Below are 57671 nucleotides of genomic sequence, written 5' to 3'. Positions count from 1 at the left end.
TGCTATAATTGGTGCTGATGAGTTTATGTAGCTAATAGGGGCGGGTTTCATATCTCGGTAGTCGAGGATTTGAACGACAATTAGGTAAGCTATAGCTAAAAGTATAGAAATTGCACCTGTAATAATGGCGACTATTTTTGAACGGTTCATCAGAATTTCCTAAAAGTTAAAATTTGATAGTTGATAGTTGATAGTTGATAGTTGATAGCCTATTCCTGACTCCTGACTCCTGACTCCTGTACGGGCGTTCGCGAAGCGTGCTGGAAGCATCAGCATTCGGGCGTTCGCGTAGCGTGCCGAAGGCAATCAATTATCAATTTTTATCACAGGTTATTTTCCGAATGCTTCGCCCCTACTTCGCCCCTACTTCGCCCCTACGACTCCTGACTCCTTGAACTCCTGACTCCTTCTTTAATGAGTTCTGTAGCTTGTTGGGCAGAAAGAGGTTTATAGAACAGATATCCTTGCACATCATCACAATTAATAGACTTTAAGAAATCTAGTTATTCAGGCTTTTCTACTCCTTCAGCAATTAGTGTTAACCCCAAGCTGCGTCCCAAGTCAACTATAGCCTTGATGATATGAGCTACTTTAGCATCTCTGGCCAATTCTTTGATAAAAGACCGATCAATTCCATGCAGATGAAAGGGTTTTTCCAAGGTTTGTAAAATTCTGGGAGCTATGTCGAATAAATGTAAAACCTAGATAGAGTTAGCCGTTTTGTATCGGCTGACGGCAAGGAACACCATCAGAAACACTGAGAGAATTATTGCCTGGAGGTGAAGGAGATGCTTCTGGTGTCATGGGTGCGGCTAACTCTCCAGAAGCAGCGTTTTCTGTTTCATCACTCATAATCGGTGGACGAATGGCGCTAATAACTGTCTTGATGACAACAGCACAAGGAACCGCCACAATCACGCCCAAAAGTCCACCGATTCTTGCCCCAGTCAAAACGGAAATGAGTATCCAAACTGGATTTAAACCTGTAAAACTTCCTAAAATCCGGGGTGCAATGATATTTTCCAGAATTTGCTGCACGATGACTGCGGCGGCTAAGACTCTAGCACCCATCCAAAAGTCTTGTAGGGAGACTAACAAAGTTGTCATGGCGATACCCACAGAACCACCAAAGGGGATTAGCGCCATAATGCCGATAGTTAAGCCAAACAACAACCCATAAGGCACTTTCAACCACAAAAAGGTGGGAATCAGAGCCGAGGCCATACAAGTAGATAAAATCAACTGGGTGATAAAGAAGTTTTGAAAACTTAGGCGTACTGTTCGGGAAAAAGGTTCACGAAATTTAGTAGGGAGCCATTCTACTAAGCTTTGCCAAAGTTCACCGCCATGTTGCAATAGATAGAAAGTCAAAACCATCGTTAACAGAAAGTCTAACAAGCTGGTAAAGGTGACGACAGCGAGATTTAATACTTGTCCGGCTATAGCTTGCAGTTGACTCTTGACGCGATCATTAATTTGCACGACGATAGCATCAAGATTAATCGGTAAGCCCATCATCTCGGCTTTTTCATTTAACATCATTAACTGCGATCGCCCAGAGTCTATCAACTCTGGTAAACGGGCTACTAACTGCTGGGCTTGAGTTAGGGCTAGAGGAAAGAGGGTGACACCCAGCGCCAATAAAATTGATAAAGCTGATAAAAATACCAAAATGGCGACTTGTTCTCGTCTTGCACCGTGCTTTTCCATCCAACTTACTGGGTAGTTAAGCAGAAATGCCAGCACTGAGGCTCCGACTAAAATGACTATCAAAGAGTGGAAATAATGAAAAATTGCCGATATCGCCCAACCATTGAGAACTAATAGAGGAGCGAATAGCGCGATCGCCCCGATTCGCGCTACTGGTGTAAATGTTTGCCACCAGTCAAGTAGCTTTCGTGTCTGCATTTTTAGCTGATTGGGGATAGAACTAAATACAACTTAAGCTAAATTCTTGTTTACAGACTATTATCTCTAACTATATGAATCTTATGTCTTCCTCTGGTTTATGATGAGACCCTCCACAATGGAAAATCTACCACCTATTGATAATTACCCACCTGCTCCAGAAACTGCCACTTCTAAAAGATTGCTGCTTTTATACTTGATTCCTGTCATCGGCTTTTTTCCTTCCCTTTGGACTCTCTATCGCCATGAGGGTAGTCGGGAACAACTGGCCGTGAGTCGTCTGTCCATTACCTTGGGCTTTACATGGATGTTAGGGTACTTGCTGTTAGCAACTGGGGCAGCTACTTCAGATTTTTTTACACTCCGGTTGTTAATTCTTAACAGTTTTCTCACATCTGGTTACTTTTTAATGAGTGTTTGGTTAATTTTTCGTGTCATTCAAGGCAGGTCTTATCCTTTGCCTGGATTCAGTAGTTTTGCCGAGCGAATACTGCGTAAATAGTAAATTTACATTTGTTCATGTTTTTAACAATCTGAGGATTGATACCAGCATTTATAGGTAATCTACCCACCAATATCATCAAATAATCAAATTTGGTTTATTATTGCCATACTTCCATAAACTACTTCCATCAACTTCCCGGATGATCAAAAAATCAACAGAAATGCAGGTAAAGGTCTTGTAGTATCTACGATAGGTAAGTAAGTAGACAACACCAAGAATTATCCATCATGGTCTAATTTATTTACATATATTGAGTTGGTATTGAGTAAGCAAATTTACGGTATTTTAGCAGTCAGTGTGAGGAAATCTGTGACTAGTCAAAGAACATCAGCAGCAGGCAAAAAATCAGCGAAAGCTAAAGCTAAAGGCAAAAACTCTCGCAAATCAAAATCAGGTCGCTGGCTATGGTTTGCGGTGGGTATGGGCGGGATAGCAATGGTCTCAGGTATGGCAGGGGCTTTGTTGGCTGTTTCTTGGGATAGTACACCTTTGCAGCAAGCTCAGTTAAGTGCTAAGGAGGCGGCAGTTTTTGATAGCGATCGCATTTCTGGCAATGGCTTCCAATTTTCTCAATTAACTCGCCCTGTGAATATCTTGGTGATGGGGATGAGTGTACTGCCTCCAGATATCCAAAATCCACCTATTGAAACCCAAGGACTTAGATATCTACCCCAAGTTAATTCTTTTGACGGTCTTGCTGATGTCATGCTCTTGATCAAGTTTGATCCAGATACCAAAAAAATAGTTATGCTTTCCATTCCCAGAGATACCCGGACAGAGGTTGAAGGGTTTGGGTTGAAAAAAATTAACGCCGCCAATGTCGATGGTGGACCGGCTTTAACTGCTAAAACTGTCAGCAATCTCTTGGGAGGCGTGGGAATTGATCGTTATGTCCGCATTAATGTCTTGGGTGTTGGCAAGTTAATTGATGCCTTGGGTGGTGTAACTGTCTATGTCCCCAAAGATATGAAATATAAGGATGATTCTCAACATTTATATATTAATTTAAAGGCTGGTAAACAGCATTTGGCAGGTGATCAAGCACTACAATTACTCCGGTTTCGCCATGATGAACTCGGAGATATTGGCAGGATTCAACGGCAACAAATGGTATTACGTGCCTTGATTGAACAAAGTCTTAATCCAGCAACATTAACACGATTACCAGAAATTCTAGAAACAGTGAGAGAACATATTGATACTAACTTATCTGTTGAGGAACTTGTGGCTTTGGTTGGTTTTGGGGCGCGAACCAATCGCTCTAATATGCAGATGTTAATGCTTCCCGGTCGTTTTAGTGAAAAACATGAGTATGAGGCTAGTTATTGGATACCCGATCCACAAATAATTAATAAATTAATGGTGCAAAACTTTGGTTTAGAATCAACATCAGTTGATCCTGAAATCACTGATCCCTCTCGGCTACGGATCGCAATTCAAGATAGTACAGGTGGCGATCGCTCTCAAATTCGTCCCTTAATTGCAGCTTTAGAACAAGCTGGATATCGTAATATCTTTATTTCTCGACCTTGGGGTGAACCTTTGGATACTACTCACATTGTTGCTCAACAAGGTGATAGTGATAGTGCTGAATCTATTCGTAATACTTTAGGTTTTGGAGAAGTGCGGGTTGAAAGCACTGGTAATATCGCCTCTGATATTAGTATTCAAGTAGGTCAAGATTGGTTACTACATAAACCAGTGTTTGAAAATATGGTTAGGTGACAGGTGACAGGTGACAGGAAGATGGGGAGTTGGGGAGTTGGGGAGATTTATTCTGTCTCCTGAACTCCTGAACTCCTAAGAAAAATCTACCAAGATGCAGCTTTACGTCTCTTATAGGGAACGCCAGTAAAAGGTTGAAAACCAGTGACAGGATAAGCGTCATCTGTAGGGCTAAAAATTCGCATGAAGGCTTCAGAAATAAATTGGGTCATACTAGCAAGCATTCTGGAGATAAACATAATCTAAGACTCCTTTTTTATGCCCTTTATCTGAGATATCTATTACTTTAATGCTGATATTTGTTGGTTGCTCATATTCGCAATATATTTATATTTTACGCAATGTTTTTTTAGATTGCTTTGCAATACTTCATTGAGTTGAAGAATCACACTTTTTCTTTTAATTCTAATTGTAAATTCTTGGCGAGTAATCGGGTATTTTTCTGACATAATTATTAGTCTTACCATTAAAAACTGTGAAATAATAGATATATAAAGATATATAAAGATTAATTTGCCTTGATTGGCAAGGTTTTCATGCATCATCTTTTCTATACTTGACATTAATTATGGTATGATTTACCATAATAAGAGAAGCACTCTTAGTAGGACGCTTTCAGATGACAGCTTTTGCAAATGTTGATGATGACAAGTACAGATACCAAAACCCAGAACTGAATCTTTGTCCTGAAAATTATAGTTTGCTGACAGACCTTTACCAGCTAACAATGGCAGCTTGTTACACAGGTGAAGGAATAGAACAAAAACGAGCCAGCTTTGAATTGTTTGTTAGACGCTTACCTGAAGGGTTTGGCTATTTAATAGCGATGGGTTTGGCGCAAGCTTTGGAATATTTAGCTAATTTTCGTTTTAATTCTGCCCAAATTGCTGCTTTACAAAGAACAGGTATATTTTATCATGCACCTGAGCGTTTTTGGTCATTATTAACAGAGGGTGGTTTTACTGGGGATGTGTGGGCAGTCCCAGAAGGAACTGCTGTATTTGCTAATGAGCCATTATTAAGAATTGAAGCGCCCTTATGGCAAGCACAAATAGTAGAAACTTATCTTTTAAATACACTTAATTATCAAACATTAATCGCTACCAGGGCTGCTAGATTACGTAATATTGCGGGGGAAAAAGCAAAACTCTTAGAATTTGGCACACGCAGAGCTTTTAGTCCTCAAGCTTCTTTATGGGCTGCAAGGGCAGCTTTAGCAGGTGGTTTAGATGCCACTTCCAATGTGTTAGCAGCATTACAACTAGGTGAAAACCCAACTGGTACAATGGCTCACGCTTTAGTAATGGCGTTATCAGCTTTAGAAGGAAGTGAACAACAAGCGTTTACAGCTTTTCATCAATATTTTCCGGGTGCGCCTTTATTGATTGATACTTTTGATACTGTTGCTGCTGCTGAAAAGTTAGCTAAAAAGGTAAATAGTGGGGAAATGACATTAACTGGGGTGAGGTTAGATTCTGGTGATTTAGTTAGTTTATCAAAACAAGTGCGATCGCTCCTACCACAAATTACAATTTTTGCCAGTGGTGACTTAGATGAATGGGAAATACAAAGATTAAAAAATCAAGGTGCAGAAATTGATGGTTATGGTTTAGGCACAAAGTTAGTAACAGGTTCTCCTGTAAATGGAGTTTATAAATTAGTAGACATTGATGGTATTCCGGTGATGAAAATGTCTAGCGGTAAGTTTACTTATCCTGGTAAAAAACAAATTTTTAGGTCTTTAGTTGATGGTAAATTACAATCTGATAGATTAGGTTTATTAGATGAAAATTCTGGGAAAGAAAAACCTTTGTTAGAGTTAGTGATGAAATCAGGTAAGCAGATAAAACCAACAGAAAATTTACAAACTATTCGAGAAAGAAGCGCATTATCTGTAGCGAGTTTACCCCAGGAAACAAGAAGTTTAGAAAATCCAATTTCTGTAAAAGTAGAAATTTCGGAAATGCTGCATGAGTTGAAGGAAAAGACTAAGAAACTAACCGCAAAGAACGCAAAGGACGCAAAGTAAGATGAAAAAGATCGCTTTATTCGGAACAAGTGCTGATCCACCAACTGCGGGACATCAAAAAATTATTAAATGGTTATCTCAACATTATGATTGGGTAGCGGTTTGGGCTGCTGATAATCCTTTTAAAGAGCAACAAACTCCTTTACCTCATCGTGCAGCAATGTTGAATTTGTTAATTACAGATATTCAAGCACCATTAGGTAATATTAGTTTGGAACAAGAATTAAGTAGTTGGCGAACTTTGGAAACATTAGAAAAAGCGAAATTAAGATGGGGTAATGATGTCGAATATACCTTAGTAATTGGATCAGATTTAGTTATTCAATTACCAAGATGGTATCATATTGAAGATTTATTAAAACAAGTGAAATTGTTGGTGATTCCTCGTCCTGGATATGTAATAGATAATATTAGTTTGGAAAAAATTAGGGAATTAGGAGGAAAAATTGCGATCGCTAGTTTAACAGGTTTAGATGTTTCCTCTACCGCTTTTCGTCAACAAAAAGACCATCAAACTCTCACACCCCCTGTTATAGATTATATTTATCGGGAGAAATTGTACGTTTAAATGCCACTACGTAACCATAAGAAAATCTCAAATTCCACACTTCAACAAACTTTGGCTGATTTTAAAGTCGGTGTGGATAATGTCATATTTTCTGTAGATACTACCAAAAATCGGCTGTTAGTTTTATTAGTAATGCGACAGCAAGAACCATTTTTAAATTCTTGGAGTCTCCCTGGTACTTTAGTTAGACAAGGAGAATCTTTAGAAGATGCTGCTTATCGCATTATGGCAGAAAAAATAAAGGTTAATAATCTTTATTTAGAACAACTTTATACTTTTGGTGGTCCAAACCGTGACCCCAGAGAAGAAATTAATAGTTATGGAGTGCGTTATTTATCAGTTAGTTATTTTGCTTTAGTTCGGTTTGAAGAAGCAGAATTAATTGCTGATAAAGTTGCGGGTATTGCATGGTATCCGGTTAAACAAATACCTCAGTTAGCATTTGATCATAATGAAATTATCACCTATGGACACAGAAGACTGAAAAATAAATTAGAATATAGTCCCGTAGCATTTGATGTTTTACCAGAAACCTTTACTTTAAATGACTTATATCAGTTATACACCACAGTTTTAGGAGAAAACTTTTCTGATTATTCAAATTTTCGAGCGCGTTTATTGAAACTTGGTTTTTTATTAGATACAGGAATTAAAGTATCAAGAGGTGCAGGTCGTCCCGCGAGTTTATATAAATTTGATGCAGAAGCTTTTGCACCGTTTAAGGATAAACATTTAGTTTTTATTTAAATTAAGTGACAGGTGACAGTTAATAGAGAATAGATAAAAATTAGTTACAAATCACCAATTACCAATTACCAATTACCAATTACCAATTACCTATTCCCTTGTCTTATGAAAATTGCAATTGCCCAACTTAACCCTATCATCGGTGACTTAACAGGAAACACTCAAAAAATCCTGGAAGTTGCACAACAAGCAGCAGCAAATAATGTCCGTTTATTATTAACACCTGAACTGTCTTTATGTGGTTATCCACCCAGGGATTTATTATTAAATCCTAGTTTTGTGAAATCAATGGATATCACATTAAAAAAATTAGCTCAAGATTTACCAGCTAATTTAGCTGTTTTAGTGGGAACTGTAGTTAAAAATAAAGATGCTCATATTACAGGGGGTAAAACTTTATTTAATAGTATTGCTTTATTAGAAGCAGGAAAAATTAAACAATATTTCTATAAGCGACTATTACCAACTTACGATGTATTTGATGAAAATCGCTATTTTGAACCAGGATTGCAAGCTAATTATTTCGCTTTAGATGATATCAATATTGGTGTGACTATTTGCGAAGATTTATGGAATGATGAGGAATTTTGGGGAAAACGTCATTATGCAGTTAATCCCATTGCTGATTTATCCATTTTAGGTGTAGATTTAATTGTCAATTTATCCGCTTCTCCTTATACAGTTGGTAAGCAAAAATTAAGGGAAGCAATGTTAAAACATAGTGCAGCCAATTTTCAACAGTCAATTATTTATACTAATCAAGTTGGTGGAAATGATGATTTAATATTTGATGGACGTAGTTTTGCTGTAAATAATCAGGGTGAAATTATTTGTCGTGCTAAAGGTTTTGAAACAGATTTTTTAACTATTGAATTTGATGAACAAATGCGAGATTTACAGTTAGATTCTATTTCCCCAGTTTATGAATCTGAAGATCAGGAAATTTGGCAAGCTTTGGTTTTAGGTGTGCGAGATTATGTAAAAAAATGCCGTTTTTCTCAAATTGTTTTAGGTTTAAGTGGTGGTATTGATTCCGCTTTAGTTGCTGCTATTGCGACAACTGCATTAGGTAAAGAAAATGTTTTAGGTGTATTAATGCCTTCTCCTTATAGTTCTGAACATTCTGTGAGTGATGCTTTAAAGTTAGGGGAAAATTTAGGAATTAAAACTCAAATTTTACCTATTGGGGAATTAATGCAAAGTTTTGATCATACTTTAGCTGATTTATTCACAGGTACAGAATTTGGTATTGCTGAGGAAAATATTCAATCTCGCATTCGTGGTACTTTGTTAATGGGGATATCTAATAAATTTGGACATCTGCTTTTATCTACTGGTAATAAATCAGAAATGGCTGTAGGTTATTGTACACTTTATGGTGATATGAATGGTGGTTTAGCGGTAATTGCAGATGTGCCAAAAACCCGTGTTTATTCTATTTGTAATTGGTTAAATACCCATCATCAAAAAGAAATTATTCCTCAACATATTATCACAAAAGCACCAAGTGCAGAGTTAAAACCTGGTCAAGTTGATCAAGATTCTTTACCAGCTTATGACATTTTAGATGATATTTTAGAACGGTTGATTAATAAACATCAATCAGCAGGGGAAATAGTTAATGCAGGTCATGATCAAGTAATAGTAAATAGGGTGTTAAAACTGGTTTCTATTGCGGAATTTAAACGCCGTCAAGCAGCACCAGGATTGAAAATTACAGATCGTGCTTTTGGTACTGGTTGGAGAATGCCTATTGCTAGCAAGGTAATTGGTGACTGGTGACTGGTGACTGGTGACTGGGGAAAATCAAGTCAAAAGTCAAAAATTCTGTTCCCTAATAATTACGAATTACATTCGCGTAGCGTTTCCGAAGGAAATATTACAAATTACACTTTTTCCTTTTGAGGTGTAGCAATACCCCGCTTCACTAAACCAGCTTCCAATTCTTCAATAAAACGCACATCTTCTTTTAATAAAGGTTGCTGATAACTCGCTTTTGGTTGCTTTTCTAAAAAACTAAATGCTTGTCTAAATTGTTGAGGAGTAGCTTTAATAGGTGCATCAAAATGACAAGAAATAATTTGTTGAAAATCCCAATTTGCAATTTGATCAGCCCATTCTATTACTTCTCTTCCTCCTTGAGGAAGGATGAGAATTTGTAAAATTGGGGCGACAAAAGGACGACCATTACCAGATAATGCAGTAAAGGTATCTTGCCAATTTTCATCCCATTTAAAGGGGAAAAAACCAAAGTATGCTTGATGTGAACGATCAGGGGATTTTTTGGCATCTTTCCACATTTCCCCAAGTTGAGAAATTTTGACTGCACTGGGACGAAAATAAATTGCAAATAAAGCTATTCTTTGCCAACCACGACGACGGTTATCAGCATTATCTATCATTTTTTGCTGGGCGTTGTCTCTAGCATGAAATAGTAAGGGATAGGGATCTATTTGTAAAATTTCCGGTGGTTCTTCAGAAATAGAAAGTATGGTATCTGTTAATAATAAAGTGCGAGATGGTTTGTGTAATAATGCAACTTCTTGGAAAGAACCTTTACCTAAATTGATATCTAAAATTTTATATTCAAATTCATTACCAAAGGGGTTGTTTTGATGATTTATTGATAAAAATAATGTCCGTTTTTGAGGAAAACCTAACCAACTGAGGGGAAGATTAAAAGGAATACTCCATTGATGGGGAGCAACATAAACTAAAGCCTGGGGAAATTTTCTGGCAAAAGGACCGACAAATATTTTATGTTCTAAACCAGAACTGGTAGGTAAAATTATATATTTTACTTCCCCATGTTTTTGTTCCAATTCTTTTACTAAATTGATACATTCTGGGGTAGGTGCTACAGGTGCATAAACTAAAAGTCCGCCTTCCTGTAGCTTAATTATGGTCATTCTAACTGGTACAACTGTATACAGAATGCCCTGTAATTGATCAAATATCCATAGGCTATCTTTGATAATTTCTCGGCATAGAGTCTTTCTTTTTCCGTAGGGATACAGAGGTAAAATAGGCCAAAAAGACCATGACAAATTTTGCTGATTTTCTATTCCCTGAGTATTCATAATTTTGGTAATTCACCAGAGTCTATTTCTTATTTTTAGCATTGGTTAGAGTTCAGCAATCATTTAATTTGTCAAGGAATTTTTTTCTGCTACCTACTAACATTAACCTCCGATCTCTCTGAGCATATTTTCTACTCTGTTTGCACCTTCTGCATCATTACTGCTGCGATATAAACTAAGAGCTTGTCTTAAAGCATTGCTGGCCTGTTCAGTTTGTCTACGTTGTTTGAACATTGAACCCATCAATTCATAAGTACGTGGATTGTTACGGTTTAATTTAATTGCTTCTTCAAAAGCCCACATCGCTGAGGTATAATCACCTAAAGCAGTTTGTGTGACACCTAACCCTAAATAAGCATTAAAATTGCTACGGTTTAGCTGGATGGATCGACGATAAGCTTCTTTTGCTCCGTTGGTGTCTCCTAAATTACCTTTGATATAACCTACAGCGTAATAAAAGTCACTATTATTCCCATCTAGGGCGATCGCACGACGATAAGCAGTTAAAGCTAACTGAAAATTACCTTGTTGAGCATATAAGAACCCAATTCCAGAATGAATTCTCGCATTTCTGGGAGCTAATTTTGCTGCTTCCTGATAGACAGCGATCGCCCCATTATAATCCCCCGCATCGACTAATCTCCGCCCTTCCTCTAATAATTCCCTTAACCGTGGGTTACTTGCTTGGGCAACTAATACCTCTGTACTTTCAGCCACTACAGGAATTGCAGTTACAAAACTTCCTAATAATAGAACAGCCACCAAAAATGATGTTTGTTTGTATACCATAAAGATCCTTAAATTTTAGTGAAGTTTTTGTTTGTACATTAAAACAAAAATATTTAGTTTTGAAAACTGTATTTATTCACATTAACAAAATCTTCTAAAATTGGTAATTTTTAGAACCCTGTCCTGTTGCTGTATATAGGAATTCAGGCGAACATCTATACTCATCTGATAAGTGGCAAGACTATGAACTAGATGCAATTCAATTGGCATTTACAAGTGTGGCAGGATGAAAATATAGGATGAAAATAAGATCCAAAAAGTTCCAGAAGTTATGGCAATCTGTATCAGAGGCACATAAAAACCCAAACTTTAAACTATTGGCTGTCAATAAGGAAATATTATGCTTTTAAGCATAACCGATGTCATTCAAGGCGCTGTCATTGATTCATATTTGGGCATTGTCACAGCGGAAGTTGTCTATGGCAGCAATTTTTTGCGGGACTTTTTAGCCAGCATTAGGGATATTGTTGGTGGACGGGACGTACTGGCAGCTACGAACGTTTATTTGAAGAAGGACAACGGAAAGCACTAGAACAACTAGTACAAAGAGCGCAACGTTTAGGAGCAGATGCTGTGATCGGAATTGAAATTGATACAGGCACAATTAACGTTGACCAATCTGGAGTTTTGTTACTGATTACTGCTACAGGTACGGCTGTAAAAATGCGTTAGAATTTTGTCTTTTTTGAATATGTAAAAAGTCTGAAAAATTCAACATTACATCTATATTTCAAAACTGTATTTCACAACCTTATCTTCTCACTAAAGACATAGTAATTAACTCTTTCCACTGATAGATAATAAAAACACAAAATAGCAATTTAATTGTAAATAAAAGCATAAAGCATAAATATACCTGAGCAACTTTACTGAAATAGCAAGGGAGAAAATAAACTATGTCTTATGTAAATAGAATAGGGGATGAAATTCTGCCTTCTGAGTCTGCGGTAGCTAGTCGAGTAACAGAATACCGCGATCGCGTGCGGTGGGGTCCAATAATTTCCGGTGTTTTAGTTGCTCTAGCTACGCAATTAATATTAAGTTCATTTTTTGGGGCGCTAGGTGCAGGTAGAATAGCTGACTCGTTAGCACCAAGAACAATCGCCGCCGGAATTATTAGTAATGTGGGGATTTGGTCAACCATAGCCTTATTAATTTCTCTATTTCTTGGTGGTTGGGTAGCAACTCGCGGCTGTGGACCAATGCACCGAGACACAGCTTTACTTAACGGTGCAATTCTTTGGGCGACTACTTTAGCAATTAGCTCTTTTCTATTAGCAAATGGAGTCTGGGGTGCTTTTGGGGTTGCTGCTTACAATGCAGCATCAGTAATTAATCAAATTCAAGGACAAGGTACTACCATACCACAAAATTTACCTGCTTTAACTGCTGAACAAACTCGTGAAATTGCCGCAGCAACTTCCAGAACTTTATGGTGGTTTGTCCTTGGTTCTCTATTAAGTTTAGCAGCAGCATTAATGGGTGCAGTTGCAGGTGCGCGTAGTCCTCGGACTAATAATTACAATCATTGATTTTGTCTGTGTTGAATATTTATCATATCTGTTTTTTTGGTAATGGGTAATTGGTAATTGGTGATTAGATCCCTGATTTATTATTTATTAAATGAATCGGGGATCTAATGATTCTTTTCATTGTTAAATCATTTAACTTTGGCGTTGATATTTTCCCATTAATTCGGCTTTTGCTAAAACATGACCTGCTATTGCTGTTAAAATTTGATTTTTACTAACACCAGGTTCTAAATTTAGCTTTTTATCTAAAGCATAAAGATGGAAAAAATAACGGTGAGTTCCACTAGGAGGACAAGGACCACCATAACCCAATTTGCCAAAATCATTTTTACCCTGTATCCCACCAATAGGAATAGTTTTACCCGCAGGAATTTTTTCCGCTAATTGGTTAACTGAAGGGGGAATATCATAAATAACCCAATGTACAAAAGTATTTTTTGGTGCATCTGGGTCATCTACAATTAATACTAAACTTTGGGTATTTGGGGGAATTTCTTCCCAGCTTAGAGGCGGTGAAATATCTGCACCATCACAGGTATATTTTGCAGGAATTAAACCATTATCTACAAAAGCACTGCTGGTTAATTTCATAGTTTTTGCTACCTTGGAATTACAACTAATTAGAGATAGTCCTAATAATCCAAAAATAGCAAAGGACTGAGTTATAAAAACTCGCCTTTTAGTTATATATATCAAGATCATGTCCCCTTATAAATTATCCCCTACCACTTCAAAAATGCTTCTTCTACTCCTTTTTCTCTTCTAATTTTTGCATCAATTTCAAACCAGTTAATAATTTGTTTTGCTGTCAAATCTTCAATGGGTACATCATATTCTTTGGCGATATGTTGTAAAATCCGTAAGGAGGAAATTGTCAATCTGGTTAAAAACTTTTCAGGGGAAGATAATAAAGCTGCGTCAACTTGTGCAGATTCGTCAGGGGTTAAAAATTGGCTTGATGATTGGTTGGGGGAGATATCCATAAGATTTAAACTGAAGTTGTTTTTATAATATTAAATCATATTGTGGTAATTTTTGAATAATTGTTTTTTCTCACGCTCCAGACGCAGAGAACGCAGAGAGGGGTTAATCATGGGGTTTGAGTTTCATTAACCATATTTGATGGTATATTAAATGTAGTTGAGTTAATTTGAGGTTAATACAAAGATGACACAGGAATTAATAGACCTCAGAAATAGTATCTTAGAACAGCGTTATAGCGATGCTTTAGCTATTGTTGATGAGTTAGAGGGGATGAGTAAGAAAGCAATTATACAACAAATAAAGTCTTTTTTAAAGATTTTACTAATACATTTAATTAAAAATCAAATTGAGCAACGGCTAACCAATTCCTGGGCAGCTTCTATTAGAAATTCAGTGGTAGGTATTCAAGATATCAACTTAAAGGAAAATAAAAAATCCTATTATATTAATGTTGATGAATGGGAAGATTTAATTTTAGAGGAGGTTATAGAGAAAGCTATTGCTGATGCTAGTGATGAGGTTTTAAATGGTACATATAATCAATTTCAATTAGAGGAAATGATTGATAAACCGGAGTTGGTAGCAAAAGGTTGTCAATTTTTAACTTTGACTTATGAACATTCGGCGAAAACTTTACCGAAAGCGATCGCGGAAGTTTTAATACAGTTACCAGGTGGGGAAAATTGGTTTAATCGTAAGTAGTTTAAGATACCAAACTTCTTACTTCAATAGTTTATCCAAGAAGTCGGTGATATGGGTATTTCATCATTTTGGTTTTTTACCTCTTTCCCAAGCTTTTGATACTGGTGGTGGTGATGATGGCTTTTCTATAATTTCAATAATTGTACTAATCACTTGATGAATTTTCTCATCTTTGATTTTTCCAATGTACCGAATTACGTTACTTTTATCAACCGTCGCAATAATATTAGGGCGAATATAGCAAGGACTTAAATTCAATTTACCAACTCTAAAATCTTGATCTTCTAACTTAATTTCATAATCTCGACCTGGTTTACTGGTGATAGGACAAATTATAATATTATTATTGTCCGATTCAGTTATAACTAAAGCTGGACGTTTCTTAGTGGTAGATGTATCAGAGAAAGGAAAAGGAACAGATATAACATCACCTTTAATTAAATGTTCTATAGATCCTTCCATGCTTCGTCTTCCTCTGGATCAAGCCAAACTTTATCTAATGATGATTCACTCATTTCTAAAAAATCTTTAACTAATGTTTTATCATCATCTATATCAACAGCTTGTAAATTTTTAACTACTTCTAATGGCAGTCCAGTTAGTTTAACGATAAAATCTAAATCAATACCTTCTCGTAACATATTTACAGCAACTAGGGTTAAACCTTGCTGTAAACCTTTTTCCCATGCTTCCTGTAATGTTTGCACTTGAATTGATAGGTTGTTCATATTTTTTATATTTATGTAGTTATATTTTTGGAACTCAATTATATTGTATCATGAGAGAATAAAAAATGTAAGGTTTTAGCGATTGGTAAATATTGGGAAGATTTGATAAATTAGCCAGCCTAAAAATAAGCCTAATGAAGATGCACCCATTAGAACTAAAAATTTATAATCTTTGCTAGAATATTGGCTTAAATGCTTATGGATTTCACGATAAAGGTTGACCAAATAAAATTGAATAATGAAAAATATAATGCAAAATATGACAATACATAAATCTACAACAGTATAAGATATAGTATAATTAGAGACTAAGGAAGAACAAATTATAGCAGTAAAGCCCATAGCTATAAATACAGCTACAGGTAAAGTTGAAGCAAGTACCAAAGCTAAAGGCAAAGTTGAAGCTAAAGCTATAATTAAATTAGTAAAGGAAGTAGTAAAAAAAGCAAAGCCTAAATTTTGATGAACAATATAATCATAATTTGAATGATAATATAGTAAAAGAACTATCATCAAATGTAAACTCATGAATTTTAACCAAACTGAAGGAATATTATTAATATTTACCTTAACACTAGGAGAATTATTAACACCTACAATAACGGGAACAGTTTTCTCTGTCCTAATTGTTTGATGTTCTATTTTCTGACTAATCTGATAAACCTGATTACTAAAATCAGGCAATAACTTTAACCATTCTCTCATAGATTGCGGACGATATTCTGCTTCTAAATTCATACCTTTAAGTATTGCCAGATTCAACCCATCACTAATACCAAAAACATATTTATTAGGAGAAATTAACGGTTTATTATACAATTTTCTATCCAGGGAACTTTCAGGACGTTTACCTGTAACTGCATAATATAAAGAAGCAGCTAAAGTATAAACATCTATGGTTACTTGTCTATTTCCTCCCATTTGTTCATAAGGTGCAAAAGCAATATTAGCAGGATGATGAGAAGTAAAATATCCATCTTGGGGCATTATTTCCCCAGCAATTCCAAAATCAATTAATACAGCTTTACCATTTTTTTGTACCATAATATTACCAGGGTGTGCATCCCGATGAACTAAACCCTGTTGATGAACAAAAATTAAAGCCTCTCCAATTTGTTTAATATATCCTACTGCTTCTAATTCTGGTAATGCTCCCCGTTTCTGTACCAAATTAAATAAACTCTCACCAGGCACAAAATCCATTACTAAACAATATGTTTTACTTTCTTCAAATAACTCATTTACACGGACAATATTCGGGTGTGGTTGTTGAGAAAGTTTGGCTAATTTGCGTCCTTCTTGAATAAATCTTTTCACATAATTGGGGTATTCTGAATCATTTTTTAGGCTTTCATTAGGCGTTTTAATTACTACCCACTGCTTTAAAAGTGTATGTTGTGCTTGATATGTAATCCCGAAACCACCTTCTCCCAGAACTTTTTCTATAACGTATCTCCCACCCTGTAATTTATCACCTTTTTGCCAAACCATAGGTTACAGATGCCTAAAAATAGTTATGTACATTTTGGCACATTCGGGTATGATTTGGGTAGATGTGCTAACTTTTCGATTTTCCCAAAAGATTAACTGGCTGAATTCCAGAATAAATTAGGAATCAATCTGATTTTCAACTTTTCAAAATATTTCTTCTAAAGCTGTTCTATTTTATTTCTCAATTCAATCAAATCAGGGTATTGATTAATGTCAATATTATTAACTGCCCATTTAGAAAATTTATCCATAGAAATATATGATTTATATGGGCGTGTTTTATCTTGACTTATTTTGTGCATTGCTTTGTAAATATCTTTACCATTAAACCAAATTAAATACTGCTTTTGCTGCCAAAATTCCTGTTGATTAAAAAGCTGTAAATACTTAGATAGACTTTCTTCAAACTTATCTATTGTCACTTCCTCAACTGTATTTTTAAATTCATTAATTAATGACAAAGCCTCACTTTTACAATTAGATAAATCTAGAGAATCTGGAATTGTATTTTCAGTCCATTTTGTTTTTAACTGTTGTCTATTAGCACTAAGTTGACATAAATTGCCTAAAGCCCATCTGACAGCTTGATAAGCTTGTAAATTCTTTGCAGCTTCTTCTATCCATTGAGTGATTTTATCAATTCCTGGTGAATCTTTGTGTCCCCATCTAGAAATAGGATTTTCTAATTGTTCTTCATATTTGGTTATCCAATATTGATGAATGAGTTCAGGTTCAAGTAAATAATTTTCAATACAGGTACGATGAGATAGAAACGATCTATTTCCTAATTTATCTATTTGCAGTAACTTAATTTCTGATGTAGGTTCAGTATCAAAATCACGATCTCTGAAAGTAATATATTTTTTAGCAGATTTTTTTCGTTCATCTTGATTTTTCCTCTCATTATTTTTATCCTGTTTATTTTCCTCTACAGAAGAAAAATATCCTTGAATAAATGTCGAAAAACTAAACTTACCGCCAGCAGCAACAATTGGTATATTATTGGATTGATTTTCGACCACTTTATCAAGTAGCCATAAGTCAAGATTACCCTCACAAAAAATAACTTTGTCAACTACTTTCACAGTTCAATTACTCCTCTATTATTCTGATAGATGATTCTGGTACTAATTGCGCTACATAATCAGAATGAGTGGTAATAATAAACTGATTATTTTTACCTAATTTCGGTAAAGTTCTGAGTAAAGCCTGTTGCATGGGTGGATGTAAATGCAATTCGATTTCATCAATTAAAATTACTGAATTGTGAATGTTCCAATTCATAAAATCCATAAGTATAGGAAATGTAGCACGCTCTCCCCCAGACATTTCCGAAAATTCATAGTGAGTTTTATTTTTACTGTTATAAATATAAAACCAAGGTTCGCTGAGAATATCATCAATATTATCTCGCATTTCTAAACCTGCAAATTCACGTCCTGGAAAAACAGTTTTATAAATTTCGGATATTTTTGCGTATAAGTCTTTTGCTCCTGGACGAAAACTTTTACCATTTTTTCCATATTTCTCATGAAAAATTTGCCACTTTGCTAGGCGATCGCGTAAAATATCCTCTGTAATTTCTAATTGTTTTTCTGGATCTTCAGGAGTCAGACTAGTTGCAGTTCTTTGTTCTGTGTACCAAAAGACTGTACCCACTCTTTCAAAAACTGAAAATCCTTGAGAACGAGATAGTTGTTTAGCATATTCTCGTCCTTTAAATTGAAATAATTCTGCTGCTCTATCTGCTGTTACACTTTCACCTTGCCATTTTAAATTAACAAGGTATTCTTTAGCAGGAGGAACTGGTAAATCTCTTTCTATTTCTCTTAATTTTTGGTGAAATTCGCTAATAGCTTGCAGTTCTGATTTAGAAAATTGTACATTAATAGTGACATTGGTGGGAGAACCACGCCAATTACTACCTAATAATTCATAATTAAATCCCGGCCAATCTAAATCAGCAGGTTTTTTTAATCTTCCTGTAGCTGTACCTAATGTGGATGCAATAGCTTGTAAAATGCTCGTTTTTCCCGCACCATTTACACCAATAATAACAATTAAATCTTCTGCTAAACCAGTTTCAGGATCAGTAAAATCTAATTCCTGATCTCGAAATTTTTTAAAATGTTTGAGTTTAATTTTTTGAACTTTCATAATAATTTGCTTTTTACTCTATTCAATGTATTTTTTATTCAATATAACAGGGTTCATCGTCATCATCACCCCAAGTTTCCAACTAATTACCATCCATATCTTCAAAATATAAATAAGCAGCATCTAACCCATATTTTCTGATATCATCTTCTAATTGACTTGCAGCTTTTAGAGCTTCTAAAAAACTGTCTAATCTTTGTTGACGATCAGATAATTTTTCAACTTCCATATCTTACTTCTCCTCATCTGCGTTTATCCGCGTTAATCTGCGTTCAACATCCTATCTTTTCTGTATCAAATACCCGCAACGATGCTCACCATGAATTAACCAATGCGTCCTTTCCACACTACAATCTGGTAAAATCGCTCCAAACATTTCCAACTCATGACCACACACACTAGGAAACGACTCAGCCACATTAGAAATAGCGCAGGTGTGTTCCATAAATAAAAACCTTTCACCCACGTCAATATCAGATTCTACAGGGTGAAACTCAGCCATAAAACCTTCAGCTTTTCGCAATTCCACCAAAGCGGCAACCCGTTCCTTTAAAGAACCATTACCCACCCTTTCCCGATATTCCAGCGCCTTTCTTTCCCACTGTTTTTGTAAAATCGTTTTTACCTGCTCACGCCCTACAGTTTCCGCTAAAGTATCTAACAGCGAAACCGCAAACTCTCCATAACCACCACCGACACTGCTAACACTCTTTTGTAAATGTTCCCTGCCCCGTTGACTTAAACTATATATATGTTGAGGTCTACCCATACCAGAATTTTCCGGTATAGAATATATCACTAATTCTTCACCCTCCAAATCCTTTAAATGGCGACGAATCGCTTGGGGGCTAACTTCTAATATTTCCGCAAGTTCAAGAGCCGTAGCTTGTGAGTGTTTTAAAAGATACTCTAGGATATCCTGCTTAGTAGAGGACTGCTGGGTAGTGGCCATGTTAGTCCCAATAAAAATTTCCAAAAATTCAAAAAATCTCTAAAAAAATTTGACTAAAACAACATTGTTGTTGTTAATCTATCGTACAATAGATTTAGATTAAACAACAGCCGAGTTGTTTTAGTGTGTAAACCTATTCTAACAGCCCTGTTAGCGATCGCTAACAAAAAACGGGAATCAGCTTTATAGAACCCGTCGCCTATCCTTTAAAGAGAACACAAGAGAACCGATGAGCGCATCCGTCAAAACCTTAGTTAACCAACCTTACAAGTACGGTTTTGTCACCGACATCGAAACCGACACCATCCCTCGTGGACTAAATGAAGACATTATTCGCTTAATTTCCGCTAAAAAAGAAGAACCGGAATTTATGCTAGAATTTCGTCTTCGTGCTTACCGTCAATGGTTGAAGATGACCGAACCTACATGGCCTCATGTCACCTATCCACCTATTAATTATCAGGATATCATTTATTATTCCGCACCGAAACAAAAGAAAGAAAAACTCAACAGTTTGGATGAAGTTGATCCCACCTTATTGGAAACCTTCGAGAAATTAGGTATTCCTTTAAATGAACAAAAAAGATTAACTAATGTTGCTGTTGATGCAATTTTTGACAGTGTTTCTGTAGCGACTACTTATAAAGAAAAACTCGCTAAAGAAGGCATTATTTTCTGTTCTATTTCCGAAGCATTACGGGAACATCCAGAATTAGTAAAAAAATATCTGGGTAGTGTTGTACCTATTGCTGATAATTATTTTGCGGCTTTAAATTCCGCAGTATTCAGCGATGGCTCTTTTGTTTATATTCCCAAAGGTGTAAAATCACCAATGGAATTATCAACTTATTTCCGCATTAATTCCGGTGATACAGGACAGTTTGAAAGAACCTTAATTATTGCCGAAGATGATAGTTATGTTTCCTATTTAGAAGGTTGTACAGCACCGATGTACGACAGCAATCAATTACACGCTGCGGTTGTGGAATTGGTAGCTTTAAATAATGCGGAAATTAAATATTCTACCGTGCAAAACTGGTACGCTGGGGATGAAAATGGTAAAGGTGGAATTTACAACTTTGTAACCAAGCGCGGTTTGTGTCAAGGTGTCAATTCTAAGATTTCTTGGACTCAAGTAGAAACCGGTTCTGCTATTACTTGGAAATATCCTAGCTGTGTGTTAGTTGGTGATAATTCTGTGGGTGAGTTCTACTCTGTTGCATTAACAAATCATAAGCAACAAGCTGATACTGGCACTAAGATGATTCATATTGGTAAAAACACTCGCAGTACAATTATTTCTAAAGGTATTTCTGCTGGAAAATCAAGTAATAGTTACCGGGGTTTGGTGAAGATTAATCCTACTGCGAAGGGTGCTAGAAATTATTCTCAATGTGATTCGATGTTAATTGGGGATAATGCACAGGCTAATACTTTTCCTTATATTCAAGTTCAGAATAATACTGGAAAGGTTGAGCATGAAGCATCTACTTCTAAGATTGGTGAAGATCAATTATTCTTTTTTGCTCAACGTGGTATTTCCGCAGAAGATGCTATTTCTATGATGATTAGCGGTTTCTGTAAGGATGTTTTTAATCAGCTTCCTATGGAGTTTGCTGTTGAGGCTGATAAGTTATTGAGTTTGAAGTTAGAAGGTAGTGTTGGTTAATCTGTTTTCTTTGAGGTTTTTTTTGAAACGAACCGCAAAGTACGCAAAGTTCACAAAGAAAGAAGAGAGAAGAGAGAGAGAACATGATTATTGAAAATAGTGATTTGATTTTGTCTGTTAAGGATTTGAAGGCTGATGTTGATGGAACTCAAATTTTAAAGGGGTTAAATTTGGAGGTTCGCGCTGGTGAAATTCACGCGATTATGGGTCCAAATGGTTCTGGTAAGAGTACGTTTTCTAAAGTGTTAGCGGGACATCCTGCTTATTCTGTGACTGGTGGTGAGGTGATTTTCCAAGGTGAAAATTTACTGGAAATGGAGGCGGAGGAAAGAGCTAGAAGTGGTGTGTTTTTGGCTTTTCAATATCCTTTGGAAATTCCCGGTGTGAGCAATTTGGATTTTTTACGGGTTGCTTATAATTCTCGTCGTAAAGCTCAAGGTTTGGAAGAGGTTGACGCTTTCGATTTTGATGATTTGGTTGAGGAAAAGTTGGAAGTTGTGAAAATGAATCCTTCTTTTCTCAATCGTAGTGTGAATGAGGGTTTTTCGGGTGGTGAGAAAAAGCGGAATGAAATTCTGCAAATGGCTATTTTAGAACCTAAGTTAGCAATTTTGGATGAAACTGATTCTGGTTTAGATATTGATGCTCTGAAAATTGTTGCTAATGGCGTGAATCAGTTAACTAATGCTGAAAATGCCACAATTATGATTACTCACTATCAGCGTCTTCTTGATTATATTGTCCCTGATTTTGTTCATGTAATGGCTCAAGGACGCATTATTAGAAGTGGTGGTAAAGAGTTAGCTTTAGAGTTAGAATCTCGTGGTTATGATTGGGTGTTGGAAGAAGCTTTAGGTGTAGGTGTGTAATCATGACTATTGAAGTTTCTCCTAGTTTTATTTCTGATTCTTTGTTAGACAGAGATGCTTTTTTAACTGGTTTATTAAATCAGGTTTCTGCATCTGAAAAAAGCGGTTGGGTACAACAAATTAAGAATGATGCTGTGAAGTGGGTACGTCATTCTGTTATTCCCAACACCCGCGATGAAGAATGGCGTTTTACTGATTTATCTCCACTCAAAGAGGTAAGTTTTAATGTAGGGACAATTCATGAATTGTCCCTACCAGATGATTTTGCTTTACCTGAAGTTGCTCACCGTTTGGTTTTTGTAAATGGTGTTTTTGCAGCGAATTTATCTGATACTGAAAATTTACCTGCTGGTTTAAAGGTTGGTAATTTAGATGTTTTAGATGATGATGTTGCTCAGGAATATTTAGCACAGCCCTTCTACTTCGCTCAGGACAAGTCTGAGGGAACAAGGGATGTTTTTACTGCTCTGAATACTGCTGGTTTAAATGATGTCGCAGTGGTTTTGATTGGTAAAAATGTAGTTGTAGAAAATCCCATTCATCTGTTATTTATTTCTGTTGCTGGTGAGTCAGCTATTATTTCTCAACCCCGTTGTTTGGTAATAGCTGAAAGTAATTCTCAGGTGAGTTTGATTGAAGAGTATGTTACAGGTATTGGAGAATATTTAACAGGCAAGATGCCTGTTCCACAAGAGGAGCAAGTTTACTTTAATAATAGTGTGACGGAAATCTGGGTAAATGAAAATGCTCAGGTTAATCACAATAGAATTGTGTTAGAAAGTAATGCTGCTTTTCACATTAGCAAAACTGCGGTAACACAAGCGCGGTATAGTCGTTATACTTGTAATACTGTAACAATTGGTGGTAAAATTTCCCGTCATAATTTGGAGATTTTACAAACAGGAGAACAAACAGAAACAACACTCAATGGTTTAACAGTTATTGGTGATAAACAATTAGCTGATACTCACAGTGCTATATCCTTAAATCATCCGCATGGTGTTAGTAAACAACTACACAAGTGCATTATAGGCGATCGCGCTCATGGAGTATTTAACGGTAAAATTTTCGTTCCCAAACCCGCACAATTAACCGACGCTGCACAATTAAACCGCAACTTATTGTTATCATCAAAAGCCAGAGTTGACACCAAACCCCAACTAGAAATAACCGCAGATAACGTTAAATGCGCTCACGGTGCAACCGTCAGTCAATTGGAAGACGATGAAATCTTCTACTTGCAAAGTCGCGGAATAGATGAAACCGACGCACGCAAACTATTAGTTAACGCCTTCGCAGCAGAAATTATTAACTTAATTCCTGTTTCATCATTGAGAGAAAAACTGTTAAAAACAGTCGTCGCTCTCACAAGTAAGTAAAGCATTGTAAGTTCGTAGTGAGCGATTCATCGCTCAAACATAAAGATTTTAAGGACTAAAGTCCTTACTACGAACTTTATATTTTCTGTTGAATTGTCGAATTTCTAAAATTTAGAAATTATTCTGTACTCCTGAAATACTTATTAAAAATGACATTCACTTCTACCAAAACCCTCGCTGATAAAGTTCGCCAAGACTTCCCAATATTACATCAAGAAGTCCACGGTAAACCCCTCGTTTACCTCGATAACGCTGCAACTTCCCAAAAACCATTATCAGTATTAAACGCATGGCGTGATTATTACGAACAATATAACGCCAACGTGCATCGCGGCGCACATTATTTAAGTGCCAAAGCTACCGACGCTTACGAAGCAGCAAGAGACAAAGTAGCTAATTTTATTAACGCCAAATCTCGCCAAGAAATTGTTTTTACACGCAACGCTAGTGAAGCTATTAACCTAGTTGCTTACAGTTGGGGAATGAACAACTTACAACCGGGAGACGAAATAATTCTCTCAGTTATGGAACACCATAGTAATATAGTTCCTTGGCAATTTGTCGCTCAAAAAACAGGTGCAGTTTTAAAATTTGTCGAACTCACTCCAGAAGAAACCTTTGATTTTGAACAGTTTAAAAAACTGATTTCCGAAAAAACAAAACTCGTTTCTATAGTTCATATTTCTAATACCTTGGGTTGTATTAACCCAGTTAAAGAAATAGCTGAAATTGCTCACCAATACGGTGCGAAATTCTTAATGGATGCTTGCCAAAGTGTCCCCCATACTCCTATTAATGTCCAAGAAATTGACTGTGATTGGTTGGTAGCTTCTGGACATAAAATGTTAGCTCCCACTGGTATTGGTTTCTTATATGGGAAATTAGAATTATTAGAAGCAATGCCGCCATTTTTTGGTGGTGGAGAAATGATTGCAGAGGTGTATTTAGACCATTCCACCTATGCAGAATTACCCCACAAATTTGAAGCCGGTACACCTGCTATTGGTGAGGCGATCGCCCTGGGTGCAGCTATAGATTATTTAACTAACATTGGTATGGATAAAATTCATGCTTATGAAGCGGAATTAACAGCCTATTTATTCGATCAATTAGCCCAAATACCTCAAATCAGAATCTACGGACCAAAACCCGATGCTCACGGTGAAGGTAGAGCCGCTTTAGCAGCTTTTACAGCTTCCGAAGTTCACGCCAATGATTTAGCAACTTTGTTAGATCAAGAAGGTGTTGCTATTCGTTCTGGACATCATTGTACCCAACCTTTACACCGTCATTTAGGTTTAGCGGGAACTGCACGAGTCAGTTTATCTTTTTACAATACCCGTGAAGAAATTGATGTTTTTATCAAAGCTTTGAAGGAAACTTTAGATTTCTTTGCTAGTGTGTTTGGTGAATAGATAAATAATATTTTGGGTGGGCAATGCCCACCTTTTTTATTTCTCACGCAGAGGCGCAGAGGAGCAGAGATAATATTAATTGCTTCTGGAGAAGATAGTTATGTCATACAGTGAATTTACTCTAGACAAAGTTAGAAAATCCTTTGCTTTAACTATTATAGATAAAGTTAATATTTTTGCTTCTATTCCAGAAATTGAATGTCCAGCTTTATTAGCAGAGTTATTACAAGAAAATGTCCCTTTAGCACTTGCAAGTAATACGGAAAAATCACGCTCGGAAATGATTATTGCACCGATTTTAATTAGTGTGAGAAAGTATTTAAAAAATCAAATTAGTCTATTTTCTGGTATTGATTTTACTGTAGATAGTGAAAAGGGATTAGATGGTAATTGTGATTTTATTATTAGTCGTTCCCCAGAATTATTAATTGTTAATGCTCCTGTGGTGACAATTGTAGAAGCAAAAAAAGAAAATATTAATGCAGGTTTAGGACAATGTGTAGCAGAAATGATCGCTGCTAGAATGTTTAATGAACGTGAAGGTAATAACATTCAAACAATTTATGGAACTGTTACTACTGGAACTAACTGGAAATTTTTAAAACTTATTAATCAAGTGGTAGAAATTGACTTGAGCGAATATTATATTAATAATATCGGTAAAATTTTAGGTATTTTATCTAGTATCGTGACAGAATAGGTATTGTAAATAATAAAGTTTTAGTGTAACATTTTAACTCTATGTTTCAGAATAAAGGAGAGGAAAAACGGACAGTATTTTTGATGACTTAGCTAAATATAGGGAAAGTCTAGGTTTACCTCCTGCTGGTAGTGAAACAGATGGCTCAACAATCGCTAAACTAGAAATAGAAGGTCAAAGTTTTTTTGGCATCAATTCTAGTAGTAATCCCTATTCTAGACAAATAACGTTCACAGTTAATCCTATCAGTAGAACTCATGCAGAAGCGGATGCTTTTCAGCAAGTAAAAGATGCAGGTATTACAGCTAAAAAAGCCCGTTTAATTGTAGATAGAGACCTTTGTAATGCTTGCGGTTTAAGAGGAGGTGTAAATTCTATGGCTTATCAATTAGGTATAGAGGAATTAGAAATTATTACTCCCAGTGGCAGCAAAACAATTATAGTACAAGCACCAAAGACAAGGAGGTAATTATGTTTGTCACCCAATTATATACAGACAATTGGACAGGTAACAAAAATGAAGAAAATGTCATTAAAAATCCTACTTTGCGACAAATAGAAGCAGCTATTTTTGACTTAGATGGTAAGATTAAAACTTTAGTCAGTTTAGAAGCTGATGATGATAGTTATATGATGATTGGAGGAGGTAAATCCGGGTTTTCTGGTAAATACGTTGTTACAGCAACTTTAGACAACTATAATTTTTATTCTCTTTTAGATCAGCCACGCTACGATATATCCAAGCTTTCTCATTCTTATAAAAGAGTCATAACTTTAATTAAACTTTCTGATCAGCTAAAAAAACAAAAAAATAAAGATTCTCAGAAAGATAAAATTATTGTAGTTACACCTGAATTATCAATCTCTAAGCCAATAAAAAAATTAGTTGTTGGCGGTCAACTTGGTAATTATCCTTCTCAGATGTGTGTTAATTTACCCCAATGTTTAATAGCTGCAATCACTTTTGCTGAATCTGGTGAACTCGAATCTTTATTTACTTGGGAAAAAGATGAATCTTTGGTTAATGTATAAAAAGTAAATCATTTTTTATTAATGACTATGCTTCTCCAATCAACACCCGCAGAACAAAGAACAGTTTTATATGACGTTAGCTGGGATACCTTTGAATCCTTGCTAAAAGATACAGGTGAAAATAGAGGTTCTCGTTTTGCTTATGAGTGCGGTACTTTAGAAATTATGACTCCACTATTTGAACACGAAAACCCAAAAGGCAATTTTAGTAATTTTATCGTTGCTTTAGCTGAAGAATTAGATATAGAACTAAGAAGTGCTGGATCTACCACATTAAAACGCAAAATAATTAAAAAAGGCATTGAACCAGATACTTGTTATTATATCCAAAATGAACCAGCTATCAGAGGTAAAGAAACTTTAAATTTAGAAACAGATCCTCCTCCAGATTTAGCAATTGAAATTGATATTACTAGCAGTTCTGTAAATAAGTTTAATATTTACGCTGCGTTAGGTGTGGCTGAACTTTGGAGATATGACGGTGATGTTTTGAGGTTTTATCAATTGTTAGAAGGCGAGTATATTGAAATTAATTTTAGTGTTGCTTTTCCTGTGATTTCTGTTAGTGATATGACTAGATTCATTCAGCAGAGTAAAAATATGGGTGAAATTGCTTTGTTAAAATCTTTCCGTGCTTGGGTGAGAGGGAAGATCGGTTAGCTCTTAATCCAAAAAACCGAGCAAAAGATTGATTTTATCTGTATCAATAATACTCTACCTCTTATAGTAACCAAAAGGCATAATAGAAATTCTGCCATCTGACACATGAATTACCTTCAAAAACCACTTATTGTCAATTAATAAATGGGACAGAACCCTTAACTAAATCAATAACGTAAGTGAGGTAAGTTTCAATGTTTAATTTACTGGAAGAACTATCCACAAATGCACAAGAGTTGTTAGTTGGAGGACAAGGACAAGAACAACAAATGCCACAAATACCACAAATACCACAAATACCAGGACAACAAGGACAAGGACAAAGTAGTTCTCCTAGACCCCCTCAGACATCAGGAGGAGCAACTGGGTTTATAGTTCCTGACAACAACCCAGAGAGCTACTTCACCTGGAGACTAGACAAAGCACCACAAATGTCCGGTCAGTAAATCTACTCCATACTAAACTAAGGTAAACGACATTTTTGATCACAAATCCCCCGCAAGATGCGGGGGTAATTATGTGTCAATTCCCTTATCCCCCCAACCTGCCAGATTATCTTATAATTGCCAAGGGGCGATCGCTCTCTACAGGTAAGTTCAAGGGGGATAGATGTCACTTAAACGGTTGCTGTTAACTGCGCTAACATTGTTAGCGATTATGTTGTCCGGCTTGTCTTTATTTGCTAGTTGGCAAAAACCTCAGTTTCAAAGTCGTTTGGAACTGTACCAAACTAATATTGTCTTGCAAGCCCAAGCATGGCAACCAGAAGATAGCAACGACGAGAGTTTTCAAGCTCTTCGGGCAGCAATAGTAGGTGATAAACCCCTAGAAAGTGCAGCCAAGCAATATCTAGAGGCGCGTGAGTCTGTAAAAACAAACTTGGATAAAACCAAAAACCAACTGGACAAGCTTCGCGCTCAAGATATTACCGCTGTCACACCTGCCAAACCCCTACCAAATGAACCCCTGGAAACCAAAACCTCTCCCCAACAACAACAAAAAGAGCTAGAGAAGTCTATCAGCAAACTGCAAAAATTGCGGGATGAATTAGACTTACGCTTAGGAATATTACAAGCACAGCAAGGGGAAACAGATAAAGCCCAAAAAACTTGGAGTCAAGTACAAGAACCCTCTGAAACCGAATTTACCGCCACCGCTAACGTCCTCAGTGGACTATGGAGTAACCCGCCGCGTCTACTCCCAAATGCTCAACCACTGATACAAAAAAATTTAGAAGGTTGGTTTCGCTCCACGGCTTTAACTCAGCTTTACCAACTGCAACAACGTCAAGCTGCTTTAGCAGATGTTCAGGCTGCACAACAAGCAGCCGCTACCGATGCAGTATTAAAATTAGCCTTAATTGCCACTATTCCCAGCTTAACAGCTTTTATTGGTCTAATCTTACTAATAGCTTTAATTATTCAGCTTTTACTCAAGGGCAGAGAGTCTATCTTAGCGACAAATGCCCAAAAGCCTTGGTCAACTCCTTGGAATGTGGAAACAATTTTACAGGTTTTTGTCCTGGGATTTTTCTTGATGGGACAATTATTTATACCTGAATTGTTAACCCTCCTCCCTATCTCCCGTTCCTCGGATAATGTGCGAGTTCAGGCTTTTTCTGTCTTGGTGAGTTATGTAATGGTTGCCTTGGGTGCGTTCTCAGTGCTGTATTTTTCTATTAAACGTTATTTTCCCTTACCAGAAGATTGGTTTCGCTTCCGGTTTTTCAGTAATTGGTTTTTCTGGGGACTGGGTGGCTACTGCACAGCTTTACCCATAGTCGTCATAGTATCATTAATCAATCAACAACTATGGAACGGACAAGGCGGAAGCAACCCCCTGTTACAATTGGCGCTAGAAAGCAGAGATGATGTAGCATTGGGAATATTTTTCTTTACTGCGGCCATAGCAGCGCCATTTTTTGAGGAATTTCTATTTCGTGGGTTTTTATTACCCTCCCTCACTCGTTATTTACCTGTTTGGAGTGCAATTTTTTTGAGTAGTTTGTTATTTGCTGCTGCTCACCTCAGCTTATCGGAAATTTTGCCACTCACAGCATTAGGCATGGTTTTAGGAATAGTATACACGCGATCGCGCAATCTTCTCGCTCCCATGCTCCTCCACGGACTTTGGAATAGTGGTACTTTGCTCAGTTTATTTCTTTTGGGCAGCAATAATTAAAACCGACAATTACAGTTGAAAAAATCAAAAATATTTGATTATATCGACATATAAATCTGAAATTCTCAAATTTCCAGCAGCGCAACATCACCGCTATAGCAGGTAATAGGTGACAGTTGATAGGGAAACCCAACTTATACCAGTCCTTGAGGTTTTGGGTTTCTTACCTCAACCCCACCTACATCTGTAAAATTAATTTTGCAGATGGGTATAAATGAAAAAAATTCCCGGACATAATAACAATCAACCCGTAAACACTAGAGTAGTATCACAGATGCTGCCGATTATTCAGGTTAATGATATTCAACTTTGCTGAAGTTGAACATATAAATCTGTCAACTATCTGCACCAAAATTTATCAACTAACTTACCAAATTTTAGATTTGAAATTTTGGATTTTTGATTTGACATTGAAGATTCAAAATCAAATTTGTTTATCTCACCTTCAGAATTCTCTTCTGTGGTTAAATTTCTCATTTACTTAAACTAGAAATACTCTGATAATTACATAGGGGATGCTGATAGCGGAGCGTGGCGTAAGCCATATAAATGCAAAACCCTGATAAATCAAAGGTTTAAGGCTGATAAAAAAGATTTTGAGGTGCAAGGGTTTTGAAGGTAAGAATGGCAAAATTGAGCATTTTGAGGATGAAATATGAAAAAATTTGTTACCAACAGATAGCTCAAACTCTTGCCTCTTGCCTCTTGCCTGCCCGCACCAGAAGACTTTCAAGAGCAAACCCTACATATACAGGAGCTTCACTAAATATGACTAATCTTAATCCATCTCATGCTACCAAACAACTTTTATCTGGGTACTGTGGCATTATTTTGGGGGGATTTGGGATACATAAATTTATTCTGGGTTATGCCCCAGAAGGCTTTATCATGCTAGTTATTTCTGTAGTCGGTGGTTCTCTCACTTACGGATTTACACTAATAATTATGCAGCTTGTAGGGTTAATTGAAGGCATGATTTACTTGAATAAAAACCATGAAGACTTTGTTAATACCTACTTCGTCAAAAAGCAGGGTTGGTTCTAAAAAAAGAAGCCAGGAGTTATTAATTTTGGATTTTTGATTTTGGATTGTTTTTGTGATCTCCAATCTAAAATCTAAAATCTAAAATCTAAAATCTAAAATCTAAAAATTTTCCCCCATTCCCTATTTTCTTAAAATATGCCAATATCCAAATCTAAATATCTCACATTGCTAATATTATTACTAATATCTATGGTGTATTTTACCACTACATCCAATTGGGAAATTAACTATTTCTACAAAAGTCTAATTTTTATGTTGCCTATACAGCTTGTATCTGTGATATATTTTACCTATAGGCACTGGATTCCTTGACAATAGTTTACAAATTTAATTCAATATTTTAACTTTTAAATTAAATACTATCACAGTTGGTCATAGTTCCAGATTTCGCCTACTCTCAAAGTAGAACTGCCTTTTTTTAGGCATTGCATTTTTGTAGCGAATCTCATAACTTGTCATGCAACTTGTTCCCGAAAATAAACTTACCCCAGAAACCGCCCTCTCCAATAGAGATACCAACTCAGAGAAAATTATTTTAGATGTAGGGGGTATGAAGTGCGCTGGCTGTGTGAAAGCAGTAGAAAGACAGCTAACCCAACATCCAGACGTTAAAAATGTCTGCGTCAACCTAGCTACAGAAGTGGCAGTTGTAGAAGCAGAAGTTGGTGCTATAGATGCCGATGCACTGGCACAAGCATTAGCACAAACATTAGCACAAACATTAACAGCTACAGGTTTTCCTTCTCAACCCCGCACACCGAAAACTCAAGCAGGGAAAGAAAAATATGATCCAGACGCAAAACAGCGTCAGGAAATGCAAGCGGCTTTCAAACAATTAGTAGTTGCTTTTGTATTATTGTTATTTTCAGGAATAGGACATTTTGGTGGTTTTATTTTCCCAATATTGAATAACATCTGGTTTCACTGTGGACTAGCAACAGTAGCATTACTTATTCCTGGTCGTCCCATTATTATAGATGGCTGGCAAGGTTGGCGACGGGGAACGCCAAATATGAATACCTTGATCGGTTTGGGAAGTCTAACAGCTTATATTGCTAGTTTGGTGGCGCTGTTGTTTCCCCAAATGGGTTGGGAATGCTTTTTTGATGAACCAGTGATGATGCTGGGTTTTATCCTCTTAGGCAGAACTTTAGAAAAACAAGCTAGAGGACGCGCAGCATCTGCATTTCGACAATTATTAGCACTTCAACCTCAGATAGCTAGGTTAATTGTTAACCCAGACTCAGATAAATTAGTAGCAGGGGCAAATATTATTGAAATACCAGCCGAACAAGTGCGGGTTGGTGAATGGTTGCAGGTGTTACCAGGTGATAAAATACCTGTTGATGGCGAGGTGCGGTTTGGACAAACAACGGTAGATGAGTCGATGTTAACTGGTGAAGCAGTACCAGTGATGAAGCAACCAGGAGATGCTGTTGCAGCGGGAACTATTAACCAGTCTGGTGCGATCGCTATTCAAGCTACCAGAACCGGCGATGATACCACTTTGGCGCACATTGTCGCTTTGGTAGAAACCGCCCAAACTCGCAAAGCACCTGTTCAGAAATTAGCAGATACGGTTGCTGGTTATTTTACTTATGGCGTTTTAACAGCTTCTTTGCTAACTTTTCTGTTTTGGTACTTTTTTGGTACTCATATTTGGCCAGAGGTGAATATTATTTCCAATGGTATGGAAATGATGAGTCATGCAGCACATCATCAAACCGCCAACATTGAATATTCTTCACTTTTAATTAGTTTAAAATTAGCGATCGCTGTGATGGTGGTTGCTTGTCCCTGTGCTTTAGGACTCGCTACCCCCACAGCTATTCTTGTCGGTACTGGGATGGGTGCAGAACGCGGTTTATTAATCAAAGGTGGTGATGTGTTAGAAAAAGTCCACCAACTAAATACCGTAGTCTTTGATAAAACCGGCACTCTCACCACAGGCAACCCCACAGTTACAGACTGTTTACCATTTACAGACTTAGAACCATCCTCACTTCTGCAACTAGCAGCAGCAGTAGAAAGCGGCACCTATCACCCCCTAGCTAAAGCAATTCAACAAGAAGCACAGCGGCTAAATTTATCTATTCCCCACGCAGTAGACTTTCATACTGAACCAGGAATGGGTGTATCCGCTGTCGTGGATGGTAAAACTGTGTTGTTAGGTAACTGGGAATGGTTAAACTGGCACGGAATTACTGACACTGCCCAAGAACACGCACAAAGATTAGCGGAACAGGGGAAAACAGTTATTAGTGTTGCAGTTGGTGATAATTTAGTTGGATTAATTGCCGTCAGTGATACCCTCAGACCAGATGCCAAAGCAACAGTAGACAAATTGCGTCAGCTGGGTTTGCGAGTAATTATACTGAGTGGTGATAGATTAGAAGCAGCGAATGCGATCGCTCAACAACTCGGACTCAACAGCACCGATGTCATGGCAGGTATTCCCCCAGCGAAAAAAGCCAGCACCATCCAAGCTCTTCAAACTGGGGAGATAAGTAAAACCACTAGCGTTGCTATGGTAGGAGATGGCATTAATGACGCTCCTGCCTTATCTCAGGCAGATGTCGGCATTGCTTTACATTCTGGAACAGATGTAGCTATGGAAACCGCCGAAATTATATTAATGCGTGATAGTCTTTCTGATGTTGTGGAATCAATACAACTCAGCCGTGCCACTTTCAACAAAATACGTCAAAACTTGTTTTGGGCTTTTGCATATAATACAATTGGTATTCCCTTAGCAGCCGGTGTTTTACTACCCCATTTTGGTTTTGTTCTTAGCCCCTCCAGCGCCGCTGCCCTCATGGCTTTTAGTTCAGTTAGTGTTGTCACCAACTCCATTTTATTACGACGCTTTACCCATTGACTGTAACAAAGAAAATAGGTGCAAGGTTTTGGAAACTATGAGTAGGAAAACCTTGCACTTTGTTGGTTTTTACCTCGTTTCCAAATACAAAAAACTCCTTGATATCCTTAAACTCCTGACTCCTTGATAGCGACTTGTACTGAGCCTGTCGAAGTAAGCGTGGCGTTAGCCTCCTAGTTATGCAAGAAAGACTCTCAAATTAGAATAACAAGATAGTCCGCAAAAGTCCTAGATAATAACTAGGAACTTGGGTTATTATTATAATCAATAAAATCACTAAGTTCGGGTTTTTCTCAATTTACTGTTGTTAAAACTCAAAACAATAAAACTCTTTTTTACTCATCAAAGTGTGATAATTAGGACTTACGCACTGTACAAATTCACCATGATGTGCATGAACGAAAATCCGTCGTTTCAGGCTTTTGGCGATTAACTTCCGATCAATAGCGAACTGCTTGCAGCAGCGCTTCGCTATCGCCCAAAAATAATTAAAAAATCACGTTAAAATGCCCGAAACCCATACCTCATATTTGGTTGATCCTGTCAATGCGTAAGTCCTAATAATATGTTTTTAGAAAAATTTAAGAAAGACAAATAGCCTGACATTAATATATTTAAGTGAATATACGGATACCAAATCAAAGAAAAAACCGTATTATTATGTAAACATTGATGTTTAAAATATTCCTTAAATTTTACCTTAACTTAAAGAACAGGATTATGATGATTGGATATGAAGCTCAAATACTAAAAAATAACCATAGTGTAAAATTTATATCTGACTTTGGATTTTTTACGCAAGCATCTACCATCAAATCTATATGATACTCAATAGCAGTAGCTGGGATGATGATTTACCTCCAGATCCCGAAGAAATATATCAAGATTTACTCTGCGCTCTGGATAGAAAATTAGGATTTGGGTTATATTTTGTACAATGTACTCCTGTGGAATCAGATTGTTTTATACATAAAATTCCCCAGGATCTTCCGCATAAAAATATTGCTGTATTACGCTTGCTAGAACCAGTGGATAAGCTATATCAGCAAGTAGCGAATTATATTCAAGGTCAAACAGTTGACATCTTATTAATTAAAGGTTTGGAATATTCCTTGTATAAATATGAAAAAAGAAACTTTGGCGAAATAACTGAAGGTCAGTTTAACAATTTAACTAAAGTACCACCAATACTAAATCATCTTAACCAACAAAGAGAAAGATTTAGGGATGATTTTCCCTTTTGCTTTGTATTTTTATTGCGTTCATTTTCACTCAGCTATTTAATCCATCGCGCTCCTGATTTTTTTGATTGGCGTTCTGGAGTATATGAATTACCGACTACACCAGAATTAGTTGAAGAAGAATCACGTCGTCTTTTACTAGAAGGAGACTATGAAAAATATCTACAACTTACTTCAGAAGGAAAAATTGAAAAAGTTCTAGAAATTCAAGAACTTCTGGCAGAAAAACATCAAACAGATAGTAATAGAGCAAGTTTGCTTTTTGAATTGGGAAATCTACTTTATTCTGCTGGTGAATATGAAACTGCAATTACATTCTATGAACAAGAATTAAAATTTAAACCTGATGATCATTTTGCTTGGTACAACCGTGGTCATGCACTCTTGAATTTAGGATGCAACGAAAAAGCAATCTCATCTTATGAAAAAGCTTTAGAATTTAAGCCTGATGATCCATATTTTTGGTACAACCGAGGTAATGCTCTGCTGAACTTAGGACGTAATGAAGAAGCACTTTCTTCTTATGAAGAAGCTTTAAAATTTAAGGCAGACTACCCATATTTTTGGTATAATAAAGGTAATGCACTACGAAATTTAGGACGCAATGAAGAAGCAATTTCAGCTTATGACCAATCTCTCAATTTAAGACCCAATGATTGTTTTACTTGGAATAATCGTGGTATCGCATTTCGGAATTTAAGCAGATATGAAGAAGCAATTTTTTCTTATAAACAAGCTTTAAAAATTAAACCTGATGACCACTATGCTTGGTACAATTTGGGTATCGCACTCCGCAAGATAGGATGTAATGAAGAAGCTGTTTTCTCTTATGATCAAGCTCTGAAAATTAAACCTGATGATCACTATGCTTGGAACAATCGAGGTAATGCACTGGATGATTTGGGACGTATGGACGAAGCTCTGTTCTCTTATGATCAAGCATTAAGAATAAAACCTGATGATAAATATGCTTGGTACAATAAAGCTTGTTGTTATGCTGTTCAAGGTAGTATTGAGCAAGCACTAGAAAACTTGGAGCAAGCAATTAATCTCAGACCTGAAGAGTTTGCAACAATGGCCAACGCTGATCCTGATTTTCATTGTATTCGAGAAGATGCACGTTTTCAAGATTTAATACGTAGGGGTATGATGAATTAAATTTGATTAATTTAAAATTAAAATCTTTTGGTGAATTTATTATGAAAATATTTTTTGATCAGGTACTTGCATTTGTCGTCCATATATGTGTATACATTTTTGCTAAAATTTTCACTGTGGAGATTTTAAATATCTGACATTTTTAGCTTCTGACATTAAAATTATATCGCTTGCTTGTTATTGCTGACTTCATCTAACTTTTTAGCATCATCAGAACTGCATCAACTAAGTTGTTTACCTATGTCCAACAATACTGAATTACTCAAAAACCTCTATAATGCTTTTAACCCATTCCAACCCTTACCCGCAGGTGATCCTAACTATGTAGACTGTCAAGATGTGCGAGGAGAAGCAGATATTTTAGAAGAATTGGGAAATCGTATTCAGTTAGCAAATCAAAATACTTGTCAATTATATTCTGGACATAGAGGAGCAGGTAAATCTACGGAATTACTCAGACTCAAGGAATATTTGGAAGCAAGACAATGTTATGTAGTTTATTTTGCTGCGGATGAAGAAGATATAGATTCAGAAGATGCTCAATATACAGATATTCTCTTGGCTTGTACTCGGAGATTACTAAAAGATTTACGCGCAATTGGTAATCCTCAACCTGTGCTTAATTGGCTCAAAGATCGTTGGCAAGATTTGAAAGATTTGGCGCTAACTGAAATTCACATCGAGGATATGAATGTAGAAATGCAAATTAGTCAGTTTTCCAAATTAACAGCAAATTTAAGAGCAGTACCGGCACTAAGGCAGCAAATACGAGAAAAAGTTAATCCCCATACGGTGACTTTGATTAAGGTTTTAAATGAGTTTATCGCCGATGTGAAAAAGCGCCTACCTGCTCACTGCACCCAACTGGCAGTAATTATTGACAACTTAGATAGAATGGTGTTAGTTCAAGATGGCGATCGCACCAATTATGAAGAAGTTTTTTTAGACCGCTGTGAACAACTGAAAGCCTTAGATTGCCATTTAATCTATACTGTACCCATTGCTATGGTCTATTCTGCCAGGGCTACAGACCTGCGTGATATATATGGTGATCCGCAAATTTTACCAATGGTAATGGTACGCACTCCTAGAGGAGAAATATATCAACCAGGGCTAAAAAAAGTTAAAGAGGTCATTTCCCGGCGCATCAGGCAGTTTGCACCAGATAAACCACTAGAAACGGAAATATTTGACAGTTCTCAAACCCTAGAACGACTTTGTTTGATGAGTGGAGGTCACGTCAGAAATTTGCTATTGTTGACTCAGGATGCCATTGGACGCACTCAAGATTTGCCAATTTCCGAAAGAGCAGTTCGACGCGCCATTACTCAAGCTAGAGATACTTACCGCCGCGCTGTGGAAAACCATCAATGGAGTTTATTAGCAGAAGTCTCCCTTTCTAAGCGTATCATCAACGATGATCAATATCGGAGTTTGATGTTTAATCGCTGCCTGTTAGAGTACCGCTATTTGGATAAAGAAGGGGAAATGCAGCGTTGGTATGATATTCACCCACTGATTCAAGGTATTCAGGAATTTAAAGAAGCTGTAGAAAATCTCCCATGAATTTAGATTTTAGTGACTGGGATCAAGACGTACCCGCAGAAGGATACGAAGAATATCAAACTTTCCTCAACGCTATGCAACGCAAAAACAACAATGAGTTTGGCTTATTGTTTGTTGAGTGTACACCCCTGGAGACTGAGAAACTTTTTTCTCGGACTCTCCATGATATACCAGAGAAAAAACTAGAAATTTTACGTCTAGTTGAGCCAGTTAATACTTTATATGAGCGAGTTTTAAATCTCTACATAAATAAGCAATTTGATATCTTATTTATTAAAGGTTTAGAATATTCGCTCTATAAGTATGAAAAAGAAAAGTTCGGCGAAGTCACAGAAACCCATGCTCATGATTTAAGCAGTGTTCCCCCAATTTTAGATCACTTAAATAAACTGCGAGAGAGTTTTAGAGATAATATTCCCATTACGTTTGTTTTTTTGGGGAGACCTTTTTTAATTGATTATTTTATTCATCGCGCCCAGGATTTTTTTGATTGGAAATCATCAAATGTCTTGAAGTTAACAACAGTACCAGATTTAGACTTAGAAGCATCAGCTAGTAGTTCTGGGTGGAAGTCACAAGTCCCTGTTTCCGAACAGTATTTCCGTAGCTTATGGTAAACTACGGACTGACACCGTTTTTGTTAAAATAAAAATATAAAATAATTCGGGGGGGCCAGTTTACTGGTCATAAGCGCCTATAGAGACTATCTTCGGAAATCTCCAAGGTTTAAAGTCCAGCCAGCTCAAGCAACTACAGCGGCTGTACCACCAGCGTATATCGGGCGATCGCATGACAACACCGGAGTTCGCCCAAAGGCTGGCAGCAATTAGTACGGAAATAAATCAACCTGTATGTACCTACCTCAACCGTCGCGGACAAGTGATCCGGGTAGGAGTAGGCAATCCACGTCAAACCCAAATCCCACCTCTAGAACTGCCCCGTTATGGTGCAGAACGGTTGAGCGGTATTCGTTGTATAGCCACCCATCTCAAAGCAGAACCACCGAATGAGGCGGCACTGACAGCAATGGCGCTACAACGTTTAGATGCTCTAGTAATGCTGAATATTACCGGCACTGGATTTACCCGTCGGGGTGGCGGAGCGACTGGGTACGTAAAAGAAGCTTATTTGGCGCATTTGGTAGCTAATAGCAGACAATTAGTTTTAACTCAGTCATCAGGAATGAATATTCCAGATTCAGCCTTATATTCCAGCGTATCGCCACCTCTGAGTTTAGATGCGATCGCCGAACAGGATTTTCTGGACTTGGTGGAAAGTCTAGAAGCAGAATTCCGTCGGGAATATATTGCTCAAGAAGTAGACGCTGACCATGATCGCGTGGTTATAGTCGGGGTACTAACCGATGATATGACTCCCCAACGATTTCAAGACACCATAGCCGAACTAGCAAGGCTAGTGGATACGGCTGGGGGTGATGTCTTGCAGGCCTTACAACAAAAGCGATCGCGCATTCATCCTCAAACAGTAATTGGTGAAGGTAAAGTCCAAGAAGTAGCTTTAACCGCCCAAACCTTGGGAGCAAATTTGGTAGTTTTTGACCGTGACCTTTCACCCGCTCAAGTCCGCAACCTAGAAGCGCAGATTGGTGTCAGAGTTGTTGACCGCACAGAAGTGATATTAGATATCTTTGCCCAACGCGCCCAATCTGGTGCTGGTAAATTACAAGTTGAACTAGCGCAGCTAGAATATATGCTGCCAAGACTCACCGGCAGAGGCCGTGCCATGTCCCGACTAGGGGGTGGGATCGGGACTCGTGGACCTGGTGAAACCAAATTAGAAACAGAACGGCGAGCAATTCAAAGAAGGATTTCTCGACTACAGCAAGAAGTAAACCAATTACAAGCTCATCGTTGTCGGTTAAGGCAACGGCGACAACATCGGGAAGTTCCTTCAGTGGCCTTGGTGGGTTATACCAACGCGGGCAAGTCTACCTTGCTCAACGCCCTCACCAACGCGGAAGTATATACAGCCGACCAACTGTTTGCCACACTTGATCCCACCACCCGTCGTCTGATTATTCCTCATGCGGATACAAATGAACCCCAGGAAACCTTAATCACAGATACTGTAGGGTTTATTCATGAATTACCAGCTTCTTTAATGGATGCTTTCCGCGCCACCTTGGAGGAAGTCACCGAAGCAGATGCCCTACTACATTTAGTGGATTTATCCCATCCTGCCTGGTTAAGTCATATTCGGTCAGTTCGGGATATTCTTGCCCAAATGCCTATTACTCCCGGTCCGGCATTAGTTGTATTTAACAAGATCGATCAAGTCGATAGTGAAACTCTGGCTTTGGCGCAAGAAGAATTTCCTCTAGCGGTGTTTATCTCCGCCAGTCAACGTTTAGGTTTAGATACTGTACGCCTACGCCTGTCCCAGTTGATTCAATATGCAGTAGACGGCGGTTGAGCTTGAAAATTGAGCTTGAAAATTGAGCTTGAAAATTGAGCTTGAAAATTGAGCTTGAAAATTTTAGATTTTGGATTTTGGATGATTTGCTGGTAGCTCTGGCATCGTTCTGGCCAAGGATGAGACAGAAGCTACCTTTTATAATTGAAAAGTATTTGCTCAACTTGAGGATGTTATGACTGCCAAAGTAGAAATCTACACTTGGAGTACCTGCCCATTTTGTAACCGTGCCAAAAACCTACTATTAAATAAAGGCGTTGATTTCATCGAATACAACATTGATGGAGATGAGGTAGCAAGAACTGAAATGGCTCAAAGAGCAAATGGAAAGCGTTCTCTGCCTCAAATTTTTATCAATAATCATCACATTGGTGGTTGTGATAATCTTTACACTTTAGACAGTACAGGCCAACTAGATACTCTTCTTGGAGGTTCTAAGGTTTAGGTCAAGCGTCTTGAGACTCCCCCACCAACCTAACGGTGTAGCGGGAGATTCAAGTTTTCTTAGAAACCTGCTTTTTGGAATTATTAGAATATCCCCAGCAGCGTTTACAGGCGTTTCATTTGAATACTGGCATCCTTAAATCAGCTTTGCCCGCAGTTCATCACCCGTTAAACCTTGGGTTGTAACGTGATTTTTAGATCCATAACAATTAAATTTTTTTTGATAATTGAGGTAGAAAGGGTGAAACTGGCTTTTATTATTGATCCCATCCATCAGCTTGACCCTTGCCATGATACGAGTGTTGCCCTCATGGAAGCAGCGCAAATTCTTGGTCATGAAGTTTGGATAACCCAAGCGAATTTGTTAAATGTTGTGGATAGCAAAGCTTGGGCTGTTTTACAGCAAGTAGAACTTGTACCAGTGGAATTAATAGAGGGACGTTGGGTAGCCGCAAATCCTTGGTATAAGTTAGGTTCTAGCCTCCTCACTGCTTTGGAGTCAATGGACGCTGTATTTATGCGGACAGACCCACCAGTCAACGATTCCTACCTCTATGCTACTTATATTTTGGATTACATTGACCAAAATAAAACCCTGGTAATTAACAACCCCAATGGTATCAGAGCCGCAAATGAAAAAATGTATGCCTTGCAATTTACTCAAGCCATCCCTGAAACCATTGTGAGTGCTGATAAAAAGGTGATCCGCCAATTTGTAGAAGCTAAGGGTGCAACAGTTCTCAAACCATTGGGTAACAAAGCTGGGGAGGGGATTTTATTTTTACAATCAGGCGATCGCAATTTTAACTCAATAGTCGAACTCAGTACCCTGCAAGGTCGATTACCAGTAATGGTACAAAACTATTTACCCGCAGCTAAGGAGGGAGACAAGCGAATTATCTTGCTCAATGGCGAACCTATTGGGGCGCTCAATCGCCTTTCTAGTGGTAGTGATTTTCGCAATAATATGGCAACAGGTGGTACTGTTGCTCAAACGGAAATTACCGCAAGAGAACAGGAAATTTGCACCTTATTGGCAGAAAAACTGCGTCAAGACGGCTTGATTTTTGTTGGTATTGACGTGATTGGTGGCTACCTCACAGAAGTCAACGTTACCAGTCCCACGGGCATCCGAGAAATTGATCGCCTAGATGGTACTCACCTTGCTCATCAGGTTATTCAATGGCTAGAGCAGGTGAATGGGAACTGGGGACTGGTGACTGGGGACTGGGGACTGGGGACTGGGGACTGGGGACCCACATTCCGCACCCCCTAGTGTCACAATCGGTAATTTCGGATTTTTGAATACCTTTGAGGATAATTTTGATACAAAATAGTCTAAATCTTAGGTGGCGATAGCGAAGCGCTGCTGCAAGCAGTTCGCCAATCTCAAATCCCCAAACGGTCAATCTTCGTTGTGTGACAGTTTAGGGTGCGGAAGGTGGGTGGGAAGATGAATAACCTAATTAGGGTTTGCTGATAGCGTAGCGTGGCGTTAGCCATATAAATCCGAAAACTTTACAGGTAAAGGGTTTTAGCTATTTTAACTTTCAAAAAGTGCCAGCTTTTATGAGGTGGCAACTGAAAAACCTTGCACTTAATTCCTACTTAAAGAAAAAATCCTTCCTATCCAACTCTTGAAACTGTCACCTGTCACCTGTCACCTGTCACCTGTCACCTGTCACCTAGCTTTCACAGATAACTTTTTCAGCAAACCCTAATTACCAATTACCAATTACCAATGACTAAATAAAAAAACTCCAATAAAATATGGGGTAGGCAACTAAATTGCAGACCCCTATCTTTGGTGATAAACGTAAAACTAAGAAATTGTATAAAGCACAAACGCCAGAACTGAGACTGCAAACTTAATCTAAAATCTCAAATCTACAATTACTTAATTTTTCGGTGGTGTGCGTCGTCGTTGGAGAAAATCAGGAATATCTAAAATCGGTTTTTCTTTAGGTTCAGGAGTTGGAGTTGGTTGATTAACAGTTGGTTGATTAACAGTTGGTTGTACTCCTAGCTTCCTGGGAGATGGAGTCACTACTCTGGGAGTGGCCACAGTTTGTTGTGGAGCAGCTTGAATTTCTCCGGTAAACCCAGTCGCAATCACGGTAATTCTGACTTCTCCTTGCAGTCTGTCATCAATCACTGCTCCGAAAATAATATTGGCATTGGGATCAACCACCTCATAAATTGTTTCCGCAGCCGCATTCACTTCATGCAGAGTGAGATCACTACCACCAGTGATATTGAAGACAACCCCTCTAGCACCTTCAATAGAGCATTCTAATAATGGTGAGGAAATCGCGGCGATCGCAGCTTCTCTAGCTCTAGATTTGCCAGAACTCACACCAATACCCATCAATGCTGATCCCGCATCTGCCATGACTGCTCGCACATCGGCAAAGTCCACATTCACCAAACCAGGAATCGTAATAATATCAGAAATACCCTGTACCCCTTGACGCAACACATCATCGGCATAGCGAAAAGCTTCTTGTACAGGTGTTTGTTCAGGAATTACCTCCAACAGCTTATTGTTAGGAATAATAATCAAGGTATCAACCCTACTTTTTAATCCTTCAATACCCTGCTCGGCTTGGCTAGTGCGTCGCCGTCCCTCAAATACAAACGGACGGGTCACTACACCCACAGTCAAAGCGCCCATTTCTTTGGCCACTTCCGCCACAATTGGCGCAGCACCCGTACCTGTTCCACCACCCATACCCGCAGTGATAAAAACTAGGTCTGCACCTTCTAAAGCGGTAGCAATTTCATCACGTGATTCTTCCGCTGCCTTCTGACCAATAGCAGGATTACCCCCCGCACCTAAACCCCTGGTTAGTTTCTGCCCGATTTGCAAACGACTGGGAGCGCCAGCTAAAGTCAAGGCTTGGGCATCGGTGTTAATTGACCAAAATTCCACCCCAGAAACATCAGATTCAATCATGCGGTTAACAGCATTGCCACCGCCACCACCAACACCAATAACTTTAATATTGGCGACTCGGCCCGGAACAATTTCACCAATGCGACTATTTTCCGTAATTTTTTTACTGTCGTTACTTTGGGCAAAGTTTAGCCCGGAACTACCAAAGGGATTATTAGAGTTAACGGACAAAGATAACCCTGTTTGTCCCACAGATTGGGCATTTTTATAGGTAAGCTCTTGGTTATTATCAAATGTCATTGGCTTGATGAAGGTAGATAAACGACTTGTTTTGGTGTTATTCACCTAAGAGTCAAATATAGTTGAGTTGGAGACTGTCACCGTCTATGACAATCAATATTTTTTATTGTTCTGCTGTGCAAAACCTAGACAAATCTAGACTTTTAATTCTTACTCAAGGGGAGCATGGGAGCAGTTATCCCTCTGTAAGTCTCTGTAAATCTCTGTAAGTTTTGGCGCTGTCTGCGAGACACGATCATAATTAGTTATGGGATCATTTGGCAACTTAGGCGATCGCCTATGGCTTAGAGCAAACTGGGCTGTCAGCACTGCGCACCGCGCAATCGCATAACTAATTCTAGAAAAGTATACCTACATTGTCCGAAAATCGGTTTATATAACTTGATCTAGACATTAAGATTTTCTATACTATGTTGCTAAGTTTTCCCAGTATTACTCTGTGAATTTGATGCTCAGTATCCCCCACTATTTCTGCTCGAAACTTTTATTAGCAGTCAATTTTACAGCTTTATTTGTTCATTTTTTCGATAACTACTAAATTTTTCAGTGATTTACTGTGTAAAGCATTACTTTTTACTCCAGAAGATATATCAAAAATGCGTTTGGTTTAGTTTTTGGTTATAAACCTATGAGGTTGAATACTCACATACAAAATGCAGTTACCAATGGACGACGGTAGTTTTGATTGGGAAACCTCCCCACCAAGGTGCAAGAACGCTGCACCCAAACCCTTGATTTTTTATCGACCTGCATAAAGATTATCTCCAAGAAGTTTCTAATATTTATCCTGCCATTTTAATCAAAAGTTCATGCCAATTTTTATTTCAATGGTGCGAACCGTAAAACTAACTAATATTTTTATCATTTTTATCCTCAAAAACTGGTTTCTGTACTCAAACAGGCTCAAGCTTGTTAGGTATCTGGGAAGTTAATTTGTTATTTTTGGTTCATTTGTACTAAAGGTCGGTCAGGATTTTTGATATCAATATAGGCTAATTGTTTGGGCTTGAATTTTGCTGGTAAATGCCGCATTTGCACAAGTAATTGGATTTTTTCCGGTAATTGGGCATTAGGAACACCAAGATGGACATTTCCTAATTCTGTTTTCAAAATTAAATTTGTGGGATCTTGGCAATCAATTTCCATCACTTTAACAGAACTCTGACTGACAGCTTGATAAAGTTCAGTCCAATAGGGGCAATATTTTTCTGGTGAACCAAGAACTTTGAGGGTAGGCAATTTACCTGTGGGGTTAAGTGCAGTGTATTTTGCTAGAGGAATCAAAGCGCCACTAGCATCTAGTAAACTGACATCATCCTGTTTGCTTCCAGCAGGAGTATTTTGCAAACATGAAGATGTTGCTTGTTTGCCAGAGTTTGCCGAAGATTGAGGCTGAGTATTGCAACTGGTTGTGCTTTGTTTTGGTAGGGTGTGAATCACTGCCACTGGTAATCTCTCTTGAATTTCAATCATTAACCCAGGCGGAAACAGACGACGGCTTACAGTGGCTTGTGCAATAGCGGGTTGTGCTTCTAAAGTTTCGGCAATTGCAGAAGGCTCTATTCGCCACAAAGATTGGGGATAGGACAGCGCCAACAGCGATTGAATAGCTTGCTCGGATAATAATTGATTGCCTGATTTCATAACTATTTGTGCAGGTTTTTTTAACACCCACATTGGTTGGAGTGTTACCCACAGCAATCCACCTGCTAGACCACTAGCAGCCAGTGTTCGCCAAATAATGTGAATGATTTTTCTTTGCTGCTGCCTACGTAATTTTTTACGGCGTTGAGCTAAATTCTTGCGGGAAACTGATACTATACCGGCCATGAAAACCCCTTTCTGGTTTGAGTCTAATTCCTGAAAACCACGGTAATTGGTGATTGGTAAACTCTTGAGCTTACCATTCTAACCAGTTATCAGTATCACAGGATTCGTTAGTGTTGTGGATAACAGGAGTTTTTTCATTACTTTCTACTGGTAAATTCACTAGAAATTCTTGTAATCGCATACGTTCAATATAAGGCCAACCCCCCTCAGACTCAATATCTCTGAGCAGTGCGTAGAGTCTTTGGCGGTTATCGGGCAAACTATCTTGAAAAATTCCATCACGAATCTCTTTATGTAACTTTTCCAATTGTCTCAGCAAAGATAATAATGCTGTAACATTGCCTTGACAAGCGTGGGCTGCATCTTGCACAGCAGATGCGATCGCTTGCAACTTAGCAGATAAATTTCCCGCTGGCAAATTTTGGTCATTGTTCATGTAATTTTCTGCTGCTGTTCTATAAAAGTAATACAATACCCGAAACACCCGAAAAAAGGGAGGATGGGCAGGGGTAAGAGCGAAATCACAAAAAGCAAGCGAAAATCAAGCGAAGAACTACTAATGACGAGGCGCTAATTGTCAATTGATTGATGCCAATGTGAATGGTAGTTTGAATATTGTACGTAAAGTAATCCCCACAGATTTAATGTGAGGGCTTAATTACGTTTTAGTGAATTTTGGGGATTCATTTCCGACTAACAAATAGCATCAGAGAAATCTTATGCTTTTTGGCACTATAACTTGGCTAATTTCCCTATCAAACCAAAGATTGTATGTACTAGCAATACATATACAATACAGGATGATTTGGGTCATGCCGCTTTTACCTGATGTAAGAGCAAAGCGCGAAGTATAGCCTACTTCGCATTAATAACAGATGCCTTGAGGCGTTTCTGTGTTGTGGTCTACTCATCCATTTAGCCAAACCCTGCCAAATGCCACTCAGTAGACTGTTGGTTTGAAGCTAAGGAAAAAGCAACTTCCATCTAACTCTGATGAGAGAAACTGCTGGTTCTGAAGCTAAACCTGAAAACTCAAAACGGAATGCGTTTTATTACGTTTAGTAGAGCCGTTTTACAACTTAAATATTAATGACATTGAGGTTGACCATGAGGTATCGCGCTTTAATAGTTGCATTCTTAGCTTTATGCTTGGGGCTGATAACTGCTTGTAGTGATGCGCCTTCATCTAGCAGCAGAGACTTGCTGACTTACGAACAAATTCGAGGTACTGGCTTGGCTAACAAATGCCCTCAGCTGGCAGAAACAAGCCGTGGTTCTATTGCTTTGGATAACGGTCAGACCTACACCATCAAAGAACTGTGCTTAGAACCTACCAATTACTTTGTCAAAGAAGAACCCGCTAACAAACGGCAAGAAGCTGAATTTGTAGCTGGTAAATTGGTGACTCGTAACACATCCACTATTGATCAAGTACAAGGTGATTTAAAAATCAACCCAGATAACAGTCTGACCTTTGTAGAAAAAGATGGTCTTGATTTCCAAGCTATCACAGTCAAACTTCCTGGTGGTGAACTAGTACCTTTCTTATTTACTGTCAAAAACTTGATTGCACAAACACAGCCTAATTTGACCAGCATTAATACTTCTACTGATTTTGAAGGTAAGTTTAAAGTTCCTTCTTATCGTGGTGCTTCTTTCCTAGATCCCAAAGGTCGTGGTGTTGTCAGTGGTTATGATAATGCTGTGGCATTACCAGCCCAAGCCGACGATGATGATTTGACACGAGCTAATGTGAAGCGTACAGAAATCCTCAATGGCAAGATTTCTTTACAAGTAGCTAAAGTAGACAGTTCTACTGGCGAAATAGCTGGTACTTTTGAAAGTATACAGCCCTCTGATACAGATTTGGGTGCTGGCGAACCTAAAGAAGTTAAGATTCGTGGTTTATTCTACGGTCGCGTAGAAACAAATCGCGGCTAAATTCCTGTTGTTATAGCAGTAGTCAGGAGGAGGCGGTGCGGTCTTAGGGTCTCACGCCACTCCCTTCCAGCCGAGAAACCCGTCCACAGGGGTAACTCCTCAAATGAAGCAACTACCGTTCAAGAGTCAGGAGTAAAATCCTTTTTTAGTAGCAGTTTCATGATTAATTGATGTTCTAACTACTCTGTCTACAGCTATAAAAAAATTTATCCAACTGCCCTGCTTTTTGAGAGGGTAGTTGGTTTTTTTTAGACTGGTAAACTTTTGGCTGATTTCTCATCACCTGTGATTTTTCCGTAAATAAACAGTTGTCAAATTCATGTTTTGGGAAATTAGATGAATTTAATAAAATTAAATACGTACTATTACTAATCAATAATTTTTATTAATTTAGAAAAATAATAGATAGAATTTTTGGCTATTTATCAGTACATTTCATATTGCATTTATTAAGTTACGTAATATCCCGGTTTGACATTAGGGAAAGAATTGTATATTTTAATTCTATGCGAGTTGTTTAATAAGCTACAACAGACCAAATTGACTTCGATCACTAAAAAGCAACTCTGCTGAAAATCGCCCTAGATTTTCAACCCATCCTCAAAATCTTTTCTAGCCAAAAATTTTAGTCTGCCTGATGGCTTTATGAGTTGTTCAAGAACGTGCATATCTGCCTATAGCGCGTCTAAAAATTAAGTTTAGCAGCGATTAATAAACACTCTATTTGCTAAATCCTGAATGTGCTATGCCTACTACAGCCACGAACGAACTAAAACATGAGATTTCACAGTTGTTGCGAGAATATGAGCAATGTCCCTCAGAACGCCTTCGTAATCAACTAGTGAAACTAAATTTTGGGCTGGTGAGAAAAGAAGCTCACTACTGGATAAATCAATGTCATGAAAGCTATGAAGATTTGATCCAAGTCGGCTGTTTGGGTTTAATTAGAGCTATTGAGAAATTTGAACTTTCTAAAGGACACGCCTTTAGTTCTTACGCTATTCCTTACATTCGTGGGGAAATTCAACATTACCTCCGGGACAAAGGCGTAACCATGCGGATACCCCGGCGCTGGTTAGCACTACAACAGCAAGCCATAGGTGTTTCCCGTTCTTTGCGGGAAAAATACAACCGCCAACCGACTGATGCAGAAATAGCTGGTGCATTGGAAATTTCTCAAAGTGAATGGCAGGAAATTAAATTAGCATGGGTGAATCGCTCTCCTCTGAGTTTGGATGTACCCATACAGAATGGAGAAGAAGGATCTACCAGTTTGGGGGAATTGGTTCCCGATCCAAATTACCGCAGCTTTCAATTAGCGCAAGAAGACCAAATCAGATTACAACAAGTATTAGTACAGTTGGAAAACCGCACCCGGGAAGTGTTAGAATGCGTGTTTTTACATGATTTGACACAGAAGCAAGTTGCAGAACATTTAGGAATTAGTGTAGTTACTGTTTCTCGTAAAGTCAAAAAAGGATTAGATATGCTGAAAAAAATCATGGTAGCGCCTGAAAATTAATAGCCAATCCTCTGAAACCATGATTTGCTGGAGTGTTAAAAATAACTCTGGAAATGTAAAATTTAGGTTATAAAGAAAACAGACTTGGCCTGTAATCACAATTTCAGGCGTGTTGATTTCCATAAGTAAACTTTCCTATAGCTCTCGAGAACAGCTAATGGGTATAAATTCACAAATTAATTCACAGATTGTAGCTGCGGCTATTTTAACTTTGGCGATCGCTGGATGTACAGTTAATGATACGCCAGAAGCTACTAACACTCCTCCAGCAGCAACAATTCCCCAAACAGCAGCAGAAAACCCAGAAGAAAAGACACCCTTTGCTAATCCTGTGGTGTCTTCTCAAAAAGATCAAGCAATAAAGGCAAATAATCCCGGCTTGATTGAATCCACTAGAGGCGATTTGCGCGTGGATTTGGCACAAAAAGGGCGGACTGATCCATTTGCGGAAATTATTAAGCCCTTATGGGTACCAATTGCTGCCAATTCTGAGCAAAAAGAAGTTCCTAAACTGCCTCCTTTGCCAACTCCACAACAAACAGGAACAAATCAAGCTCAGGGGGGACAAAATGGCCAGGCTCGTGTACAAATTACTACTCCTCCACCTCAACCAAAACCTCCTTTGACTCCAGTTTTGCCCATGGTTTTGCCTCAAGTTGTGGCTAAAGAGCCTGTTAAGCCTGTGTTACCACCTGCTCCCAAGCCTGAAGATGCTCAAGCGGTTTTGGTCAGTGGTATAGTTGTTATTGGTAAAGAACCCCAGGCAATTATTAAAGTGCCGGAAGAACTTACCAGCCGCTATGTACAAGCTGGGCAAAGATTGGGTAATGGGGTTTTGATTAAACGAATTGAGATGAACAGAGGTTCTAATCCTGTGGTTGTGTTTGAACAGTTCGGAATTGAAGTTGCTAAAGCAGTGGGAGAAAAACCCTCTACCGAACCTGCAAAGTCTGAACCTGCAAAGTCTGAACCTGCAAAGTCTGAACCTGCAAAGTCTGAACCTGCACAACCTGCTGTTGGGGTTTCCATTTCAATGGGTTTGTAAGAGTTGGTTAGCTATCTGGTTACAGCAGAATATGGCTGGCGCTACGCTGTCAGGAGTCAGGAGTCATTTTGTTGTGCAGTTTGTACTTCATTCATTGACAATCTGCCGTAAGTTTGCTGTAAGTTTATAGATATAACATCAATTCTGGCAATTAAATTGGTTGCATAACCGGAAATGTCCGGTTTTATATTATTGTGATGATTTTATACTTTTTATGGAATTATGGAACAGAATCAACAAAAAATAGAATTTCCTAATTTACCTTTAGCTGTATATCGAGAAATAGCAGCACATTTGCGGCAGGTGGAAGGGGTTGATGTGGATTTAATTCCCCAAACTTCTTCAGACTTTGATTATGATCAAAGTCAAATTGCTGGTTTGTCTATTTCTTGCCAACCAAATACTAATGAGGAACAGGTGAAGCAGATTTTAGATTATTATAACAATCTAAAAACCTTATTCTATAGCCGTTAACCCTTATGGGAATATCCCCGGTTTTCCTACCTCGGCAGTTACGCTTATTTGTTGTTTAATCATGGTAGGTTAGACTCAATAATAGTGAACCAATAGGTATGAGATATGAATCAAAAAGACGATAAAGCTTTATTTCAGAAAAAGGCGTTAAAAAATGCCTTGGGTGCTTTTAAATTTCCTGAAGATCTAACAGCACGTCATCAAATAATTAGCAAATGGGTTGAAGCTTTAAATTCAGGTACACTGGATAAAATCAGCGAAGTTTCTCTACAGGGAAATTTCTTAAAAGAGATATTTCAAGATGTGTTAGGTTATCGTTCTGTAATTGATGGTGGGGGTAAAAAATGGGAACTTTACCCAGAAAAAAACATTGCTGATGGTGGGGGTTTTGCTGATGCTGCTTTAGGATATTTTACAGCGACAGAAAACCAAAAAGGTCAGGTGAAATTACAAGGTCAAGTAGTAGCACCTATTGAATTAAAAGGAACTAAAAATAATTTAGATCGTGCTGCATCAGGAAGGGATAAATCAGCAGTTGATCAAGGATGGCATTATGCTAATTATACTCCTGATTGTCGTTGGATCATTATTTCTAATTATCGAGAATTACGATTATATCATATTAATAAAACTCCAGCTTATTATGAAAAGTTTGTATTAGCAAATTTAGCAGATTTTCAGGAGTTTAAAAAATTCTATTTTATTCTTTGTCGGGATAATTTTTTACCGATCAAAGATGTATCTGTAATTGATAGATTATTAACCGCTTCTGATCAAGCACAGGAAGATATTACCAAACAACTGTATGAGGAATATAAACAAGTCAGATTAAACATGGTTAAACATTTTCGCTTTATTGATAAATCATCTATTCCTAACCGTGATGCGGTATTAATTGAAAAAGCACAAAAGACATTAGACAGAATTTTATTTATTGCATTTTGTGAGGATAGGGGATTATTACCAGAACAGACAATTACTAAAGCTCATGATAGCAGAAATGCTTATAATAATCGTCCGATTTGGGAAATTTATAAAGACGTTTTTCGCTGGGTTGATCAAGGTAATGATGATCCACCAATTCCCGGTTATAATGGTGGTTTGTTTCAACATGATCCGCTATTAGATGAAACATTAAATATTCCTGATCCTTTATGTACCCAACTGAAAAACCTGACACGGTTTGATTTTGATTCCGAAGTTTCTGTAGATATTTTAGGGCGGATTTTTGAACAGTCAATTACAGATTTAGAAGAATTAAAAGCTGATTTTACTAAACAGGAGTTTGATAAAAAACAAGGTAAGCGGAAAAAATTAGGAGTGTTTTATACTCCTGCTTATATTACTCAATATATTGTCGAGATTGCCATTGGTGGATATTTACAAAAACGGGAAACTCAGTTAAGACAGAGTTTACAGTTAGCAGAATTTACAGATTCAGAAAAACAGCGATCGCAAGAAATTCAATTTTGGTTAACTTACCGAAATGAGATATTAGTAAAAACGCGAGTTGTTGATCCTGCGTGTGGTTCAGGTGCATTTTTAATTGCTGCTTTTGATTATTTGCAAAGTCAGTATCAACGAGTGCATGATAATTTGCGGTTTTTACAATATCAAGATTCAGAAAATTTGGAATTAGATAAAACTATCCTCAGTAATAATTTATTTGGGGTTGACTTATCTCCAGAGTCAGTAGAAATTACTAAGTTATCTTTGTGGTTAAAAACTGCAACTCAGGGTAAAGCTTTAACTTATTTAGATGATAATATCAAAGTTGGTAATTCTATTGTTGCTGATGCACAATTTACAGATTTACCTTTTATTTGGGAAAATGAATTTACCCAAGTTTGCGCTGAAGGTGGTTTTGATGTAGTAATTGGAAATCCTCCTTATATTCGTCAGGAATTATTATCACCTTTTAAACCTTATTTACAGGAAAACTATCAAACCTATGATGGGGTAGCGGATATCTATATTTATTTTTATGAGAAAGGTTTGAATTTATTAAAACCAGAGGGAATACTTTCCTATATTGTGACTAATAAATGGTTACGTTCTGGTTATGGGGAAGCTTTGAGAAGGTTCTTTTCTCAGTCAAGTGTGTTTGAACAAATTATTGATTTTGGACACGCACCAATTTTTGAAGATGCTGATACTTTTCCCTGTATTGTTGCAGTCAGGAAAACTAAAGTTTCGGAAACGGAGAGGGAAAATAAAGAAGTTGTAATTTGTATTGTTCCCCGTGAGGAGTTACCGAAAATTAACCTGACTCAATATGTGCAGAATGAAGAGAATAGTTATACTATACCTTGGTCGCGGTTTTCTGCTAATGCTTGGAGTTTAGAACCTCCTGCGGTGGATGAGTTAATGCAGAAAATTCAACGGGTTGGTGTTCCGTTAAAAGAGTTTACTGGTGTTAAACCATATCGGGGAATAATGACAGGTTTTAATGAAGCTTTTTTAATAGATGATGCGACTAAGAGAAAGCTGATTTTAGATGATCCGAAATGTGCAGAAATTATTAAACCGTTATTGAGAGGACAAGATATCAAAAGATGGTGTCCTGAATGGGATAATTTATGGATTATTTTTGTAAAATGGGATTGTCCGATCAATAATTATCCTTCTGTTTTGTTTTGGTTAGAAGAACACAGAAAAGGTTTAGAACTGCGTCCAGAAGTCAAACAAGGAAGATTTCCTTGGTATGCACTCAGTCGTTATGGTTCAGGTTATTCTCATTTGTTTGAACAACCAAAGATTGTTTGGAAAGACCTTTCTACTTATTCAGAGTTCTGTTTTGATAATACTGGCATTTTTACTAATGATTTATGTTTTATTTTCAGTTCAAGTGACCTTTGGATATTAGCAGTTTTAAATTCACCATTAATGTGGTATTACTTGTCTCGAACTACAATTCATGGACTGAATGAAACACTAAGGTTAAAAAACATTTATATGGAAAATCTACCCATTGCACAACCCACAGCAGAAATACGCGCAGAAGTAGAAGAAATTGTCACTCGTTTAATAGAAATAACCAAACTCAACGGACAAGTTTATAAAGACGTTCTCGACTGGTTGCAAATAGAATACAAAATTGAAAAACTGGGAAATAAACTAGCAGATTTTGCAACTTTAGAATTTGATGAATTTGTGGAAGAAGTCAGAAAAAGAATGCCCAAACCCAAGACAGCTAAAAAAGCATCTGATCCATTAAGTATACCAGCCTTTAAAGCCTTACGTCAAGCACATAATGATTATGTTCCCGAAATTCAAAACCGCAAAAATGAAGCTATGAAATTAGAACAAAGACTTTCTGATTTAGTGAATCAAACTTATCAGTTAACACCCGAAGAAATTGACTTAATGTGGAAAACAGCACCTCCAAGAATGCCGATTTGAATTAAAAATTAAAAAATTGTCTGAATCAGGATGTCTAGGATTTAAACTCGTTCCCAGTCTCCGACTGGGAATGCTAAATAGAGTCTCTGACTCTAGTATATATCAGAAGGCAGAGCCTTAAATCATTCATTCCCATACAGAGTATAGGAACGAGTAATAGAAGTCGGGGATCTAAAAATCCGCGTTCATCTGCGTTCATCTGCGTTTAATTATTTTCATTGTCTGAATCAGGATATCCAGGATTTAAGGATTTACAGGATGTTTTTTACCAATTACCAATTACCAATTACCAATTACCCATTACCCATTACCAATTACCCATTACCCATTACCTAATGTTATAATCAAAAAATTACAACTTGATGCCATATCAAATATATGATCATTGCACAAGAACAAGAAACCCAAGAAAACATCTACCAAGATGTAATATTTCCCCCTGGAGATTTATATAGTGATGAACCTCCCGTGGAAACAGAACTGCATCTAGAGCAGATTATGCTCTTAATTAAATGTCTTAAATGGTTATGGAAAAATAGAAATGATTTCTATGCTGCTGGAAACCTAACCATTTACTATAGTCTAAATCAGAAAAAATCAGAAGATTCTCGTGGTCCAGATTTCTTTGTTGTTTTAGGAACTGAACGCAAAACCCGTAAAAGCTGGGTAGTGTGGGATGAAGATGGTAAATATCCTAATATAATTGTCGAAATTCTCTCACCCAGTACAGCAAAAACAGATAGAGAATTTAAAAAACAACTCTATCAAAATACATTCCGCACTCCAGATTATTTTTGGTTTGATCCTTACACTTTAGAATTTGCGGGTTTTCATTTATTAGATGGAGAATATGAACCGTTGACAGCAAATGAAAAAGGACATTTATGGAGTCAACAACTAGGTTTATATTTGGGTGTTTATAATGGTTTATTGCGGTATTTTACACGGGAAGGAATTTTAGTTCCTACACCGGAAGAAAGTGCAGAACAAGAAGCTAAAAGAGCAGAACAAGAAGCAGAAGCAAGAAAAGCTGAAGCTAAAAGAGCAGAAGCAGAAGCTGAAAAAGCAGCACGTTTAGCGGCAAAATTGAGAGAATTAAATATTGACCCGGAGACAATTTAAAGTTACTAAATGTAGGTTGGGTTAAGCGACAGCGCAACCCAACAAAGGTTTTAATGATGTTGGGTTTCGTTCCATGCTTCGCAACGCTAACGCGAACAACCCAACCTACCTATTGATTTTTCGATAACGTTATCGCTTTTCTGATATAATCAAAAGCTCAACTCCTTTAACATAGAATTTGATGTATGAGCAAGGGAACTCTGTTTGACAAAGTTTGGGACATCCACACCGTTGGTACACTTCCATCAGGACTAACGCAACTATTCATCGGCCTCCACCTTATCCATGAAGTTACCAGTCCTCAAGCCTTTGCTATGCTCAAAGAGAGGGGTTTAAAAGTTTTATTCCCACAGCGCACAGTGGCCACTGTTGATCATATTGTTCCTACGGATAACCAAGCACGTCCGTTTTTGGATAGCATGGCGGAAGAAATGATCCAGGCGTTAGAGCAAAACTGTCAAGAAAATAACATTACTTTCCATAATATTGGTTCGGGAAATCAAGGTATAGTTCATGTAATTGCCCCTGAGTTGGGACTAACCCAACCGGGAATGACTATAGCTTGTGGAGATAGTCATACATCTAGTCATGGTGCTTTTGGGGCGATCGCTTTTGGTATCGGTACAAGTCAAGTCCGCGACGTTCTCGCTTCCCAAACCCTAGCATTATCAAAACTCAAAGTTAGAAAAATTGAAGTTAACGGAAAACTCAGACCCGGAGTTTACGCTAAAGATGTAATTTTACACATTATCCGCACCTTGGGAGTTAAAGGTGGTGTAGGTTACGCTTACGAATATGCAGGAACTACCTTTGAACAGATGAACATGGAAGAACGGATGACCGTTTGCAATATGGCGATCGAAGGTGGTGCAAGATGCGGATATGTGAACCCTGATAAAATTACTTACGAATATTTGAAAAATAGAGACTTCGCTCCCCAAGGCGCAGACTGGGACAAAGCCGTTGCTTGGTGGGAATCTCTGCGGAGTGATGCCAATGCCGAATATGATGATGTAGTAGTATTTAATGCCGAAGACATACCCCCGACAGTCACCTGGGGAATAACACCCGGTCAAGGAATAGGCGTTGATCAGAAAATTCCCGCAGCAGCAGAACTAGCAGAAGAAGATCGCTTTGTTGCTGAAGAAGCTTATCGTTACATGGACCTTTACCCTGGTCAACCGATCCAAGGTACAAAAATTGACGTTTGCTTTATCGGTAGCTGCACCAACGGACGCATCAGCGACCTAAGAGAAGCGGCGAAAATAGCCCAAGGTCGTAAAGTTGCAGCAGGTGTAAAAGCCTTTGTCGTTCCCGGTTCAGAACGGGTGAAAAAAGAAGCCGAAGCCGAAGGACTAGATAAAATCTTTGTTGAAGCTGGCTTTGAGTGGAGAGAACCAGGGTGTTCCATGTGTTTAGCCATGAACCCCGACAAACTACAAGGAAGACAGATCAGCGCCTCATCGTCTAACCGCAACTTCAAAGGTAGACAAGGATCAGCATCCGGTCGCACCCTGCTAATGAGTCCGGCAATGGTAGCAACTGCCGCTATTAAGGGTGAAGTTGCTGATGTACGGGAAATGCTGTAGGCCGAAATTGTCGGTAAAAAAACTACATCTTTTTTATCTCACGCAGAGGCGCAGAGGCGCAGAGAGAAATTAAAAGTGTGGTTTACATACATAAAGTTTCTTAAACTCTTCTTTCTCTGTTTCCTCTGTGTCTCTGTGGTTCATTCATTAAAAAACTCTAGAAACACAAGAAAAATCTCTCTTAAGCTCTTCTTCCTTCGTGTCCTTTGTGTACTTTGCGGTTCATTAAAACTATGGTAAGTGAAATCAAACAGATAAGCGATCGCGCCGTTCCTTTAATTGGCGATGACATCGACACAGATCGCATTATACCCGCCCGCTACTTAAAAGCCATCACCTTTGATGGTTTAGGAGAAGGTGCATTTATTGACGATAGAACAGCTTTAAATGGTCAACATCCTTTCGATCTTCCCCAATACCAAGGAGCAAAGATATTAATTGTTAACCGTAACTTTGGCTGTGGTTCATCCAGAGAACACGCACCCCAAGCGTTAGCTAAATGGGGCATCAAAGCCATTATTGGTGAAAGCTTTGCGGAAATTTTCTTTGGTAACTGTGTGGCAATGGGTATACCTTGCGTTACAGCCGAACCGAGTATAGTTAAGCAATTGCAAGATTTAGTTACTGCTAATCCCCAAGCGCCTATTACCATAAATGTGGAAAATTTGCAAGTAAAAATCAATGATTTGACTTTTCCGGTGTTTATGGGTGAGGGAACTAAAACCACTTTTGTGTCTGGTACTTGGGATGCTTGCGGACAGTTGGTAGCAAATGCAGCACAGGTGAAAGCTGTAGCAAACAATTTACCTTATATTGGTTGGGGTAAATTAGCTGCTAGTTAGGTGACTGGTGACTGGGGACTGGGGACTGGTGACTGGGGACTGGTGACTGGGGACTGGGGACTGGTGACTGGGGACTGGTGACTGGGGACTGGTGACTGGGGACTGGTGACTGGTGACTGGTGACTGGGGACTGGGGACTGGG

The 57671-nt window shown here is 37.9% G+C and carries 52 protein-coding genes and 3 pseudogenes (1 of these 55 running past the window's edge); 36 read left to right on the top strand and 19 right to left on the bottom strand.

Annotation, left to right across the window (positions count from 1 at the left end; translation table 11 throughout):
* The 3 genes and pseudogenes from H6F47_RS05280 to H6F47_RS05270 form a co-directional block, all read right to left on the bottom strand.
* Positions 1–150, bottom strand: partial view of a hypothetical protein gene (locus H6F47_RS05280; RefSeq protein ID WP_187039704.1) — the 5' portion only. Its footprint begins 27 nt before the window's first position; 150 of the gene's 177 nt are visible here — the first part of the coding sequence; it begins with the start codon at positions 148–150; its stop codon lies off the left edge, out of view.
* 224 nt (positions 151–374) lie between these two features.
* Positions 375–632: pseudogene (locus H6F47_RS05275) on the bottom strand (EAL domain-containing protein); the annotation flags it as partial.
* Between the two features lie 79 nt (positions 633–711).
* Positions 712–1908, bottom strand: coding sequence for an AI-2E family transporter (locus tag H6F47_RS05270; RefSeq protein ID WP_190346296.1), 1197 nt, complete (start codon positions 1906–1908; stop codon positions 712–714).
* Between the two features lie 118 nt (positions 1909–2026).
* Here H6F47_RS05270 and H6F47_RS05265 point away from each other — a divergent pair, with 118 nt between their 5' ends.
* Complete coding sequence (locus H6F47_RS05265) at positions 2027–2410, top strand: hypothetical protein (protein WP_137667743.1); 384 nt, start codon at positions 2027–2029, stop codon at positions 2408–2410.
* A 312-nt stretch (positions 2411–2722) separates the two neighbouring features.
* Entirely contained in the window at positions 2723–4138 is a 1416-nt protein-coding gene (locus H6F47_RS05260; RefSeq protein WP_190346297.1) for an LCP family protein, read from the top strand.
* Between the two features lie 86 nt (positions 4139–4224).
* Here the strand turns inward: H6F47_RS05260 and H6F47_RS05255 are convergent, their stop codons facing one another.
* Together H6F47_RS05255 and H6F47_RS05250 are read right to left on the bottom strand one after the other, a co-directional pair.
* On the bottom strand, positions 4225–4377 hold the full coding sequence (locus H6F47_RS05255; RefSeq protein WP_096566607.1) for a nicotinate phosphoribosyltransferase: 153 nt from the start codon (positions 4375–4377) through the stop codon (positions 4225–4227).
* 42 nt (positions 4378–4419) lie between these two features.
* Complete coding sequence (locus H6F47_RS05250; RefSeq protein ID WP_190647944.1) at positions 4420–4701, bottom strand: hypothetical protein; 282 nt, start codon at positions 4699–4701, stop codon at positions 4420–4422.
* 56 nt (positions 4702–4757) lie between these two features.
* Between H6F47_RS05250 and H6F47_RS05245 the strand changes: the two genes are divergently transcribed.
* From H6F47_RS05245 to H6F47_RS05230, 4 genes and pseudogenes are all read left to right on the top strand, one after another.
* Positions 4758–6167, top strand: coding sequence for a nicotinate phosphoribosyltransferase (locus H6F47_RS05245; RefSeq protein WP_190647943.1), 1410 nt, complete (start codon positions 4758–4760; stop codon positions 6165–6167).
* A 1-nt stretch (position 6168) separates the two neighbouring features.
* A pseudogene (locus tag H6F47_RS05240) lies at positions 6169–6732 on the top strand (nicotinate-nucleotide adenylyltransferase); the annotation flags it as partial.
* A 3-nt stretch (positions 6733–6735) separates the two neighbouring features.
* Positions 6736–7482 carry an NUDIX domain-containing protein gene (locus tag H6F47_RS05235; protein ID WP_190346299.1) on the top strand — a complete coding sequence of 249 codons (747 nt, stop codon included), beginning with the start codon at positions 6736–6738 and terminating at the stop codon, positions 7480–7482.
* A gap of 105 nt (positions 7483–7587) precedes the next feature.
* Positions 7588–9264 carry an NAD+ synthase gene (locus H6F47_RS05230; RefSeq protein ID WP_137667748.1) on the top strand — a complete coding sequence of 559 codons (1677 nt, stop codon included), beginning with the start codon at positions 7588–7590 and terminating at the stop codon, positions 9262–9264.
* Between the two features lie 104 nt (positions 9265–9368).
* On the opposite strand, the gene H6F47_RS05225 is transcribed toward H6F47_RS05230, so the two are convergent.
* Entirely contained in the window at positions 9369–10562 is a 1194-nt protein-coding gene (locus H6F47_RS05225) for a DUF4336 domain-containing protein (RefSeq protein WP_190647941.1), read from the bottom strand.
* 102 nt (positions 10563–10664) lie between these two features.
* On the bottom strand, positions 10665–11351 hold the full coding sequence (locus tag H6F47_RS05220; RefSeq protein WP_190647939.1) for a tetratricopeptide repeat protein: 687 nt from the start codon (positions 11349–11351) through the stop codon (positions 10665–10667).
* Positions 11352–11691: 340 nt separating this feature from the next.
* Here H6F47_RS05220 and H6F47_RS05215 point away from each other — a divergent pair.
* Together H6F47_RS05215 and H6F47_RS05210 are read left to right on the top strand one after the other, a co-directional pair.
* Positions 11692–12023, top strand: a pseudogene (locus H6F47_RS05215) (YbjQ family protein).
* Positions 12024–12247: 224 nt separating this feature from the next.
* Complete coding sequence (locus H6F47_RS05210; protein WP_190647937.1) at positions 12248–12883, top strand: hypothetical protein; 636 nt, start codon at positions 12248–12250, stop codon at positions 12881–12883.
* Positions 12884–13015: 132 nt separating this feature from the next.
* On the opposite strand, the gene H6F47_RS05205 is transcribed toward H6F47_RS05210, so the two are convergent.
* Positions 13016–13474: a YbhB/YbcL family Raf kinase inhibitor-like protein gene (locus tag H6F47_RS05205; protein ID WP_242027337.1), complete on the bottom strand. Its 459-nt coding sequence runs from the start codon at positions 13472–13474 to the stop codon at positions 13016–13018.
* A 131-nt stretch (positions 13475–13605) separates the two neighbouring features.
* Positions 13606–13866, bottom strand: a complete 261-nt coding sequence (locus H6F47_RS05200; RefSeq protein ID WP_190346303.1) for a hypothetical protein — start codon at positions 13864–13866, stop codon at positions 13606–13608.
* Between the two features lie 184 nt (positions 13867–14050).
* On the opposite strand from H6F47_RS05200, the gene H6F47_RS05195 reads away from it, so the two are divergent.
* Positions 14051–14569 carry a DUF29 family protein gene (locus H6F47_RS05195; protein ID WP_190647935.1) on the top strand — a complete coding sequence of 173 codons (519 nt, stop codon included), beginning with the start codon at positions 14051–14053 and terminating at the stop codon, positions 14567–14569.
* A gap of 63 nt (positions 14570–14632) precedes the next feature.
* Here H6F47_RS05195 and H6F47_RS05190 read toward each other — a convergent pair whose 3' ends face one another.
* From H6F47_RS05190 to sufR, 7 genes are all read right to left on the bottom strand, one after another.
* Positions 14633–15031 (bottom strand): type II toxin-antitoxin system PemK/MazF family toxin, encoded by a 399-nt coding sequence (locus tag H6F47_RS05190; RefSeq protein ID WP_137668482.1) that lies wholly within the window; start codon positions 15029–15031, stop codon positions 14633–14635.
* Entirely contained in the window at positions 15016–15297 is a 282-nt protein-coding gene (locus H6F47_RS05185) for a hypothetical protein (protein WP_137668481.1), read from the bottom strand. The genes H6F47_RS05190 and H6F47_RS05185 overlap by 16 nt, the downstream gene beginning before the upstream one ends.
* Positions 15298–15372: 75 nt before the next feature.
* Positions 15373–16788, bottom strand: coding sequence for a serine/threonine-protein kinase (locus H6F47_RS05180; RefSeq protein WP_190647933.1), 1416 nt, complete (start codon positions 16786–16788; stop codon positions 15373–15375).
* Between the two features lie 158 nt (positions 16789–16946).
* Complete coding sequence (locus H6F47_RS05175; protein ID WP_190647932.1) at positions 16947–17873, bottom strand: hypothetical protein; 927 nt, start codon at positions 17871–17873, stop codon at positions 16947–16949.
* Between the two features lie 7 nt (positions 17874–17880).
* Positions 17881–18945, bottom strand: coding sequence for an ATP-binding protein (locus H6F47_RS05170; protein ID WP_190647930.1), 1065 nt, complete (start codon positions 18943–18945; stop codon positions 17881–17883).
* Positions 18946–19027: 82 nt separating this feature from the next.
* Entirely contained in the window at positions 19028–19174 is a 147-nt protein-coding gene (locus H6F47_RS05165; protein WP_190647928.1) for a hypothetical protein, read from the bottom strand.
* Positions 19175–19225: 51 nt separating this feature from the next.
* A complete protein-coding gene (sufR, locus tag H6F47_RS05160; protein WP_190647926.1) occupies positions 19226–19897 on the bottom strand; it encodes an iron-sulfur cluster biosynthesis transcriptional regulator SufR in 672 nt (223 codons plus the stop codon).
* Positions 19898–20126: 229 nt separating this feature from the next.
* Here sufR and sufB point away from each other — a divergent pair, with 229 nt between their 5' ends.
* The 18 genes from sufB (at position 20127) to gshB (ending at position 41842) form a co-directional block, all read left to right on the top strand.
* Positions 20127–21566 (top strand): Fe-S cluster assembly protein SufB, encoded by a 1440-nt coding sequence (gene sufB, locus H6F47_RS05155; RefSeq protein WP_190647924.1) that lies wholly within the window; start codon positions 20127–20129, stop codon positions 21564–21566.
* Positions 21567–21649: 83 nt separating this feature from the next.
* The gene (gene sufC, locus H6F47_RS05150) at positions 21650–22435 is read left to right on the top strand and encodes a Fe-S cluster assembly ATPase SufC (RefSeq protein WP_190647922.1); all 786 of its coding nucleotides are present in this window, start codon (positions 21650–21652) and stop codon (positions 22433–22435) included.
* Between the two features lie 2 nt (positions 22436–22437).
* Positions 22438–23814, top strand: coding sequence for a Fe-S cluster assembly protein SufD (gene sufD, locus H6F47_RS05145; protein WP_190647920.1), 1377 nt, complete (start codon positions 22438–22440; stop codon positions 23812–23814).
* A 149-nt stretch (positions 23815–23963) separates the two neighbouring features.
* Positions 23964–25229: a cysteine desulfurase gene (locus tag H6F47_RS05140; RefSeq protein WP_096566655.1), complete on the top strand. Its 1266-nt coding sequence runs from the start codon at positions 23964–23966 to the stop codon at positions 25227–25229.
* A 100-nt stretch (positions 25230–25329) separates the two neighbouring features.
* On the top strand, positions 25330–25929 hold the full coding sequence (locus H6F47_RS05135; protein ID WP_190647918.1) for a hypothetical protein: 600 nt from the start codon (positions 25330–25332) through the stop codon (positions 25927–25929).
* A gap of 76 nt (positions 25930–26005) precedes the next feature.
* The gene (locus tag H6F47_RS28405; protein ID WP_190647960.1) at positions 26006–26398 is read left to right on the top strand and encodes a deaminase; all 393 of its coding nucleotides are present in this window, start codon (positions 26006–26008) and stop codon (positions 26396–26398) included.
* 2 nt (positions 26399–26400) lie between these two features.
* Positions 26401–26961: a hypothetical protein gene (locus tag H6F47_RS05125; RefSeq protein ID WP_096566659.1), complete on the top strand. Its 561-nt coding sequence runs from the start codon at positions 26401–26403 to the stop codon at positions 26959–26961.
* Positions 26962–26988: 27 nt separating this feature from the next.
* Entirely contained in the window at positions 26989–27621 is a 633-nt protein-coding gene (locus tag H6F47_RS05120; protein WP_190647916.1) for a Uma2 family endonuclease, read from the top strand.
* A gap of 194 nt (positions 27622–27815) precedes the next feature.
* Positions 27816–28067: a hypothetical protein gene (locus H6F47_RS05115; protein ID WP_096566663.1), complete on the top strand. Its 252-nt coding sequence runs from the start codon at positions 27816–27818 to the stop codon at positions 28065–28067.
* A 163-nt stretch (positions 28068–28230) separates the two neighbouring features.
* Positions 28231–29802 (top strand): CPBP family glutamic-type intramembrane protease, encoded by a 1572-nt coding sequence (locus tag H6F47_RS05110; RefSeq protein WP_190346310.1) that lies wholly within the window; start codon positions 28231–28233, stop codon positions 29800–29802.
* A 768-nt stretch (positions 29803–30570) separates the two neighbouring features.
* Positions 30571–30846: an NINE protein gene (locus H6F47_RS05105; protein WP_096572610.1), complete on the top strand. Its 276-nt coding sequence runs from the start codon at positions 30571–30573 to the stop codon at positions 30844–30846.
* A gap of 457 nt (positions 30847–31303) precedes the next feature.
* Entirely contained in the window at positions 31304–33724 is a 2421-nt protein-coding gene (locus H6F47_RS05100) for a heavy metal translocating P-type ATPase (protein WP_137669270.1), read from the top strand.
* 821 nt (positions 33725–34545) lie between these two features.
* Positions 34546–36123 (top strand): tetratricopeptide repeat protein, encoded by a 1578-nt coding sequence (locus tag H6F47_RS05095; RefSeq protein WP_190346312.1) that lies wholly within the window; start codon positions 34546–34548, stop codon positions 36121–36123.
* A 240-nt stretch (positions 36124–36363) separates the two neighbouring features.
* On the top strand, positions 36364–37689 hold the full coding sequence (locus tag H6F47_RS05090; protein WP_190647914.1) for an AAA family ATPase: 1326 nt from the start codon (positions 36364–36366) through the stop codon (positions 37687–37689).
* Positions 37686–38306 carry a hypothetical protein gene (locus H6F47_RS05085; protein WP_190647912.1) on the top strand — a complete coding sequence of 207 codons (621 nt, stop codon included), beginning with the start codon at positions 37686–37688 and terminating at the stop codon, positions 38304–38306. Before H6F47_RS05090 ends, H6F47_RS05085 begins: the two co-directional genes overlap by 4 nt.
* A 79-nt stretch (positions 38307–38385) precedes the next feature.
* Positions 38386–40122, top strand: a complete 1737-nt coding sequence (hflX, locus tag H6F47_RS05080; protein ID WP_190647958.1) for a GTPase HflX — start codon at positions 38386–38388, stop codon at positions 40120–40122.
* 175 nt (positions 40123–40297) lie between these two features.
* A complete protein-coding gene (grxC, locus tag H6F47_RS05075; RefSeq protein ID WP_137666207.1) occupies positions 40298–40567 on the top strand; it encodes a glutaredoxin 3 in 270 nt (89 codons plus the stop codon).
* A gap of 240 nt (positions 40568–40807) precedes the next feature.
* Positions 40808–41842 (top strand): glutathione synthase, encoded by a 1035-nt coding sequence (gshB, locus tag H6F47_RS05070; protein ID WP_347239064.1) that lies wholly within the window; start codon positions 40808–40810, stop codon positions 41840–41842.
* Positions 41843–42463: 621 nt separating this feature from the next.
* On the opposite strand, the gene ftsZ is transcribed toward gshB, so the two are convergent.
* From ftsZ to H6F47_RS05055, 3 genes are all read right to left on the bottom strand, one after another.
* Positions 42464–43762, bottom strand: coding sequence for a cell division protein FtsZ (ftsZ, locus tag H6F47_RS05065; protein ID WP_096566679.1), 1299 nt, complete (start codon positions 43760–43762; stop codon positions 42464–42466).
* Positions 43763–44698: 936 nt separating this feature from the next.
* Entirely contained in the window at positions 44699–45592 is an 894-nt protein-coding gene (locus tag H6F47_RS05060; protein ID WP_190647910.1) for an FtsQ-type POTRA domain-containing protein, read from the bottom strand.
* 70 nt (positions 45593–45662) lie between these two features.
* Entirely contained in the window at positions 45663–46028 is a 366-nt protein-coding gene (locus tag H6F47_RS05055; RefSeq protein ID WP_137666205.1) for a hypothetical protein, read from the bottom strand.
* Between the two features lie 671 nt (positions 46029–46699).
* Between H6F47_RS05055 and H6F47_RS05050 the strand changes: the two genes are divergently transcribed.
* From H6F47_RS05050 to leuD, 9 genes are all read left to right on the top strand, one after another.
* The gene (locus H6F47_RS05050; protein WP_096566685.1) at positions 46700–47533 is read left to right on the top strand and encodes a photosystem II manganese-stabilizing polypeptide; all 834 of its coding nucleotides are present in this window, start codon (positions 46700–46702) and stop codon (positions 47531–47533) included.
* A 745-nt stretch (positions 47534–48278) separates the two neighbouring features.
* The gene (locus tag H6F47_RS05045; RefSeq protein ID WP_137666204.1) at positions 48279–49055 is read left to right on the top strand and encodes an RNA polymerase sigma factor SigF; all 777 of its coding nucleotides are present in this window, start codon (positions 48279–48281) and stop codon (positions 49053–49055) included.
* Between the two features lie 157 nt (positions 49056–49212).
* Complete coding sequence (locus H6F47_RS05040; RefSeq protein WP_190647908.1) at positions 49213–50100, top strand: hypothetical protein; 888 nt, start codon at positions 49213–49215, stop codon at positions 50098–50100.
* A 222-nt stretch (positions 50101–50322) separates the two neighbouring features.
* Positions 50323–50574 carry a hypothetical protein gene (locus H6F47_RS05035; protein WP_190346318.1) on the top strand — a complete coding sequence of 84 codons (252 nt, stop codon included), beginning with the start codon at positions 50323–50325 and terminating at the stop codon, positions 50572–50574.
* A 105-nt stretch (positions 50575–50679) separates the two neighbouring features.
* Positions 50680–53976 (top strand): Eco57I restriction-modification methylase domain-containing protein, encoded by a 3297-nt coding sequence (locus tag H6F47_RS05030; protein WP_190647906.1) that lies wholly within the window; start codon positions 50680–50682, stop codon positions 53974–53976.
* A 218-nt stretch (positions 53977–54194) separates the two neighbouring features.
* Entirely contained in the window at positions 54195–54320 is a 126-nt protein-coding gene (locus H6F47_RS28400; RefSeq protein ID WP_277877131.1) for a hypothetical protein, read from the top strand.
* A gap of 34 nt (positions 54321–54354) precedes the next feature.
* The gene (locus tag H6F47_RS05025; protein WP_190647904.1) at positions 54355–55098 is read left to right on the top strand and encodes a Uma2 family endonuclease; all 744 of its coding nucleotides are present in this window, start codon (positions 54355–54357) and stop codon (positions 55096–55098) included.
* Positions 55099–55283: 185 nt separating this feature from the next.
* Complete coding sequence (gene leuC / locus H6F47_RS05020) at positions 55284–56687, top strand: 3-isopropylmalate dehydratase large subunit (protein ID WP_190346320.1); 1404 nt, start codon at positions 55284–55286, stop codon at positions 56685–56687.
* 233 nt (positions 56688–56920) lie between these two features.
* Positions 56921–57529 carry a 3-isopropylmalate dehydratase small subunit gene (gene leuD / locus H6F47_RS05015; protein WP_096566695.1) on the top strand — a complete coding sequence of 203 codons (609 nt, stop codon included), beginning with the start codon at positions 56921–56923 and terminating at the stop codon, positions 57527–57529.
* Positions 57530–57671: the final 142 nt, after the last annotated feature.

This window comes from Sphaerospermopsis sp. FACHB-1094 (assembly GCF_014696195.1).
In the GTDB taxonomy this organism is placed as follows: domain Bacteria; phylum Cyanobacteriota; class Cyanobacteriia; order Cyanobacteriales; family Nostocaceae; genus Sphaerospermopsis; species Sphaerospermopsis kisseleviana.
The sequence above is the reverse complement of the archived record's forward strand: the minus strand, read 5'-3'. Positions and strand labels throughout refer to the sequence as shown.

What these genes read in the sequence shown, in the direction of transcription:
- H6F47_RS05090 (WP_190647914.1), top strand. Translation starts at nt 36,364, where the DNA reads ATGTCCAACAATACTGAATTACTCAAAAACCTCTATAATGCTTTTAAC.
- H6F47_RS05140 (WP_096566655.1), top strand. Translation starts at nt 23,964, where the DNA reads ATGACATTCACTTCTACCAAAACCCTCGCTGATAAAGTTCGCCAAGAC.
- ftsZ (WP_096566679.1), bottom strand. Translation starts at nt 43,762, where the DNA reads ATGACATTTGATAATAACCAAGAGCTTACCTATAAAAATGCCCAATCT.
- H6F47_RS05170 (WP_190647930.1), bottom strand. Translation starts at nt 18,945, where the DNA reads ATGAAAGTTCAAAAAATTAAACTCAAACATTTTAAAAAATTTCGAGAT.
- H6F47_RS05235 (WP_190346299.1), top strand. Translation starts at nt 6,736, where the DNA reads ATGCCACTACGTAACCATAAGAAAATCTCAAATTCCACACTTCAACAA.
- H6F47_RS05255 (WP_096566607.1), bottom strand. Translation starts at nt 4,377, where the DNA reads ATGTTTATCTCCAGAATGCTTGCTAGTATGACCCAATTTATTTCTGAA.
- H6F47_RS05115 (WP_096566663.1), top strand. Translation starts at nt 27,816, where the DNA reads ATGTTTAATTTACTGGAAGAACTATCCACAAATGCACAAGAGTTGTTA.
- H6F47_RS05120 (WP_190647916.1), top strand. Translation starts at nt 26,989, where the DNA reads ATGCTTCTCCAATCAACACCCGCAGAACAAAGAACAGTTTTATATGAC.
- H6F47_RS05200 (WP_190346303.1), bottom strand. Translation starts at nt 13,866, where the DNA reads ATGGATATCTCCCCCAACCAATCATCAAGCCAATTTTTAACCCCTGAC.
- sufC (WP_190647922.1), top strand. Translation starts at nt 21,650, where the DNA reads ATGATTATTGAAAATAGTGATTTGATTTTGTCTGTTAAGGATTTGAAG.
- H6F47_RS05035 (WP_190346318.1), top strand. Translation starts at nt 50,323, where the DNA reads ATGGAACAGAATCAACAAAAAATAGAATTTCCTAATTTACCTTTAGCT.
- H6F47_RS05095 (WP_190346312.1), top strand. Translation starts at nt 34,546, where the DNA reads ATGATACTCAATAGCAGTAGCTGGGATGATGATTTACCTCCAGATCCC.
- H6F47_RS05105 (WP_096572610.1), top strand. Translation starts at nt 30,571, where the DNA reads ATGACTAATCTTAATCCATCTCATGCTACCAAACAACTTTTATCTGGG.
- grxC (WP_137666207.1), top strand. Translation starts at nt 40,298, where the DNA reads ATGACTGCCAAAGTAGAAATCTACACTTGGAGTACCTGCCCATTTTGT.
- leuD (WP_096566695.1), top strand. Translation starts at nt 56,921, where the DNA reads ATGGTAAGTGAAATCAAACAGATAAGCGATCGCGCCGTTCCTTTAATT.
- H6F47_RS05230 (WP_137667748.1), top strand. Translation starts at nt 7,588, where the DNA reads ATGAAAATTGCAATTGCCCAACTTAACCCTATCATCGGTGACTTAACA.
- H6F47_RS05060 (WP_190647910.1), bottom strand. Translation starts at nt 45,592, where the DNA reads ATGGCCGGTATAGTATCAGTTTCCCGCAAGAATTTAGCTCAACGCCGT.
- H6F47_RS05050 (WP_096566685.1), top strand. Translation starts at nt 46,700, where the DNA reads ATGAGGTATCGCGCTTTAATAGTTGCATTCTTAGCTTTATGCTTGGGG.
- H6F47_RS05180 (WP_190647933.1), bottom strand. Translation starts at nt 16,788, where the DNA reads ATGGTTTGGCAAAAAGGTGATAAATTACAGGGTGGGAGATACGTTATA.
- leuC (WP_190346320.1), top strand. Translation starts at nt 55,284, where the DNA reads ATGAGCAAGGGAACTCTGTTTGACAAAGTTTGGGACATCCACACCGTT.
- H6F47_RS05165 (WP_190647928.1), bottom strand. Translation starts at nt 19,174, where the DNA reads ATGGAAGTTGAAAAATTATCTGATCGTCAACAAAGATTAGACAGTTTT.
- H6F47_RS05030 (WP_190647906.1), top strand. Translation starts at nt 50,680, where the DNA reads ATGAATCAAAAAGACGATAAAGCTTTATTTCAGAAAAAGGCGTTAAAA.
- H6F47_RS05250 (WP_190647944.1), bottom strand. Translation starts at nt 4,701, where the DNA reads ATGTCAAGTATAGAAAAGATGATGCATGAAAACCTTGCCAATCAAGGC.
- H6F47_RS05110 (WP_190346310.1), top strand. Translation starts at nt 28,231, where the DNA reads ATGTCACTTAAACGGTTGCTGTTAACTGCGCTAACATTGTTAGCGATT.
- H6F47_RS05055 (WP_137666205.1), bottom strand. Translation starts at nt 46,028, where the DNA reads ATGAACAATGACCAAAATTTGCCAGCGGGAAATTTATCTGCTAAGTTG.
- sufB (WP_190647924.1), top strand. Translation starts at nt 20,127, where the DNA reads ATGAGCGCATCCGTCAAAACCTTAGTTAACCAACCTTACAAGTACGGT.
- sufR (WP_190647926.1), bottom strand. Translation starts at nt 19,897, where the DNA reads ATGGCCACTACCCAGCAGTCCTCTACTAAGCAGGATATCCTAGAGTAT.
- sufD (WP_190647920.1), top strand. Translation starts at nt 22,438, where the DNA reads ATGACTATTGAAGTTTCTCCTAGTTTTATTTCTGATTCTTTGTTAGAC.
- H6F47_RS05045 (WP_137666204.1), top strand. Translation starts at nt 48,279, where the DNA reads ATGCCTACTACAGCCACGAACGAACTAAAACATGAGATTTCACAGTTG.
- H6F47_RS05190 (WP_137668482.1), bottom strand. Translation starts at nt 15,031, where the DNA reads ATGGAAGGATCTATAGAACATTTAATTAAAGGTGATGTTATATCTGTT.
- H6F47_RS05185 (WP_137668481.1), bottom strand. Translation starts at nt 15,297, where the DNA reads ATGAACAACCTATCAATTCAAGTGCAAACATTACAGGAAGCATGGGAA.
- H6F47_RS05220 (WP_190647939.1), bottom strand. Translation starts at nt 11,351, where the DNA reads ATGGTATACAAACAAACATCATTTTTGGTGGCTGTTCTATTATTAGGA.
- H6F47_RS05125 (WP_096566659.1), top strand. Translation starts at nt 26,401, where the DNA reads ATGTTTGTCACCCAATTATATACAGACAATTGGACAGGTAACAAAAAT.
- H6F47_RS05135 (WP_190647918.1), top strand. Translation starts at nt 25,330, where the DNA reads ATGTCATACAGTGAATTTACTCTAGACAAAGTTAGAAAATCCTTTGCT.
- H6F47_RS05210 (WP_190647937.1), top strand. Translation starts at nt 12,248, where the DNA reads ATGTCTTATGTAAATAGAATAGGGGATGAAATTCTGCCTTCTGAGTCT.
- H6F47_RS05245 (WP_190647943.1), top strand. Translation starts at nt 4,758, where the DNA reads ATGACAGCTTTTGCAAATGTTGATGATGACAAGTACAGATACCAAAAC.
- H6F47_RS05040 (WP_190647908.1), top strand. Translation starts at nt 49,213, where the DNA reads ATGGGTATAAATTCACAAATTAATTCACAGATTGTAGCTGCGGCTATT.
- H6F47_RS05205 (WP_242027337.1), bottom strand. Translation starts at nt 13,474, where the DNA reads ATGAAATTAACCAGCAGTGCTTTTGTAGATAATGGTTTAATTCCTGCA.
- H6F47_RS05225 (WP_190647941.1), bottom strand. Translation starts at nt 10,562, where the DNA reads ATGAATACTCAGGGAATAGAAAATCAGCAAAATTTGTCATGGTCTTTT.
- H6F47_RS05195 (WP_190647935.1), top strand. Translation starts at nt 14,051, where the DNA reads ATGACACAGGAATTAATAGACCTCAGAAATAGTATCTTAGAACAGCGT.
- H6F47_RS05085 (WP_190647912.1), top strand. Translation starts at nt 37,686, where the DNA reads ATGAATTTAGATTTTAGTGACTGGGATCAAGACGTACCCGCAGAAGGA.
- H6F47_RS05025 (WP_190647904.1), top strand. Translation starts at nt 54,355, where the DNA reads ATGATCATTGCACAAGAACAAGAAACCCAAGAAAACATCTACCAAGAT.
- H6F47_RS05265 (WP_137667743.1), top strand. Translation starts at nt 2,027, where the DNA reads ATGGAAAATCTACCACCTATTGATAATTACCCACCTGCTCCAGAAACT.
- H6F47_RS05270 (WP_190346296.1), bottom strand. Translation starts at nt 1,908, where the DNA reads ATGCAGACACGAAAGCTACTTGACTGGTGGCAAACATTTACACCAGTA.
- H6F47_RS05100 (WP_137669270.1), top strand. Translation starts at nt 31,304, where the DNA reads ATGCAACTTGTTCCCGAAAATAAACTTACCCCAGAAACCGCCCTCTCC.